Here is a 47,108-nt window from a genome sequence, read left to right on the forward strand (position 1 = left end):
TGCGCCCGCGACGCCGACAAGCTGGAGTGCATGCTGCAGGGCATCGAGTACAAGGCCCAGGGCTATCAGCACGCGCAACGGTGGATCGACAACAGCCGTGGCCGCCTCGCTACGGACCTACGCCTGTGGCCACGCCCACGGCAGCGTGATCATTCACCCCCGGAGCCAAGCCAGCAGTCGCCGTGGAGTTGGTCGCGAAGTGCTGGCAGCCATGGCGCGGGCAGCCGACTCGGGTCTCCTGGCTCGTTGGGCGAGTCGGTATTCGTCGGCTTCACGGATGAGTTCGGTGGAGCGGATTTGGCGCCACTCGAAGTGCATGCCGCTCGCTCCTACTGCTGGAGCTCCATGACGTCGGCGACCACGCAGCTGATGTTGTCGGGGCCGCCGGAGTCGTTGGCGAGGGCGATGAGTTCGCGGACCGCCTGCTCGGGCTCCCTGGTCTCGGAGAGCACTCGGCGGATGTCTTCGGTCGGCGCGACAGCCGACAGGCCGTCGGAGCAGAGCAGGTAACGGTCCTCCCGCCGGGCGTCGTGCAGGCGCATCTCCGGGGTGGCATCGGCTCCCTGGCCCAGGGCTCGTATCAGCAGCGAACGCTGAGGGTGGGAGGCGGCTTCCTCCGGGGCAAGGCGTCCCTCGTCGACCATCGACTGCACCATGGTGTGGTCGTGGGTGATCTGGAACAACTCCCCGTCGCGCAGGAGGTAGACGCGGGAGTCGCCGATGTGGACGAGGGCCAGCTGAGAGCCGGTCCAGAGCATCGCGGTGAGGGTGGTGCCGGCCTCGTCCGGGGAAGCGGCTGTCCCAGCGACGCCGTGCACGGCCTGCTTGGCCTGGTCGATGGCGTCTTCGAGGACGTTAAGGAGACTGCCTGCCGGGATGCTGTCGATTTCGAGGTGCTTGAGCGCGTCCACGGCGGCGGCGCTCGCGGGGGCTCCTCCGTTGCCGTAGCCGTCGGCGACGGCGAGCAGGCGGGCCCCGGCGTAGGCGGTGTCCTGGTTGCTCTCGCGGACAAGGCCCGTGTCGGACAGGGCGGCGTAACGGATTCCGAGGTTCATGACGGGGTCCTTCCAGGACAGGTGGTCGATGAGGAAGGCGGCGAGGTCCCGCCGTGCGGCGGTGTCGGCCTCGACCTGAGCCCAGAACGCGCGGATCTCCTGGGCGGCCAGGCCCGCGTCCAGCGTGCAGACGTGCTGGATGCGAACCAGCGGCATCCCCAGCCGCCGAAGCCAGGCGACCAGTCGGGCCTGGTCCAGTTGTTCCGGTGCGTACAGGCGGTAGCCGGTCACCGGGTCGACGCGAGCGGGGGCCAACAGGCCGAGCTCGTCGTAGAGACGCAGCGCCTTCGGCGACAGCCGGGATGCCCTCGCGAACGCCCCGATGGTCAGCAACCCCATGCTCGCTCCTCCCTCATACCGGGCACATCGCCCGGCCCCACCGATGCTGTGGCCTCCCCCAAGGTGAAGGTCAACCAAGGGTCTGCATGGCCCCCGCGATGGTCTCCCACGAGTTCGAGGCGCGCGATCAGTGGCCTCTATGGGCAGGATGTGGCCCTGGAATGCGGTGCTTCGCGGCGTTGGAAGATCATTGGCGTCGCCGTCTGACGTGAACGTCCGCGGTGTGCGGGTTGCTGATGGTGTGGTGAGCGGGGATGGTTCGGGCGGCGACGGTGACGTTGGCGGACAGGTGGGCGTCGGCCCCGATGAGGGTGCGGTTGAGGCCGATGCGGTGGCCCAGTACGGAGCCTTCGCCGATGAATGCCTTGGTCACCTCGCAGTTGAAGCCGACTGACACGTTGGCGCAGAGGACGGAGCCCGCCCGGACGGTGGAGAACTCCCAGACGCGTGCGTGGGGTCCGATGATCACGCCGTCGCCGATGACCGCGTTCGGGTGGATGTACGCGGTGGGGTGGATGCGGTGGGGGAGGCGGGCGAGTGCCTGGCGGTGCAGTTCGTCCCAGTCGGCCAGGAAGTCGGTCAACTCGTAGGCGGGTAGCTGTCCGTACGGGGTGTGGGGCAGGTCGTTGTCGGTGGGGGCGGTGAGGTAGTCGCCCAGTTTGATCGTCGGCATGGGGGCTCCTTGAACGGGTGGTGATGTTCGGGGGATGTCGGGGTGAAGGGCTACGATCGCGGGCACCGCCGCCGAGCGAGCTGGGAGTGGCTGTCGTGTCCGATCCGCGTGTGGGTGTGGTCGTGGTGACCATGGGGAACCGGCCCGCCGAGGTCGAGGCGCTGCTGGTTTCGGTGGCCAAGCAGGACGCGCCGCCGGAGCGGATCGTGATCGTGGGCAACGGCGCCCCGCTGCCCGACTTCCCTGGCCTGCCCGGTGAGGTCACCGTCCTGGAGCTGGAGGAGAACCTCGGTTGCCCCGGTGGACGCAACGTTGGTATCGCGAAGCTGCGCGCCTTCGGCGACGTCGATGTCGTGGTCGAGCTCGACGATGACGGGCTGCTGGTTCAGACCGATGTGTTCCGTCGGGTGCGTGATCTGTTCACCACTGGCACCCGGCTTGGCATCGTCGGTTTCCGCGTCGCCGACGAGCACGGCGAGACGCTGCGTTCTCGATGCGCATGCTGGACGAGATCGGTGACTGGCCGGGAGAGTTCTTCTTCACCCACGAGGAGACTGACCTGGCCTGGCGCGCCCTGGACGCGCGCTGGAAGATCCTGTACGAGCCTGCGTTACTGCTCCAGCACCCCCGGACCTCCCCGGCCCGGCATGCCGTCTACTACCGCTTCACCGCCCGCAACCGGGTCTGGCTGGCCCGGCGCCGTCTGCCCTTCCTGCTGATCCCGGCGCATCTGGGCATCTGGACGCTGATCACCCTGCTGCGTACTCGCTCGTTGGGCGGGCTGCGCGCGTGGGCGGGGGGCTTCCTCGAAGGCTGGCGCACTCCGTGCGGCGAGCGGCGGCCTATGAGTTGGCGCACCGTGTGGCGTATGGTCCGGCTCGGTCGCCCGCCCGTCATCTGAACCTCGCGGGTTCAGGCGGGAGCCGTCTCGCGCAGCCAGTCGGGGATCGCCTGTGGAGTCTTCTTGAGCCAGGCCGCGTACCGGGCGACGCCCTCCTCGACCGTGATCGCAGGTCGCCACCCCAGCAGGTGTCGCATGCGGCCGATGGCGGCGTAGCCGCCCTGAGGATCGCCCGGCGGCATCGGGGTCTCCATGAACTTCGCACTGGGGTAGTGGTGTTGGATCTGTTCGGCGACCACGCGGATGGTGGTGGCTTGGCCGGTGCCGAGGTTGATGGTCTCGTTGTGCGCCCGTGGCGCGACCAGCGACCGCACCGTACCCGCGGCCACGTCGTCGACGTGGATCAGGTCACGGACCTGGTGCCCGCCGCCGTTGAGGTGTAGCGGCAGGCCGAGCGCGGCGCGGGCGGCGAACCAGGCCACCACCCAGGAGTGACTGTGACGCTTGACTGTCTGCGGCTCTCCGTAGACGGAGAAGTAGCGCATGACCGTGTACGAGGTGCCCACCTGGGTCAGGCTCAGCGCGGTCTGGAACTCTCCCCACAGCTTCGTGTTGGCGTACACCGACAGCGGATGCAGCACCGCGTCCTCGCTGAAGCTCGGCGGCAGGTTCCCGTACACGGCTTCCAGCAGTTGGCGCATCGAGCGGGTCTCCGCGCAGGCGGGGTGGTCGTCCCGGTTGCCATTGCCGTACACGCTGGCTGAGGAGACGTAGCAGAAGCGGCGGACACGTTCGCAGGCGGCCACGGCTTCCAGGAGGGTCTGGGTGCCGATCACGTTGGTGGTGATGGCGTTCATGGGGTGCCGGGTGCAGGCGGCCACGTCGGCGAGGGCGGCGGCGTGGATGACGTAGTCGCACTCGGCGACCAGGCGCCGCACCAATGCGGCGTCGGTGACGTCGCCGACGACGAAGTCCCCGTCGTCAGGGTCGACTCCGAACAGCTCCTGGTACACGGCTGGCGGGTAGGCGTCCAGGCGGCACAGGCTCACCGGCCGGGCACCCGCCGAGCGCAGGTGCGCGGCGATGCGGCTGCCGATCAGCCCGCCTCCGCCAGTGACCAGGACCGTTCGGCCGTCCAGTTCCGCGGCCAGGTCGTCGCGAGTAGCTTGCACAGTGCCTCCCAGCGGCGAAGGGGGTATGAGGTGGAGAGCGTTGGAGGGTAGGCGGCCCGAGGGTTCAGTGGCGCGGTGGCTCTGCGGGTCGCTCACGGCGTGGCCTTCGGCCTGTGGGGCAGCGGGTTGCCCGGTGCCGGAGTGACGCGCAGAAATGCGGTCACGATCTCCCGGAAGCCGGTGTGACCGGTGGCGCCCGCGTGCGTAAGAGCCCATCTGTCCGGCGGGAGCTGGCTGACGCTCGGATCGGAGCGCTGCAGGCAGGTGGTGCACTCGATCTCTCGGATCGGCGGCGAGGCGCCTGGGGTGTAGTCCCGTCCGATGGTCCAGTCGGCGAACCTGTAGACGGTGTTCGTGTTCATCGTGCGGCCTCCGTTCCTCCGGCTGCCGTCAGCGTGGTGAGGCGTGCGCGCCCGGTGTTCACCAGGTCGGCCACATCCGTGAGGCGGCACAGGCGGAACGGCGACCGTGGGGTGACGGACCAGTACGGGCCGGGTGGCTGTGTGCGATCGAGCCGGGGGACGCCCAGCCAGGTCCCCGATCCCAGCCGCCGTACGCCAGGGCGGTCGAGGTCCGGTCCGGCATCCGCGGGTACGAGGGCGTAGTAGTGGCGGCTACCGCCGTCGTGGATCACCGGGCCGAACCGGAGCTGCCCGGTCAGGTAGCCGGTCGCCGACTTGGGCTCAGAGCTCCCGGCAGCGGCGTGCACCAGATCGTCCGCGATCCGTACCGCGGAGAACAGGCCGCCCAACGGCAGCAGCACCAGCGCCTGCGTGCCCCACTCCGCCAAGACGTGGCCCGGCCTCGGGTGCGCCTGCGCGAGCCACTCGGACATCTCGCGCTCCGTCGCCCGCCGCGTCATCACCGCGCACCCATATTCGTAACAGCGTCCATGCTGGCACCCTCCCTATTACGCTCAGTGGTCTACGGGTACGACGGTAGAGAGCGGTGATCACCGCTTGAAGTGACCACCAGTACGGGTGGCCGACCGCGGCCCGCGGGAAGTGGGGGTGTCATGCCGTCGAGTTCCCGGCCAACCCTGACCGGCAGTCGGGGAACGTCCGTCCGCTCCCGCGCGGGGCTCGTCTCCGGCTACGTATTCCGTGTCATCCGAGAGCAGTTGGGACTGACGCAGGAGACAGTCGCGGAACGCTTACGGGTGGCCGCCGACACGATCGCGGGCTGGGAATCGGGCCGACGCCCGCTCACCGCCGTACCCGTCGGACAGATGCTCGTGCACCGTCACCGGCTCATGCAGTTGGGAACCGCCCCGGCCCTGCTGCAGGCCATCGAACGGGCGATGGAAGCCGATGTCCTGCTGTCCAGCGCACTGGACGATCAGATGCCGGTCGAGGAGAGCCCGCTCGGGGCGTGGGTCATGCAGCGTGACTTGGTCGAGGTTCTGGCATGGCCGCTCACGGGCGTACCGCCGCAACCGATCAGCAGCCTTCCCAAGCCGCCTCGGCCACGGCGTGGACCTGTCCCCTCGGCTCCGGAACTGTCGTCCGATGACCGTCGGCGCTTCTTCACGCGGATGCGCCACACCGCCGAACAAACCTGTGGAGATGGGCAGTTCCTCCTGCGCCGCCAGGCCCTGTACCTGTCCGGCTACGACGACCAGGCCGACACGGCGGACTGGCTGGCCCACCAACAGGGCACGGGGCAGCCGCGCGACTGGCTGACGCGGTGGCTGAGTGCCCGCTCTGTCGCCGCTGTCGCCGCCCGCCAGGGCGACCGTGACCGGATGCGCCACTTCATCGACTCCGCCCTCACGGACGACGATGCGGGCGAAGCCGCCAACCTGAACTACTGGGCTTACTGGATCGGCGAGACCCCACACCTCGAACTGTCCGACGACTTCATCGCCTCCCGCTCTCCTGGCCCCTGGCCGGGCCACAAGCTGCTGGCCCACCTCGCACAAGGTCTCGCGCCGCAGCACGGCTATCTCGACCTGAACATCCACAGCCTGTGGGCTCTGCTCACCATCCACCCCAGCCTGCTGCGTTCCAGTACGGCGGCCCGCACCCTACGCGACCGGCTTCCGATGATGTTGGATAGCCGGGAGCTGTCGGCGCACGCGCGCCGCGAGCTGGAGAGCATCCGGTACGCGATCCGCCTCGCCGAGGCGTGAGAGGAGACGGACAGTGGCAGACGACCTGTCCGCGGTGGCCCGATTCCTGTACGAGGCGGGGACGCTCAAGCAGGCCAAGCGCACCGGCTGGTGGATGGCCGGTGTCCGCGACCCAGAGAGTGTGGCCGAACACTCCTGGCGCACCTCGCTGATCGCGTCGGTCATCGCCAAGCTGGAAGGCGCGGACCCGGCGCGGGCCGCGTTCCTCGCGGTCTGGCACGACACGCAGGAAACCCGGACCGGCGACGTCAACCACCTGGGCAAGAAGTACGCGGCAGGGGCCGACCCGGAGGCCGTCACCGCCGATCAGACGAAGGGCATGCCGGACGTGCTCGCCTCCACCGTCCGGGAGCTGATCACGGAGTACGAGGCCAACGACTCCGCCGAAGCCGCCTGCGCCCGCGACGCCGACAAGCTGGAGTGCATGCTGCAGGGCATCGAGTACAAGGCCCAGGGCTATCAGCACGCGCAGAGGTGGATCGACAACAGCCGTGGCCGCCTCGTCACCGAGTCGGCGAACCGGCTCGCCGACGAGCTGCTGGGCATGGGGTCGCTTGACTGGCTGCGTACGGCGATGGGCGAAACCCCGAAGTGAGTCCGTTAGGCAGCGTCCGCCCCTGCCCGGCCGCGAAGCCGGGCAGGGAGCAGGTTCGTCGTACGAGCCTGGGGCTGGGGCGGTAGACCAACAGCTCCGGGATCGTTCCGCGCGCGGAGTGCTGGCCGGCGCCTACCGCGTGTTCATGCTGAGCGTAAGGCCCGCGAGGCTGTCGAGGCGGTGGCCGCCCTGCCGCGACAGCGCGGTGGGGCGGCTCCTTGCGTCTCCTCTGGATCAGGTCAGCCGCGTGGTCGGCGACCCTCCCAGGCCCGGTCCATCACAGCAGCGGCCGCATCGTGGGCCAGCTCCTCGATCTCCTCGGGCACCTCCCCGCTCGTCGAGCACGAGAGTCGACCGTCGACGAGACGGGCGGCCGTCTCCCAGCCGAGTCGACGCCCTGCCTCGCGAGCGACACGGCGGACCTCCCTGAGCCTGCCCATTTCCGCAAGATCGTCGGAGCTCAGGGTCAGCTGCCCGTAGTAGCCCTGGGACTCGGGCCTGAGGGCGGCCCGCATCAGCGACTCAAGTGGTCGACCAGCTTCTCGTACCGGCGCCGGACCAGCTCATCCTTGACGGGCATCCTGCACGGCTCCCGCCATCCGCGCGCACGGCTGGTGTGCCATATGTGTGCCGCAATTGCGGGAGCCCTTCCGTCCGCCGGACGGAAGGGCTCCTGACCTGGTGTTTTGCTGTGCCCCCGGCAGGATTCGAACCTGCGACACCCGCTTTAGGAGAGCGGTGCTCTATCCCCTGAGCTACGAAGGCGGGGGCTTGCGGAAGTCCTTGCGGAATCCAGTGCGTGGATCTCGCCGCTCGGAGAGCAAGCCCGTTGGTCAGGGCTGCCGCGGTGCCCTCTGGGGAAGGGGGCGGTGTGTGCAACCCGGTTGACCACGGACAGCGTAGCCGATGAGGGTGGGCTGCTGGCTACTCATTCCTGGATGGTGGGCGCCCTCGGTTGTGCGGCCGTGCTGCTGACGGGTTCCAGGGTGAGGGGCCGGTCGCTGTGGCGGCCGGACCCCGCGCGGGGCTGGGCGTCTACTGGGGCTGTGTCGCGATCTGGATCAGGTTGCCGCAGGTGTCGTCGAAGACGGCGGTGGTGACGGGGCCCGCTTCCAGGGGCTTCTGGGTGAAGCGGACGCCGAGGCCGCTCAGGCGTTCGTACTCCGCTTTCACGTCGTCGACGGCGAACTGGGCGAGCGGGATGCCGTCCTTGACGAGCGCGTCGCGGTAGGGCTTGACGGCCGGGTGGCTGGCGGGCTCCAGGAGGAGTTCGGCGCCGCCGGGCGCGTCGGGTGAGACGACGGTCAGCCATCGGGCCTCGCCGCCCAGCGGGACGTCGTACTTCTTCACGAAGCCGAGGATCTCGGTGTAGAAGTCCAGGGCCTTGGCCTGGTCGTCGACGAAGACGCTGGTCAGATGGATCTTCATGGCGTGCTCTTCTCTGGTCCGGATGTGTCGGGTGCGGGCCGTCGCTCGGCGATCTGCCGCAGCGTAGGGGGCTGTGTCCAGGTCGTGGAACTGGTAGCGGCCCTCCCGCCTGGTCTCGACGAGCCCGGCGGTCTCCAGCACGGCGAGGTGCCGGGGAACCGGCTGGCGCGAGATGCCGAGCTGATGTTTCGCGCTCAGTCGCGAGCGGATCTCGAACAGTGTCTGCCCGGACGTCTCCGCGAGCACGTCGAGGATGGTGGGGCGGGTGGGTTGGCCAGGGCGGGCGGGGTGGTGGCTGGCTGTTGTGGGTCATGGCGTCGTCGACGTGACGGCGGTCAGTGGTTTCCGGGGGTAGGAGCGGAGTACGAGGGATGTGGTGACAGGGCCGTAACGGGCGAGTGCGTCGACGACTTCTTCGAGTCGCTCTGCCTGCGGGCAGTAGACGTCGAAGACGAGGCAGTCTTCTCCGGTGACTCTGAGGGCGGAGGCGATCTCGGGAGTCCGGGAGGCCAGGTCCATCGCGCGGGAGAGCTGGGCGTGCGTGGTGCGCAGCCGGATGACCGCGTGAATGTTCAGCCCGAGGGCCGTCGGGTCGACCACGGCCCGGTAGCCGGTGATGATCCCGTGCTTCTCCAGCCGCTGGATGCGTGCGCTGGCCGCGGGCTGCGAGAGTCCGACGCGGCGCCCTATCTCCGCGCCGGTCAGCCGGCCGTCGGTCTGGAGCAGGTCGAGGATGTCCCGGTCTATCCGGTCGAGTGATTCCATGGTTCTCCGTACCGCTTTCCTTGAGATCACTTGTGCCGCTTCCGCAGTGCTGATGCACCCAACAGAATCGGATCCAGGCGCCCCCGTGATCTTAGGGAGCGACGAGTGAAACGGTGGTGAGAGTGGTCGCGTACGTCATCATTCCGGGCATCGGAGGCTCGGACGGGCAGCACTGGCAGACCTTGTGGGAGCGGCAGTGGGGCGCCTCGGCGGTGAGGATCTCCCCTGCCTCATGGTCCGCCCCTGACCTGGGCGACTGGGTGAACGCCGTCCAGGAGGCATACGACGAAGCTTCCCGGCAGGACAGCCGGGTCGTGCTGGTGGCCCACAGCCTGGGCTGCTGGGCGGCGTCCGCCTGGCTGGACGAGAACCCCTCGCGTCCGACAGGCGGCGCGTTCCTGGTCGCGCCGCCCGACCCGGACGGGCCGGTGTTCCCGCGCCAGGCGGCCGCGACGTTCACCGAGGCGCCGGTGCGGCCGTTGCCGTGCCCGGCCCTGGTGGTGGGCAGCGCCGACGACCCGTACGGCACCCCGGAGGCTGCCGCCGGTTTCGCGGCGCGGTGGGAGGCGCGATGGCACCTGGCGGGCGCGTGCGGGCACATCAACTCCGCCAGCGGCCTGGGCTCGTGGCGGCACGGCCGGGAACTCCTGGAGTCGCTGACAGGGTGAGAGCCTGGCGAGTCACCGTCGCCGTCCGCTGCGACGGTGACTGAGGCGCTCAGCTCGACGGAGACCAGTCGGCATAGCGGACGCGGCGCAGGTCGAGGACCTCGCCGAGGGCGCCCCACTCGTCCTTGCCCAGGCGGGTGAGGGGCCGTAGCCGGGTGACCTCGGGGTGGTCCCGGTCGAGAACGGACTCGTCGATCGCGGCGTGCACCACCCGCCCGAAGATCACGGTGGAGTCGCCGAGCAGCAGGGTGCTGTGCAGCTCGCACTCCAGCGCCACGGGAGAGCCGGCGACCCGCGGAGCCTTCACCCGCATACTGGTTTCCCGCTCGACGCCCACGGCGTCGAACTCGCTGACTTCGCGCGGGAAATCTGTGGCGGTCTCGTTGATCTGCTCAAGAAGCGGTTCGGGCGCGAGGTTGACCACGAACTGCCCGGTCGCCTCGACGTTGCGCAGCGAGTCCTTCCGGCCGACCGAGGTGAACTGCACGATGGGCGGTGTGAGCGACGCGATCGTGAAGAAGGAATGCGGTGCGAGGTTGTCGACGCCCTCGGCGGAAACGGTCGACACCCACGCGATCGGACGGGGTACGACGGTCGACGTGAGCAGGCGGTAGACCGCGTTCCGGTCGAGCGAGGCCGGGTCGTATTCAGTGCGCATACCGGCCATCATCGGGCACCTCAGGGGCATGCCCGGCCGCAGGTCCTATGACGCCCGTCACGCTTGCCGCCGGCCCTTCGGCCGGATCCGCGCCCCTCTCACCCTCGAGGCGGTGTTGCGGGTGAGGCGGAGCGTTGGTCTAGTGATCTGGTGGACACCGGCGGCCGGGGCGGTGCGAGGGGGCTCTGGGCGGTGCCTCCGTCAATGCCGCGGCCAGAGCAGCGTCAACTGATCGATGTATCGATGTATCGATGCGTCGGCGTAGCGTCGGTGTACCGGTGTACCGGTGTACCGGTGTACCGGTGTACCGGTGTATCGATGTGCGGAAAGGCTGAGCCGTATGCCCGATCTCAACGCCCTCGTCGACGTACATCTGGAGCGGGCCCGGTCCGCGGCGCACGGGCGCAGCGCGGAGTTGCTGCTGCATGACGGCCCGCTGCGGCAGAGCCTGATCGCCCTCACCAGCGGTACGGAGCTGGCCGAGCACGCCGCCCCGACGGCCGCCAGCCTGATCGTCCTGCGCGGCCGGGCCCGGCTCACCGCCGCGGGAGGCGACATCGAACTGGCCGAGGGGGAGTTCGCGACCGTCCCGCACGAGCGTCACGGCCTGACCGCGCTGGGCGACACGGCGGTGCTCCTCACCGCCGTCACGGACGTCTGACGACAGGTCTCTCTCTCCCCCCCCCCCCCCCCCCCCCGCGGATACGCGGCAGGCGACGGCGGCGCTCGGGAGGCGGACCGGGGAGCGCCGCAGCCCTGGCCCCGGCCCCGGCGCGCTGACTCGTGTGGCGGCCCGCCGGAGGGCTCGGTACATTCCGATATGTCACGACATGTTATGAATCAGTCACGGTGGGTGATCGATGGGCATTCTTCGAGATCATCCTGAGCTCGCCCTGTTCCTCTGTCTCGCGCTCGGCTACCTGGTCGGCAAGCTGCGCGTGGGACCCGTCACCCTGGGCGGCATCTGCGGCACGCTGATCGTCTCGCTGCTGCTCGGCGCCTGGAGCGAAGTCACCGTCTCCGACGACGTCAAGACGGTCTTCTTCGCGCTGTTCATCTTCTCCCTCGGCTATATGGCGGGCCCGCAGTTCTTCGCCAACCTCAACCGCAAGAGCCTGCGCTTCCTCACGCTCTGCGGGATCGAGCTGGTCTGTGTACTCGGCATCGCCTTCGGTCTCGCCAAGGTCTTCGACCTCGACGTCGGCACGGCGTCGGGCATCCTCGCCGGAGCGGCCACCGAGTCCGCGGTGGTGGGCACGGCGACCGAGGCCATCGGCAAGCTGAGCGATCTCACCCAGGAGCAGATCACCCAGTACCAGGGGCACGTCGCCACCGCGTACACCGTCTGCTACCTGTTCGGCCTGATCACCATCGTGATCTACACCAGCCAGATCATGCCGATGCTGCTGCGCATCAGTCTGCGGGACGCCTCGCGCGAACTGTGGGAGCGGATGCGCGGGGGCGGCGGCGGACTGGAGGCCGACGAGCGCGAGGCGCTGCCCGGCGTGGTCGGGCGCACCTATCTGGTGACGGTGGGCGACGGCAGGACCGTCGGCGGCCTGCAGACCGAACTCGGCGGCCGGATCACCGTCGAGGCGGTCAAGCGGGGCAGCGCGCACCTCACCCCCGAACCCGGCCTGGAGCTGACCCTCTCCGACCTGGTCCTGGTGGTCGGCCGCCGCGCCAACGTCATCGAGGCGGGCCGCCTGATCGGCCCCGAGACCCCCGGCATCCCCGGCGTGGACACCCCGCTCGCCACCAGCCAGGTCGCCGTCACCGACAAGGCCACGGACGGCCGCACCGTCGACCAGCTCCAGCAGGCGCACCCCGAGTTCCTGCGGGACGGCGTGTACGTCACCGACGTACTCCGCGGCGACCAGCACCTGCCCGCGAACGGCGACACCACGCTGCGCCGCGGCGACGTCCTCACCCTGGTCGGCGTCCGCTCCGGACTGAACAAGCTGGTCGCGAAGATCGGCGCGGTCGTCAAGAACGACGCCACCGACTTCATCTACCTCGGACTCGGCATCGCCGCCGGTTCCCTGCTCGGGCAGGTCGTCGTGCGCGTCGGCGATGCGCCGATGTCGCTGGGCACCGGCGGCGGCTGCCTGGTCTCCGGACTGCTCTTCGGCTGGTTCCGGTCCCGCAAGCAGACCTTCGGCGCCTTCCCGCCGCAGGCCTCGGCCACGATCAAGGACATGGGCCTGGCCGTCTTCATCGCCTGCACGGGCCTGGTCTCGGGGCCGCAGGCCTGGCCGCTGCTCAAGGAGTACGGGGCGCTGCTCCCCTTCGCCGGGATCGCCATGGTGCTCGTACCGGCGACGCTCTCGCTCATCATCGGCCGGAAACTCCTGAAGATCGAGAAACCGCTGCTCATCGGCGCCATCGCGGGCCAGCAGTGCTCCACCCCCGCGATCACCGCGGTCACCCAGACGGCGCAGAGCTCGGTGCCGATGCTCGGCTACACGATCACCTACGCCCTTTCCAACTTCCTGCTTCCGCTGACCGGGCCGCTCCTCGTCGGCGTACTCGGAGCGTAGACAAGGCCGGAGCGTAGACAAGGCCGGATCCCGACAGGCCGGATCCCGACAGGCCGGAGCCCAGACAATGATCGACTTCCTCAACCGGAACATCTTCCAGCCCCACCCCGAACTGCTGGTCTTCATCACGGTGGCCGTCGGGTTCCTCTTCGGGAAGCTGCGGTACAAGACGATCGCGCTCGGCGCGGTCACCGGCTGTCTGGTCGTCGGGCTGCTGTTCGGCGCGCAGTTCAAGGTCACCGTCGACGGGACGGTGAAGAACCTCTTCTTCACGATGTTCCTGTTCGCCCTCGGCTACAAGGTCGGCCCGCAGTTCTTCCGCGGCCTGAAGAAGGACGGCCTGCCGCAGGTCGTCAACGCGCTGGTGGTGTGCGTGACCGGCCTGCTCGTCTGCTGGGGCTTCGCGGCCATGCTCGGCTACGGGCCCGGTCTGTCGGCCGGGCTGCTCGGCGGCGCGCTCACCCAGTCCGCGGTGATCGGCGTCGCCCAGGACGCCATCGGCAGCCTGCCGGGCCTGTCCGCGAAGGAGGTCAAGAGCGAGGAGAACCTCGTCGCCGTCGGATACGCGGTCTGCTACCCGCTCGGCACCATCCTGTGCGCGATGCTGCTCGCCAACGTCCTGCCCAAGCTGTACCGCAGGGACCTGGCCGCCGAATCCGCCGCGCTGGCCAAGGAGCTGGACGCACCGGCCGACAACCCCGACCTGGCCGCGGGCTACTACGAGGTGGTCCTGCGCGCGTACCGGGTGGAGCGCTCCGACATCGTCGGACGCACCATCGACGACTTCGAGAACCAGCAGAGGGAACTGGGCCGCCGCCTCTACATCACCGGAGTCCGCCGCGACGGCGACGTCCTGCCGCACGACCAGCAGACCGTGCTCCGCGAAGGCGACATCGTCGCGCTCAGCGCCCTCCGCGGCGACCTGGTGACGTACGACCCCCGTACGCATGTGGGCGGCGAGGCCGACGACGTGGAACTGCTCGGCTACCAGACCGAGACCCTGCATGTGGTCGCGTCCAAGAAGGCCCAACTCGGCAGAACCATCGGCGAGTTGCGCCAAGAGCCGTTCATGGTCGGGGTGTACGTCGACAAGCTCTACCGCTCCGGGGCCGAGTTCCCCTACCGGCTGTCCACCCAGGTGGAGCGCGGCGACACCCTGGTCCTCACCGGCCCCAGGCGCCTGGTGGACCCGGCGGGCGGGGAGATCGGCACACCCGTGCCGACCTCGTTCGCCACCGACATGATGTGGGTGGGCCTCGGCATCTTCCTCGGCGGCTGCATCGGCATCCCCGCGCTGACCGAGGGCGGCGTGCCCATCTCCCTGTCCACCTCGGGCGGCGCGCTGATCATGGGCCTGGTCTTCGGCTGGATCCGCGGCAAGTACCCGACGTACGGCAACGTCCCGCCCGGCGCGCAGTGGTTCATGGACACCCTCGGGCTCTGCCTGTTCGTCGCGGTCGTCGGCATCAACGCCGGGCCCAGCTTCACCAGCGGCCTGTCCAGGGCGGGTTGGGGCCTGCTGGTGTTCGGGGCGGTCGCCACGGTGGTTCCGCTGCTGGTCGGCTTCGCCGTCGGCCACTACATCCAGAAGATCCGTTTCCCCATTCTGATGGGCGTCCTGGCGGGCGGCCAGACGACCACGGCGGCCATCGGCGCCATCAACGAACAGTCCAAGTCCCAGGTGCCGACGCTCGGTTACACGATCCCGTACGCCGTGGGCAATGTGCTGCTCACGATCTGGGGCGCCGTCATCGTCCTCCTCCACCACTGACGCGAACACCTAGCCAAGGAAGCAGGCAGCATGCCCAAGAGCAGCGTCTCCCGCGACCAGATCAAGGAATACGCGCAGCTCAGCCCGTTCGAGCTGAAGAACGTCTTCATCGAACTCGCCGAGCGCGCGCAGGACGGCCAGTCCGGCCAGAAGGGCAAGTCGTCCGTCCAGATGCTCAACGCGGGCCGCGGCAACCCCAACTGGGTCGCCACCGGACCGCGCGAGGCCTTCTACGCGCTCGGCTACTTCGCCCTCGCGGAGTCCCGCCGGGTCTGGACCGCCGACAACCTCGGCGGCATGCCCGAACAGCACGGCGCGGGCGAACGCTTCGACGCGTTCGTGCGCCAGCACCCGGACCTGCCCGGAATCGAGCTCCTGGAGAAGTGCGTCGCCCACGCCGTCACCCGCTTCGGCTTCGACAAGGACGCCTTCGTCCACGAGCTCACCGACAGCTCCGTCGGCGACAACTACCCGGTACCGGACCGCATCCTGCCGCACGCCGAGCAGATCATCCGCGGCTACCTCGCCGACGAGATGTTCGACAAGAAGCCGCCGCAGGACCGCCTGTCGCTGTTCGCGACCGAGGGCGGCACCGCCGCGATGTGCTACATCTTCGACTCGCTGCTGAAGAACGGCATCCTGCGCAAGGGCGACAAGATCGCCCTGCTGACCCCCGTCTTCACGCCGTACGTCGAGATCCCCGAGCTCGACACATACGAGTTCGACGTCACGTACATCGAGGCGAACATGTTCGCCGAGGCGGGCGTACGCGAATGGCGTTACCCCGAGGAGGAGGTCGCCAAGCTCGCGGACCCGGCGATCAAGCTGGCCTGCCTGGTCAACCCCTCCAACCCGCCGTCGCTCGCGCTCAGTCAGCGCGTCGCCGAGCAGATCAAGTCGATCGTCGCCACCGACAACCCGAACCTGCTCCTGGTCACGGACGACGTCTACGGCACCTTCGTGGAGGGCTTCCGCTCCCTCGCCGCCGACCTGCCGCGCAACACCCTGCTGGTGTACTCGTACTCCAAGCACTACGGCTGCACCGGCTGGCGGCTCGGCGTCATCGGCCTGCACGACGACAACGTCATCGACGAGATGATCGCCTCCCTGCCGCAAGCGGAGAAGGACCGGCTGGGCAGGCGCTACGGAACGCTGACGCTGGAACCGGAGAAGATCAAGTTCATCGACCGGCTGGTCGCCGACTCCCGGCAGGTCGCCCTCAATCACACCGCGGGACTCTCGCTGCCCCAGCAGACGATGATGGTGTGCTTCTCGCTCTTCGACATGCTGGACGAGGGTCAGGCGTACAAGGCGAAGATCCGCGCCATCGTGGGGCAGCGTCTCGACCTGCTGCTGGAGGGCGCCCAGATGAAGATCAGCGACGATCCGAAGCGGGCTGGCTACTACGTCGAGCTCGACCTGCTCGCCGAGGCCCGGCGCGAGTTCGGCCAGGACTTCGCCGACTTCCTGGAGAAGAACTACGAGCCCGTCGACCCGCTGTTCCGGCTGGCCGAACAGACCGGCGTCGTCCTCCTCAACGGCGGAGGCTTTGAAGGCCCCGAGTGGTCGGTGCGGGTCTCGCTGGCCAACCTGGACGACCTCGACTACCTGAAGATCGGCCACCACCTGCGGGAGATCTTCAACGACTACGCGGCGGAGTGGCGGGCCAGCGGGCCTTCCTAGGCGGTGTCAGACGCCGCGCGCGCGGCACGACGGCCTCTGGACCGCCGCGCGGCGCGACGGTCTCTGGACCGTCGCGCGGGCCTCCGGGCCGCCCTGGCGGGCGTGTGCGAGGGCGGCCTCGACCAGCGTGTTGCGCAGATTGCCGCGGCGGTGGGCGTCCCACCCAGGGGCGGCACGCAGGGTGAGGGAGGCGTCGCGTTGCGCGACCAGGCGGGGCTTGGTCTAGTGGACGGAGATCAAACGGAGACCAGGGCGACTCCTCCCGTCCTGGGTCCCCCTCCCGCCCTGGACGGTGCTCATGACCATGCCCTCCTTCGGGTCCTTCGGTGGCCCTGACCCCTTCTCCGAGATGCTCAACCGGTTCTTCGGGATGTCCCCGGCCTCCTCGCCGCCGCAGGTGCAGCGGGTGCCGATCGGGCGGCTGCTGACCGACTCGGCGCGTGAGCTGATCGGACGGGCCACCACGCGGGCGGTCGACGACGGCAGCCAGGACCTGGACACCGCCCACCTGCTGTGGGCCTGTACGCAGGCGGACCCGACCCGCACCCTGCTGGCCCAGGCCGGGGCCGACCCCGACCAGCTGGGCAAGGAGATCGCGCGGGCGCTGCCCGGCGCGAGCGGCACTCCCTCGGCCGAACCCGGCCTGACCCCGGCCGCCAAGCGGGTGCTGCTGCGCGCCTACGAGCGGTCGCGGGCCGCGGGCGTCTCGTACATCGGGCCCGAGCACGTACTCGGCGCCCTGCTCGACGACGGCGACTCCGGCGCCGCGCGCTCGCTGGACGCCCAGAGCGTGGACGCCGACCGCCTGCGCCGCGAGACCGACCAGGCGGCCCGCGCGGACGGCACGCCCGCCGCCGCGCCGCAGAGCGACACGCCGACCCTGGACGAGTACGGGCGCGACCTCACCGAGGAGGCCAGGTCCGGCAAGCTCGACCCGGTGGTGGGCCGGGCCGAGGAGATCGAGCAGACCGTGGAGATCCTCTCCCGCAGGTCCAAGAACAACCCCGTGCTGATCGGCGAGCCCGGCGTCGGCAAGACCGCGATCGTGGAGGGCCTCGCCCAGCGCATCGTCGCCGACGAGGTACCCAAGACCCTGCGGGGCAAACGGGTCGTCGCGCTCGACCTGACGGGCCTGGTCGCGGGCGCCCAGTACCGGGGCCAGTTCGAGGAGCGGCTGAAGAACGTCATCGACGAGGTCAAGGCGGCATCGGACTCGACCGTCCTGTTCATCGACGAGCTGCACACGGTCGTCGGCGCGGGCGCCACGGGCGAGGGCGCGATGGACGCGGGCAACATGCTCAAGCCCGCCCTGGCGCGCGGCGAACTCCACGTCGTGGGCGCCACCACCATCAACGAGTACCGCAAGTACGTGGAGAAGGACGCCGCGCTCGAACGCCGCTTCCAGCCGGTGATGATCCCCGAGCCGTCGGTCCAGGAGACCGTGCAGATCCTGGAAGGCCTGCGGGACTCCTACGAGGCCCACCACCAGGTCCGCTACAGCGACGACGCGCTCGCGGCCGCCGCCGAGCTCTCCGACCGGTACGTCTCCGACCGCTTCCTGCCCGACAAGGCGATCGACCTCATGGACCAGACCGGCGCACGGGTGCGGCTGCGGTCGCTGGGCCGCTCCACGGAGGTCGTCGAGTGCGAGGACCGGCTGGCCAAACTGGGGCGCGAGAAGGACGAGGCGGTCGCAGCCGAGGACTTCGAGAAGGCCTCCCAGCTCAAGCGCGAGATCGCCGACCTGGAGAGCGAGCTCGCCGGGATCGAGGAACGGCGCGAGGGCGTCCTGGAGGTGACGGTCACCGACATCGCCGACGTGCTGTCACGGCGTACCGGCATCCCCGTCGCGCAGCTGACCGCCGACGAGAAGGACAAGCTGCTACGGCTGGAAGACGCGCTGCACAGCCGGGTCGTCGGCCAGGACGAGGCCGTCACGGCGATCGCCCAGGCCGTGCGCCGCAACCGCGCCGGGATGGGCGACCCCGGCCGCCCGGTGGGCTCCTTCCTGTTCCTCGGCCCGACCGGCGTCGGCAAGACCGAACTGGCCAAGGCGCTCGCCGAGCTGCTCTTCGGCGACGAGAGCCGCATGGTCCGCTTCGACATGAGCGAGTTCCAGGAGAAGCACACGGTCTCGCGGCTGGTCGGCGCGCCGCCCGGATACGTCGGCCACGAGGAGGCCGGTCAGCTCACCGAGAAGGTCCGCCGCCAGCCGTACAGCGTGCTGCTCTTCGACGAGGTCGAGAAGGCCCACCCGGACGTCTTCAACACCCTGCTCCAAGTGCTCGACGACGGGCGGCTGACCGACGCGCAGGGGCGCACCGTCGACTTCCGCAACACCGTGGTCATCATGACGTCCAACATCGGCGCGCAGCGCATCCTCGCGCACCACGGCGACGTGTCCGAGATCAAGGAAGACCTCATGGGCGACCTCCAAGGCCGCTTCCCGCCCGAGTTCATCAACCGGATCGACGAGACGATCATCTTCCACGGGCTGGACGAGGACGACCTCGCCCGGATCCTGGACCTGCTGCTGAAGCAGAGCGAGCGGCGGGTGCGTGCTCAGGGCATGAGCCTCGAAGTGACCGAAGCGGCCCGGAAACTGCTGGTCGCCCACGGCCATCAGCCGGAGTTCGGCGCCCGGCCGCTGCGCCGCACCATCCAGGCCGAACTCGACAACCGCGTCGCGTCCCTGCTGCTCAGCGGCGAGGCCGAGGCCGGGGACACGATCGTGGCGGACGTACGGGATGACGCGCTGGTCTGTACGGTGCGGGGGGCTGACGTCACGACGGAGGCGGGGGCGGAGGCGGGGGCAGCGTCGGCGTCGGCGTCGTGATTCACGCGGTCACCTTGGCCAGGAACGCCGTGACGTTCGACGTGGTTCGTTCGATCTTCTCCTCCAGGGTGAGCGACTCGGGGAGCCGGGAACCGACGCCCGCGTCCTTCAGGCCGCGTACGTAGAGCGAGCAGGCCAGGTCGTCGCACAGATAGACGCCCACCGAGTTGCCCTGCTGCCCCGCCTTCCCGGCGCGGGGAGCGACCATCAGCGAGACGCCGCCGGTGTGCGTGGTGATGCACATGGCGCACATGCTGCGCCGCGTCTGCCACGAGCCGACGCCTGACACGCGCAGCACGATGCCCAGCGGGCGGCCCTCCTGTTCAGTCACGAGGCAGGCGCGGTCAGGCGCCTGGGGATCTCGCCAGCCGAGGAAGTCCAGGTCGTCCCATGGCTGTTCGCGCAGGTCACGCGGGATGGACAGGCGCTTCGCCGCGCCCTTGCTGCAGTTCACGAAGCTGGTGCGGATCTCTTGCTCGGTCAGGGGTTTCATAAGTGATACGGTAAGTTGCCTAAATCATTTAGGCAAAGTATTAAATTCCTGTTGCTCGGATGCGGATGCGGATGCGGGTACTGGTGCGGGTGTGGGAGGTGCTCGGGCATGGTGCGCGCAGGGGTGACCGCGGAGCGGCTCGCTCAGGCCGGTGCGGAACTGGCCGACGAGGTCGGCTTCGGCAAGGTGACCGTCCCGGCGCTCGCCCGGCGGTTCGGCGTCACGACCCCGAGCCTGTACTCGCACATCAAGAACTCCGACGACCTGAAGACCAGAATCGCCCTGCTCGCCCTGGAGGAGCTGGCCGACCGGGTCGCCGCCGCAGTGGCGGGGCGCGCTGGCCGGGACGCCCTGACCGCCTTCGCCGACGCCTACCGCGACTACGCCCGCGAACACCCCGGCCGCTATGACGCGACGCGCCTGCGGCTCGACCCGGAGACGGCGGCGGCCAGCGCCGGAGTCAGGCACGCGCAGATGACGCGGGCGATCCTGCGCGGCTATGACCTGGCGGAGCCGGACCAGACGCACGCGGTCAGGCTGCTGGGCAGCGTCTTCCACGGCTATGTCAGCCTGGAGCTGGCCGGTGGCTTCAGCCACAGCGCGCCCGACTCGCAGGAGACCTGGACCTGGATCCTGGACTCTCTCGACGCGCAGCTGCGGGCCCGGCCGGGGTGGCGGCCTGCGTAGCCGCACCAGTCGGGCCAGCGCGCCAGCCGCGCCAGTCGGTTCTAGGGCAGCGCCGCTGTCAGTTCCGCGCGTGTGGGCGGCTGGGCGCCCGGTCGTTCGCAGGTCAGTGCGCCCGCCGTGACCGCCTGGCGCAGGATCGGCTCCAGTGCGGCGCGGCTGTCGGGCAGCGTCACCCGGTCGGTGTCGCCGTCACCGGCTGGTGGGAGCAGGCCCGCCAGCAGGGCGGCCTGGAAGGCGTCTCCCGCGCCGATCGTGTCGACGACCTTCACGGGAGGCGCGGGTACGGTCACACCGTCGCCCTCCGCACCGGCGAGCAACCCCCGCGCGCCGTCCGCGCCGTAGGTGGTCACCACCAGGCGCGGGCCCAGCGCCAGCAGGCGTCGCGCCGCGTCGTCCGGGGACAGGGCGGGGAACAGCCAGGCCAGGTCCTCGTCGCTCGCCTTGACCACGTCGGCGGTCGGGGTGATCCGCTCGACCGCGCGCAGGTACGCGGCGCGGTCGGGTTGTACGGCGGGGCGGACGTTCAGGTCGAGCGAGACCGTGGCGCCGTACCGGGTCCTGGCCTCGTGGCAGGCCTCCCGTACGCGCTCGGCGCCCGGCTCCGCGACGATCGCCAGCGAGCCGGTGTGCAGCAGCGCGGTCGTGGGCGGGACGGGCAGCCGGACGGGGTCCCAGGCGGTCAGGAAGTCGTACGTGGCGCCGCCGTCGGCGTCGACGTAGGCCAGGGCCACCGTGGTTCGGCCCGACGCGGACTCCGCGCGGTCTACGGGCAGGCCGGTGCCGTGTACGTACTCGCTGACCAGGGCGCCGGGGACGTCGTCGCCCCAGCAGGTGGCGAGGCGGGCCGGGTGCTCCAGGCGGTGCAGGCCTACGGCCACGTTGGCGGGGCTGCCGCCGGGGGCCGGGGTGACGGAGCCGGCGCTCGCGTGCCAGATCAGGTCTACCAGCACTTCGCCGATCACCAAGGTGGTCATGCCGTTCCTGTTCGTCGTGGGTCGGGGGTGGGGTGCGAGCGGCTGTGCGGGTGGGCGTACGTCCCGTCTTCCCGTTGTGGGCATACGGGCACAACCCCCGACCCCGGTCAACCGTCCCGACAGGGCCGCAGGGCTGCCCCCTTGTGGGTACGGTGGCGGCGGGAGGGGCTATCGGTGAGCGATACCAGCTACTACATACCGGCGATCGTGCTCTGGACGGCCCTGCTGTTCAAGGTGCCTACGCTGACCAGAAGATGGCGCGACCCGCTGCTGTGGTCGCTGTGCGCCCTGGTCCTGCTGGCCGGGATGGTCTTCGCCACGTCCGCGCCGCCCACCGTACGGGCCGTCAACTCGCTGACCGGCATTCCCAACTTCACGGCGCCGATGGCCTACACCGTGCTGAGCATGCTGAGCGCCGCCTGCCTGATCCTGCTGATCGGCTGGCACGGCGGGCCGATGGCCGGGCGTGCCATCACCGCCTGCGTCATCTGCTACGGGGCCGTGTCGGTCGCGTTGTTCGTGTTGTTCTTTCTCGGTGACGCGCCGGTGGAGCGGGACCGGGACTTTGACACGTACTACGCCAACACGCCTTATCTGCGCGAGATGATCGTGCTCTATCTGGTGGCCTTCCTCGCCTCGTGCGTCGGCATGAGCCTGTGGTGCTGGCGGTGGTCCCGGCAGGTCGGCGGGTGGCTGAAGGGGAGCCTGATCCTGCTGGCGGTCACGTTCACCATCACGCTGGTCTACAGCGTGACCAAGCTCGTCGCGGTCTTCGCCCGCTGGAACGGCACGGACTGGGATGTGCTGAGCACGTACGTCGCTCCGCCGATGGCCGCGGTCGGCGGGACGTTCTGCACCGTGGGGTTCCTGCTGCCGATGGCCGCGCCGCAGCTCGCCGCCTTCTGGCAGGCCTGGCGCGCGTACTGGTGTCTCGGGCCGCTGATGCGGGAGCTCAACTACTCCGCCGACAAGGCCTTGCACGAGGTGACCCTCGCTCCGTGGGCGTCGCCTGTGCTGCGGGTGACCCAGCGGGAGACCGCGATTCACGACGGTCTGCTGCGGCTGTCTCCGCTGCTGGACCGGGAGGTGCACGCCCAGGCGTGCGACGAGGCCCGGCGGTCGGGGAGTCCGGAGCGTGCCGCCGACATCGTGGGCTCGGCGGCGATGATCGCCGCCGCGGTGCAGGCCGAGCGGCAGGTGTCCGCGGGGGCCGGGGGCGTGCGGGAGCCGGTGGGGGCCTTCAACCGGGCGGATCTGACGGAGATTTCGCGGGCCATGCGCGGCTCGCCCATCGTGGCGCGGTTCCGTCACCAATGGGCGGGTGCGGGGGAGGGGCGGGCGTGGTGAGTGTCCGTTCGGTGCGTCGGGCCGTGGTGGTCGGGGGCGGGCTGACCGGGATGCTGGTCAGTGCCGTTCTGGCGGAGTTCGCTGACGAGGTCGTGGTGGTCGAGCGGGATGTGCTGCCGTCGTGCGCCGCCCCGCGCAAGGGACTGCCCCAGGCCCAGCACGCGCACATCCTGTGGTCGGGCGGTGCGCGGGCCGTCGAGCGGATCCTGCCCGGCATCCTCGACGAGTGGCGGGCCGCGGGAGCGACCCGGATCCCGCTGCCGGAGGGGCTGGTGTCGATGACCCCGCAGGGCTGGTTCCGGCGCTGGACCGCCGAGATGCAGTACGTGCTCTCGTGCAGCCGTGATCTGCTGGACTGGTGTGTGCGGCGGCGGGTGCTCCGGATGCCCGCGGTGCGGCTGCGGGACGGTACGGAGGTCGTCGGGCTGCTCGGTGACGCGGGGCGTGTGACGGGGGTGCGGCTGGCTGGCTCGCCGGGTGTGCTGGAGGCGGATCTGGTGGTGGACGCCAGTGGGCGTGGCACGCGGGCCGCTCACTGGCTGCGGGAGTTCGGGGTGCGCGCGGCGCCTGAGGCGACCGTCGACTCGGGCGTGGTGTACGCGACGCGGGTCTACCGTGCGCCGGTGGGCGCCGAGCGGTATCCGATGGTGAACGTACAGCCGAAGGCCGGTACGGGGCGTCCGGGGCGTGGTGCGGTCATCGCCCCCTTGGAGGGCGGGCGTTGGGTGGTGACGCTGATGGGGACGCGGGGCGGCCAGCCCAGCGCTGACCCGGACGCGTTCGTGGACTTCGCCCGCGGCGTCCGGCATCCCCTGGTGGGTGAGCTGATCTCCCATGCGGTGCCCGTCAGTTCGCTGGTACGGCTGTCGCGGAGTACCGGCAACCGGCGGCGGTACTACGAGAGGGCGAAGGACTGGCCTGGCGGGTTCGTTGCTCTGGGTGATGCGGTGGCCAGTTTCAACCCCGTGTACGGGCACGGTATGTCGGTGGCCGCGCTCAGCGCGGAGGCTCTGCGGGCGGAGCTGGTTGCCGGGTTCGGCCCTGGGCTCGCCCGTCGCGTGCAGCGCGCGGTCGCCGCGCCGACCGACATGGCCTGGCAGTTGGCCGCCGCGCAGGACATTCACTATCCGGAGGCGACGGGCACGCCTCCCACGCCGCTGGACCGGCTGACCGTGCGGTACGTCGACCGGCTCACCCGGACGGCCACCACCGATCCGCGGGCCACGCGGGCCCTGTTGGAGGTGATGACGCTGTCGGCGCCGGCGTCGGCGCTGTTCCGGCCGTCCGTCGCGCTGACCGCCCTGCGCGGGCCGCGCAGGGCCGCTCTGGCCGGACCGCCGCTGACGGCCGCCGAGCGTTCCCTGGTCTGTGACCCCGGTTGAATATCCTCGGACTCCTCTCCTGTGAGGACGTGCTATGAGCGACTCGGGGTACTACATACCCGCGGCGATGGCGTGGATCGGCCTGGCCTTCCGAGTCCCCGCGCTGCGCCACGGCTGGCGCGATCCGCTGCTGCGGTCCCTGTGCGCTGTGCTGTTCCTCGCGGGCACGGGGTTCGCCCTCGCCGCCCCGCCGACGGTGCGTCTGGTCAACCAGGTCAGCGGCGCGCCCAACCTGGCCGCCCCCGTCACGTACGCCAACATCCTGGCGTTCTCGGCCGCCTGCCTGGTGCTGATGGTGCACTGGCGGGGCGGTTCCACCGAGCGGATACGGCGTACGGTGCGCTGCTGCGTGGGCGGTTACGCCCTGGTGGCCCTGGCCCTGTTCGCGCTGTTCGCGGCCGGGGACGCGCCCGTCGAGCGGCAGCGGGACCTCGACACCTTCTACGCCACGACCCCCTACATCCGGGACATGGTGCTGCTCTATCTGGCGGCTCACATGGTCGCGGCGGTGGCGACGACCGTGCTGTGCGTCCGGTGGGTCGGGGAAGTGCGGAGGTGGATGCGCCGCGGTCTGGTGCTCGCGTCCGTGGGCTGGGTGCTCAACGTGCTCTTCGGTGTCGTCAAGTCGGCGGCTGTCGGCGCGCGGTGGAGTGGGCGGGACTGGGATGCGCTGAGCACCTCGCTGGCCCCGGTGCTGGCGGCCAGTGCGGCGGTGTGCGTCTCGGTGGGCTATCTGCTTCCCCTGCTCGGACCGGCGGCGCAGGACCTGCTGCGCGGGTACCGGGCGACCGCGCGGCTCACTCCGCTGTGGCGGGAGCTCACCCATGAGATCGACCGCCGGGCCTATCTGGTCCAGCTGCCCGTGTGGGCGTCGCCCGGCAGGCGGCTGACCCGCCGTACGAGCGTCATCCTGGACGCGCTGCGCCGCCTGAGCCCGCACTTCGACGCCTCGGTGCGGCAGCGCGCCTACGCCGACGCCCTCACCGCGGGTGAGGGCGAGGCCGATGCGGAGGCGATCGCCGCCGCGGCCATGATCGTGGTGGCCGTACGGCGCGGGACCGTGGGCTCGCGGCGGCCCGAGTACGACGGGGCCGGGTTCGTCAGCCCGTACGTCCTCGACCCGGCCGGACTTGAGCGCGTCGCACGGGCCATCGGCCGCTCGCCCGTCGTCGAGCTGGCCGTGCGCCGGTACGAGGCCGGGGCCGAGCACCGCCCCGTGTGAGCACGGCCTAGCAGCCGCCGGTGGTCGCCTGGGCCGTGCCGACCTGGAGGGTGGCCGGGGCGCCGCAGCAGCCGCCGCCTTCCGCTTCGGAGGCGCCCTCGTCGTCGTACAGGCCGGAGCCGCCGCAGACGCCTGTCTCGGCGAGGACCAACTCGACGCGGGCGGCGGCCTCGTGGTCGCCCGCCAGGGCCGCGGCGACCGAGCGGACCTGCTCGTACCCGGTCATCGCGAGGAACGTCGGGGCGCGGCCGTAGCTCTTCATGCCGACCAGGTAGACGTCCTGCTCGGGGTGCGAGAGCTCCTTCGCGCCGTGTGGGTAGACCGTGCCGCAGGAGTGCGCGTTGGGGTCGATGAGGGGGGCGAGCTCGACCGGGGCCTGGAGCCGCTCGTCCAGGTTCAGGCGGAGTTCGCTCAGGTGGGAGAGGTCGGGGCGGAGGCCGGTGAGGGCGATCACCTCGTCCACGGGGGCGAGTCGGGCGCCGTCTTCGGAGACGAGGACCAGGCCGTCGTCCGTCCGCTCGACGGCCGCCGTGCGGAAGCCCGTCGCCGCCGACGCGTGGCCGTCCTCGACCGCGGCCTTGGCGCGCAGGCCCAGCGCGCCGCGGGCCGGGAGCTGGTCGGCCTCGCCGCCGCCGTAGGTGTCGCCGGTGATGCCGCGCCGCAGGACCCAGACGGCGTGCGTGCCGGGGGCCTCCTCCGCCAGGTCGGCGAGCCCGGCGAGCGCGGTGAACGCGGAGGCGCCGGAGCCGATGACCGCGGTGCGCCTGCCCGCGTAACGGGCGCGTACGGCGGGGTCCCTGAGGTCTGGGACGCGGTAGGCGAGGTGCTCGGCCGCCGCGCGCTCGCCGAGTGCGGGGAGGCCGTCACCGCCGATCGGGCTCGGGGTCGCCCAGGTGCCGGACGCGTCCAGGACGGCGCGGGCGTACAGGCGCTCCTCGGTGCCGTCCGGGTGCTCGACGCGCACGGTGAACGGCTGCTCGGCGCGGTCGGCGTCGACCACCCGGTCGCGGCCCGCGCGGGAGACGCCGGTGACCCGCGCGCCGTACCGGACGCGCTCGCCGAGCGCGTCGGCGAGCGGCTGGAGGTAGTCCGCCGCCCAGTCCCCGCCGGTCGGGTAGGAGGTCTTGTCGGGGGCGGTCCAGCCGGTGGGGGAGAGCAGCTTCTCGGCGACCGGGTCGATGACCTCGCCCCAGGTCGAGAAGAGGCGTACGTGGGACCATGCGCGTACCGCCGAGCCCGCGTGCGGTCCGGACTCCAGGACCAGGGGCTCCAGGCCGCGCTCCAGCAGGTGGGTGGCGGCGGCCAGGCCGATCGGTCCGGCGCCGATGACCACGGTGGGCAGAGTGGTGCGGGACGGTGCGGTCATGATCTCCCCGATCCTTGTTTCGATGTGTGTCGATGTGTTGCCGTGTGGTCAGCATGGCAGCTGTATCGATGGTCGTCAACATAGAGGATTGTCGAATTGGAGTGGGGGAGAGCTGGGTCTCTGATTCGGCGTGTGTCAAAATAGACGCATGTCGAATGTCAAGGCGCTGCCCGTGCTTGAGGACGAGCTCGTCGTGCCGTGCTGCCCGCCGCTCAACGAGCGCCCGCTCACCGCCGAGGAGGCGGAGCGGACCGCCGCGATGTTCAAGGCGCTCGGCGACCCGGTGCGGCTGAGGCTGTTCTCGCTGGTCGCCTCGCACGCGGGCGGGGAGGCGTGCGTCTGCGACATCTCCGATGTCGGGGTGTCCCAGCCCACGGTCAGCCACCACCTGAAGAAGCTCAGAGAGGCCGGACTGCTCACCTCCGAGCGGCGCGGGACCTGGGTGTACTACCGGGTGGAGCCGTCCGTGGTGGTGGCGATGGGCACGATGCTGGGCGCCGCGGCGCCGCGGCCTGAGTGATCGTCTTGCCCTGGCGGGTGAACGGGCCGACGATCGTGAGGAGCAGCGCCCGCCCCCGCGGCGGGTCTCGCCGTCGCGGCGGGCCAGGACTCCGGTCAGGAGGGGAGTCCCGAGGCGGGCCGTTGTGCCGTGCGCGTCCTTCGCGGTCTCCGCGCGGTCCTTCCCCGTCGGGATGCCACGGCCCTGGCCGTCGCGGGCTCAGGGGCGTGTCACACGTATCCGGTACGTTCCCTCCAGCGTCGCCGCCGCGACCTGGACGCGGACGCCCGCGTCGTCGTCCGTGAAGGTCTCGCCGGGCGCGAACGGCGCGTCGGAGAGCTCCGCGTGGACGTTGGGGCGCCGGGTGCAGCCGCCGCTGTCGCGCTCCGAGTCGGCGACCGTGACCGGGCCGTGCCCGGTGTCCACCTCGGCGTCCACGCGGTAGATCAGCACGCCCGGCTTGCAGACCGCCTCGTCGTTGCCCGCGCGGGTGCGGACCTCGATCGCGTACCCGGTCCGCTTGTCGAGCGGGACGAAGACGAGCTTGCGGGCCGCGTCCCGGCCGTCGTCCGGGTTCCCGCGGCCGTCGTCCAGCGCTGCCAGCGGGAGCAGTTCGTGTTCGGTGACGCCCGGACCGGCGGCGCAGTCGACCTGCGCGTCGTCCAGCCAGCCGAGCTTCCACTTGTGCCAGCCGAGCAGGTCGTTGTCGGCGCCCCAGTCCTCGCTCATGATGTCCCAGTGGCCGACCGCGCCGCCGCCCTCCGCCGTATACAGGTCGGGCAGGCCGAACACATGGCCGTTCTCGTGCGGCAGCACCCGGTAGCCGGTCTCCTCGTACGAGCCGGAGCCGTCGTCCTGGCGGCTGTAGACGAATGAGGCGTTGGAGATCGGCACCCCGTCGGCGACGGGCGCCTCGTGGTTCCCGGCGAAGGTCACGGACAGCACCGTGTCCAGGGCCGAGGGTCCGGCGTTCGGCGTGACCAGGACGTTGACCAGGTCGTACGTGCTGAAGTCCACGTCGGGGTCGGCGGCGCGCACGATGTCCTCGATCAGCTGGCGGTAGCCGGGGTCGAAGGGCGCGCCGCGCTCTATGCCGTAGTCGGCGAACGCCGTCGGCATCCGCAGCCACTGTTTGAGGGGCGTGTCGGAGCGGTAGTCGAGCCGCCCGTACGAGCTGGTGCGGAACCAGTCGCGGGTCTGCGGGAAGAACTCCGCGTGCCGGTCGAGCGCGGACCCTTCGCCGGGCGCGTCCGGAAAGTCGATCATGAGAGTGAGGGCCCGGACGGTGCCGGTGGACGGCGCGTATCCGGGGGCCGTGGGGATGCCTTCCGACATCTGCACGCCCAGCGTGCCGCTGATCATGCAGGGGCCGAGTGCCGTCGGCCGGACGCCCGCCGTCGATCCGGCTCCGGCCGCCTGCGGGTCGGGCGGCAGCCGTCCGGTGCTCGCCGATGAGCTGAGGGTGAGGGTCAGTGCCGCGGTCGCGGCGAGTATCGCGCTGCGGCGGGGCCTGCGTATCCAGCGGCGGGTCACCTGCATGCGATGGCCTTCCGGTCCGCGGCAGCCGTTCGGTGATCCGGCTGCGCCCTTGTTCGTCACCCTGCGGCCGGGCGTGTCGGAGTGCTCGCTGGGTGCGGCCGAATGTGGGTATCCGGAGGCGCGGCCTTGAATATGGCTCAAGTCACACTCGACTGGGAAACAAGTGGGGATCCTCTCCCCGTTTATCAGGTGTCTGAACGAAACGGGGAGAGATTCCCCGTCTGTGGTTGTCCAGTCTGTGATCGCCCCGTCTGTGATCGCCTCGCCCGTGGCCGATGAAGGAGACCGCCGTGCGCACCGCCACCGAACAGCGCGACGCCGCCCCCAAGCGCCGCGTGCCGCGGCCGCGGGCCGACGCCCTGCGCAACCGGGAGCGGATCGTCGCCGCGGCGCGCGAGATGTTCGTCGAGTTCGGGGCCCAGGTCCCGCTGGACGAGGTCGCGCGCCGCGCGGGAGTCGGCAACGCCACGGTCTACCGGCACTTCCCCGACCGCGGCGCGCTGGTGCGCGCCGTGGTGTGCTCGGTGATGGACCGCGTCGCGGCCGTGGCCGAGCGGTCCATCGCCGAGGAGCCGGACGCCTTCCAGGGGCTGTGCGACTTCGTGCACGCGGCGGCCGACGAGCGCGTCGGGGCGCTGTGCCCCATGCTGTCGGACACCTTCGCGGACCGGGACGATCCGGAGCTGCTGGCCGCCCGCCAGCGGCTCGAACCGCTCGTCGGCGAGGTCATGGAACGGGCGCGCGCGAGCGGGCAGTTGCGGGACGACGTGGCCGTCGGGGATCTGATGGTCGCGCTCTCCCAGCTCACCAGGCCGCTGCCCGGCACCGCCTGTCTGGACGTCGACCGATTCGCGCACCGTCATCTGCAGCTGTTCCTGGACGGCCTGCGCACGCCCGCCCGCTCCGAACTGCCCGGCAGCGCCGCCACATTGGAGGATCTCCGGCGTCACCAGTGATATCCGGACATAAAACATTTGACCTCAAGTGGGCTTGAGCTTGCAGAGTAGGCACCGCACCGCCGCTCGAGCCACGCTCCAGCATCGCTTTACGCACCAAGCCGCGTGACGCACCGTCGCTTTACGTACCAAGGAGTCCCGAGGTGGGTACCCCCATGCCGGAAACGGCCCTTCCCGATCCCAGGCGCTGGCGAGCGCTCGTCTTCATCGCCCTGGCCCAGCTGATGGTCGTGCTCGACGCGACCATCGTGAACATCGCACTGCCCTCCGCCCAGCAGGACCTGGGCATATCCGAGGGCAACAAACAGTGGGTCATCACCGCCTACGCCCTGGCCTTCGGCGGTCTGCTGCTGTTCGGCGGCCGGATCGCTGACCTGTGGGGCCGCAAGCGCACCTTCGTCACCGGCCTGATCGGCTTCGCCGCGGCCTCCGCGCTCGGCGGCGCGGCCACCGGCGAGGCCATGATGCTCGGGGCCCGCGCCCTCCAGGGCGTGTTCGGCGCGCTGCTCGCGCCCGCCGCGCTCTCGCTGCTCGCGGTGATGTTCACCGAGGCTCACGAGCGCGCCAAGGCGTTCGGCATCTACGGCGCGATCGCCGGTGGCGGCGGCGCCGTGGGCCTGATCCTCGGCGGCTTCCTCACCGAGTACCTGAACTGGCGCTGGACGTTCTTCGTCAACATTCCGTTCGCGATCATCGCCGCGGCCGGCGCGTACCTGGTGATCCGGGAACCCGCCGGGTCGCGCAACCGCTCCGCGCTCGACATTCCGGGCGTGGTGCTCTCGACGCTGGGTCTGGTCGCGCTGGTGTACGGCTTCACGCGCGCCGAGTCCGACGGCTGGTCGGACGGCGTGACCCTCGCGATGTTCGTCGCGTCGGTCGTGCTGCTGGCCGCGTTCATCGTCGTCGAGTCGCGGGTCACGGCGCCGCTGCTGCCGCTGCGCGTGCTGGCCGACCGCAACCGCGGCGGGGTCTACCTCTCGCTGGGGCTCGCCGTCATCGCGATGTTCGGCCTGTTCCTGTTCCTCACGTACTACCTCCAGATCGTGAAGGGCTACTCGCCGGTGAAGACCGGCTTCGCCTTCCTGCCGATGATCGCGGGCATGATCACGGGCTCCACCCAGATCGGCGCCCGGCTGATGACCCGCGTTCCGCCGCGGCTGCTGATGGGCCCCGGCTTCCTGGTCGCGGCCGTGGGCATGCTGCTGCTGACGCAGCTGTCCATCGGCACCTCGTACGCCGGTGTCATCCTGCCCGCGCAGCTGCTGCTCGGCCTCGGCATGGGCACGGCGTTCATGCCGGCCATGTCGCTGGCCACGCACGGCGTCGAGCCGCGTGACTCCGGCGTCGCCTCCGCGATGGTCAACACCTCGCAGCAGGTCGGCGGCGCGATCGGCACGGCCCTGCTGAACACCATCGCCGCCAGCGCCACGACCGCCTACGTCGCGGACCACGCGGCGGGGGCGGCCGACCCGCGGCTGCTTGAGGCGCAGGCCATGGTGCACGGCTACAGCAGCGCGATCTGGTGGGCGGTCGGCATCCTGGTGATCGCCGCGGGCATCGCGGCGGCGCTGGTCAACACGCGGGTCCAGGGCGGCGCTCCGGGCGCGTCCCAAGGCGGCGCGGGCGACGGCGTCGACCGTGAGCTGGAGGTTCCCGTCGTCGCACACTGAGACGCGCGTACCAAGGCTCAGGCGCTCTCGCGTACTGAACCGCCCGCGCGCCAACCACTCTGCGGATCTGCCCTAGGCCCTGTCTTCAAACTCCCGTCGTCGCCCGAAGGGCGGCCTCGCGGCGTCAGGTGCGTGCTCTCGGCGTGCCGGGTGCGGGCCCTCGTACTGGACGTACTTGGGTCTGCGCCCGGTGCGGCGAGAGTGCGTGCATGGCGTCGCGAGGCAGACGGGAGTTTGAAGACAGGGCCTAGCGGAGCCAGGGCAGATCCGCGCCCGCCTCCTTGGGCTGGAGTCCCTCGGCGATGATCGTCATGATCTCGCCGAGGGACTTCTGCTGCTCCGGGCTCAGCCGGTCGAACAGGGCGTGCCGTACGGCGGCCACATGACCCGGCGCCGCCTGCTTCAGCACCTCGTACCCGGCGTCGGTCAGCAGCGCGTTCTGGCCGCGCTTGTCCGACGGGCAGTCCTCGCGGCGCACCCAGCCCTGCTTCTCCAGGCGGGCGATCGCGTGCGAGAGCCGGGACCGGGTGATCTTGGCGCGCTTGGCCAGCTCGGTCATCCGCATCCGGCGGCGCGGGGCCGCCGAGAGCTGGACCAGCAGCCCGTAGTACACGTGCGGCATCTTGGCGTCGCGTTGCAGCTGCCGGTCCAGATGGTCGTCGAGCAGCATGGTCGCGTGCAGATACGCCTGCCAGGTGCGCTGCTCCTCGTCGTCGAGCCAGCGCGGCTCCGGTTTCTCGCGGTCGGTCGTCATGGTTCCACGGTACGACTGCTGCTTGAGACTTCAATCACCCTGGGGGGTCGTCGGGTCACCGTCCGCGTGGTGCCGACCAGTGATGGCCTCGGTGAGGGCGAACCCCTTGGCCGGTCCTTCCGGGATGGTCACGTCGGTGCCGTACGGGACGCGGGTCTCGGAGGCGTAGACGGCCTCGCCCGGCCTGGGGTCGGTCAGGACGGTGACGGTTCCGTGGTTGTCGTGGTCGTCGATCAGGACGTACACGGGGATGCCCGCGCGGGCGTAGGCGCGGCGCTTGCGGACGCGGTCGCGCTGGGTGCTGTCGTGTCCGGGGGAGACGACCTCCACGACCAGAGGCACCGCGGTGGCCTTGATGCCGAGGCCGTCTTCCGTGATGTGCTCCTCGTCGTCTTCGGGGGCGATGAAGACATCGGGGATCATGACCTTGCGGTCGTGGACGACGTTCATGTCCTGGCGCGCGGCGTAAGGGCTGTCGCTGAGGAACATCACCAGTTTGTCCCGCAGGCGATTAGCGACCTTGCCGTGTGAGTAGCGACCCGTAGGCGACACCTCGATGAACCCCTCGATGATCTCGGCGCGGAAGCCCTCCGGGAGTTTCAAGGTCTTCCATGCCTGCCACAGGGCCTCGTCCAGATCGGGACCTGACGTCGCGGGCCCGGCTCCGGGCGCCTCGGGCGTTGTCGGCGCCTCGGGCGCGGGTGCCTCGCGGGCGAGAGCGGTCATGGCGTGCACCTCCTCCTCAAGTGTGGGCGCGGGCGCGCTTGCGGCACAAGCGGCAACGGCACCGTAGGGAGCCCGCGTGAGCGGGCGGGGCCGGATCTGCGTTCGGTTCACCCAGAGGGGTGAGGCAGGACCGTTTCAGCCCGCTACCCGCGCGCCGTCGAGGGGCTTCTCGTACCAGGCCACGTCCCAGTAGCGGCCGAACTTGCGGCCCACCTCGCGGTACGTGCCGACATGGCTGAAGCCGAAGCGCTCGTGCAGCCGCACCGAGGCCTCATTGGGCAGCGCGACGCCCGCGTACACGCGGTGCAGGTCCTCGCCCGCCAGGACCTCGAAAAGCGCCTTGTAGAGCAGGCTGCCGATGCCGCGCCCGCCGACGTCCGGGGCCAGGTAGACACTGGCCTCCACGGACGTCGCGTACGCGGGCTTCGGCCGGAACGCGCTGCTGGTCGCGTACCCCAGGACGCGGGAACTCGGGACGTCCTGGGCAACCAGGAGACGGTGCGGGCCGTCTTCAGGGTGAGAGCGCAGCCACGGCAGCCGCTCGTGCGGCGCGAACGGGTCCGTGTCGAAGGTGATGGCCGTCTCACGCACGTAGTGGTTGTAGATGTCGGTGAGGGGCGCGAGGTCACCCTCGCTTCCCGGCCTGACCTGCACCTCTGTAGGTATCTGCGGCATCTTCCCTCCCGGAGTGGAGACGCAGGGTACTGCATGATCGCGAAAATTGTCGGACGGCTTGGGAATTCTGTCCGGATTCCAGTCGTTGTTTCCATCGGACGCAGGGCACCCGGCAGGGTGTGCCTTTGCCCACAGCTGATCCTCTGATGACAAGGGAGCACGCATGGCAACCCGTGCCGTCGCCCGCCGTAAGTCCGCCGCCGCCACCGGCGAGACCGGTGCGGCAAGCAGTGTTCGCGCCGGTGGCGGCGAGATCGCCGACCGCGACCTGGTCGGCATGTATCTGGACGAGATCGCCCGCACACCGCTGCTCGACGCCGCCAAGGAGGTCGAGCTTTCCCAGGTCATCGAGGCAGGGGTGTACGCGAGCAAGATCCTGGACGGCACGGTGGAGGAGCCGGGCGCCGCCGCCGACGGGGCGACCCGCGAGGAGCTGGCGGCGCTGGTCGCCGACAGCGACCGCGCCAAGGACGTCTTCATCCGCTCCAATCTGCGCCTGGTCGTCGCGGTCGCCCGGCGCTACCCGCGCAGCGGCCTGCCGCTGCTCGACCTGATCCAGGAGGGGAACGCGGGCCTGGTGCGCGCGGTCGAGAAGTTCGACTACCGCAAGGGGTTCAAGTTCTCGACGTACGCGACCTGGTGGATCCGCCAGGCGATCACCCGCTCGATAGCCGACCAGTCCCGGACCATCCGGCTCCCCGTCCACCTGGTGGAGGAGCTCGGCCGGATCCGCCGCATCCAGCGCGAGTTCAACCGCGAGCACGGACGCGACCCGGAGCACACCGAGATAGCGGCGGAGCTGTCGACCACCCCGGAGCGGGTCGGGGACGTCCTGGACTGGGCGCGTGACCCGGTCTCGCTGAACATGTCGGTGGACGACGACGGCGACACCCAGTTCGGCGACCTGCTGGAGGACACCTCGGCGATCTCGCCCGAGCAGTCCGTGCTGACGCTGCTGCGCAGCGAGGAGCTGGAGGACCTGCTCGGCAGGCTCGACCACCGTACGGCGTCCATCATCAAGATGCGGTACGGCATCATGGACGGCCGGGAGCGGACGCTCACCGAGGTCGGCAAGGAGCACGGCCTCACCCGTGAGCGCATCCGCCAGATCGAGAAGCACGCCCTGCTGGAACTGAAGAAGCTGGCCCGCGACACGGGGTTCGACGCGGCGGCGTAACCCGCCGCCCCGGCGGACGCCCGCCACCGCCGTCGCCCACAGTGCTTCCGGCGCCACGCTTGGCCCACACCGCCTGCGCCCGCTCCCTCACCGGCGGCCGGTCGAGGGACATCGTGATCGACACTGTCCGGCACGCCCGATCACGGACTGGCTATGCTGGCCGTTTTGCGCGGGTCACAGGGGGGAGCAGCAGGATGGGCGTTGCTGGTATACGGGGTATACGTGCCGCACTGGCTCGGCGCCAGCGCAGCGCGGTAGCGACGGCGGTGACTCTCTGTCTGGGCGTCGGGATGCTGGGCGGCTGGGGGATCAGCGAGGCCCTGCAGGGGCATCGGCTCGCGTTCGAGGACACCGACCCGGCCATGGTGTCCGAAGCCAAGGGGGACCCCTGGCCCACCCGCGGTGACCTCAAGGACGACAAGGAGCTGCTGCGGGCCGCGACGCGAGCCTTCCTCGCCCGCAGCGGGGCCGCCAAGGATTTCGATGCGAGAGCCCGTTCCAACACGCTGAGGCCGCGCGGCAAACCCGAAGTCCTCTTCGCCGGGACCGTGGCGGACGAGAGGCCCACCGTGCTCCTCAGAGGCGAGATTTCCGGTCGGGGAGTGCTCTTCCGCTACGAAGACCGGGGTGGAGAGAGCAGCGGCAAGGTGCGAGAACTCTCCACCTACACGGGTTATGCGACGAAGTCCGCACCTCTGGTACTCAACCCATCCGGGCGCGGGACGGGCAGTCGCCCACGGAAGGACCTGCGGCTCCTCCTGCCCGCGAGCCTGCCGAAGGTGAGCGTCGCGGGTTTCGACGGAGAGAGCTACGCCTGGCGGCCGGTCACCGTCAAGGACGGGGTCACCGAGCCCCTGCGGACCTACGACCCAAGCTTCACTTCTCGGATCGGGACGCAAGGCCAGAGCATCGGGGCATGTGACCATTCCGGCCTGCTGCTGCGAGGGACCACGAACCCCGCGTCGAAGCACTCCCGTGAGGCGTTCTACGTGGTGCGCAGCGGTGACCCTCACGCGATCCATGTCAAAAGCACCGAGTCCGAGCCGCTTGACGCTCCCCAGATCCGTACCCTGGCCCGATCGTTGCTGTGCCAGCGAGGGGCCGTCCACCAAGCCCGCAAGAACATGCGCCTCGACCGGTTTGACGAAGACGCCGGCGACCCCATCGCCGCGGTGTCCTGGGAACAGCTGTGGAACGGCAAACTCCCCGGCAGGGACCAGCGCCAGGAACTCGTCCGAATCGAGATGACCACGATGACCAGATGGTCCCTGGAGGCCCTGGCTCTCGTAGGCGTCGATGAACTCCGGTACCTGGACTACCTCCAGTACCCCGAACTGGCGGACCACGACGACAAGCGTGACAACGGCTATGGGACGTGTGTGGCCTGGGACAGCGGGGTGGTCGTGGCCGGAGGCGACAACACCGCGCGCATCGAGGTCACCGACCTGAAAACCGGAGAGAAGATCACGGAGGACGGGGCGTCGCTGGCCGCGCGCCGTGACGGCCCCGGCGAGCGGGGCCCCCTGACGGCGACCGTCACGAAGGAATGGCGCTTCAAGGGCCGCGACAAGTCCTCCATCAGGGCCATCCGCTGCTACACCGCACCGGACACCCCCACTTTCTGACGCACCGGCCCGGCTGGTCACAGCTCGGCGGGCGGCGATGCCGCCATGCCCGGACCGCTCCAGAAGCGTCAGTCTGGAGCGGTCCGGGCACGGAGTGGGGCGGCTGAGGCCGGGGGAAGCTCAGGGCGCGGGGACCAAGGGCTCGGCGGGATCGGCGGGCGTCGCGGGGGCCTTCGCGTCGGGGGCCTCGGAGGCGGAGGGCTGCGCGGCGGTGGGCTTCGCGTCCGCGCCCTCGGAGGCGGTGGGCTCCGCGCCCTCGACGTGCTGCTTCGGGCGGGCCGGGAACGCGAACATCAGCAGGAAGATCGCGCCGAGCACTACGGCGACCCAGCCCAGCGCGTTCTGGAACGCGTCCACGAACACCGGGCCCAGGCCCGTCGCGCCGGGCGTCGCCCCGTCGATCACCCGGAAGAAGACCACCGACACCAGGCCGAGCCCCAGCGCGTTGCCCATCTGCAGCGTGGTGTTGATCAGGCCGGACGCGGAGCCCGAGTGCTCCTTGGGCACGTCGGACAGCACCGCGTCGGTCAGCGGGGCCACGATCAGGCCCATCCCCAGGCCCATCACCACCAGCGGCGTCGCCATCTGCCAGGAGCTGATCTCCATGCCGTAGCGCCCGGCCGCCCAGAAGTACAGCAGCAGCCCGGCGGCCATGGTCAGCGCGCCCGCCTGGAGCACCTTGCGCCCGAAGCGGGGCACCAGCTTCTCCACGGAGACGCCCGCGGCGAGCGACACCGCGATCGAGAACGGGACGCCGGTCAGCCCGGCCCGCAGCACGCTCCAGCCGAGCCCGATCTGCATATACAGCGTCCAGACCAGGAAGAAGATGCCGCAGACGATCCCGAAGCCGAGCTGCACCGCGATCCCGGCCGCGAAGCTCTTGACCCGGAACAGCGACAGCTCGATCAGCGGCGACCCGTCACGCCGGGTCTTCTTCCGCTCGTACGCCGCCAGGACCGCGAAGACCACGAGTGCGCCGCCCATCGACACGTACCCCCACAGCGGCCAGCCCAGCGCGCGCCCCTCGGTGAGCGGGTAGAGCAGCATCAGCAGCGCGACCGTCACCAGGGCGACGCCGACCAGGTCGAGCCGGAGCGCCTTCGGGGCCTTGGACTCGGTGATGAACCGGCTGCCGAGCAGCAGCCCGGCGATGCCCACCGGCAGGTTGATGAGGAAGATCGGGCGCCATTCGAGGCCGAACAGGTTCCACTGGGTGAGCAGCGCGCCGAGCAGCGGCCCGGAGACCGCGCCGAGACCGACGACCGCGCCGAACATGCCGAAGACCTTGCCGCGCTCATGGGCCGGGAAGGTGGCGTGCACGATCGACAGCACCTGCGGCACCATCAGCGCCGCCATGCCGCCCTGAAGCAGCCGGGACGCGACCAGCATCTCCGGGTTCGCCGCGAACCCGCAGAGCGCGGAGGCGAGCGTGAAGCCCGCGATGCCGGTGAGGAACAGCCGCTTGCGGCCGTAGATGTCGCCAAGGCGTCCGCCGGTGATCAGTCCGGCCGCGAACGCGAGCGCGTAGCCCGCGGTGATCCACTGCAGCTGGCTGTCCGACGCGCCTTCGTTCTGCCGGATCGTCGGGAGGGCGATGTTGACGATCGTGACGTCGACCAGGTCCATGAAGGCCGCGGTCATCACGATCGCCAGGGCGAACCAGCGGCGCCGGTCCGCTGTGGGTGCCGCGGGAGCGGGCACGGGTTCTGCGGTGCTCTGTGAGGTCATACGACAAAGCTAGGAGCTATATAGGTCAGGTTGTGTCCTCATTCGCGCGCATCATGTTTTCCATGACGACGACAGGATCAGGAACGGACACTCCGGGACGGCTGCTCCAACTCCTCTCCCTCCTCCAGACCCCGCGCGAGTGGCCCGGCGGCGAACTCGCCGAGCGGCTGAACGTCTCGCGCCGCACGGTCCGCCGCGATGTCGACCGGCTGCGGGAACTCGGCTACCCGGTGCAGGCCACCCTGGGCGCCGAGGGCGGCTACCGGCTGGTCGCGGGCAAGGCCATGCCGCCGCTCGTACTCGACGACGAGGAGGCGGTGGCGATCGCGGTCGGCCTGCGGGCCGGGGCGGGGCACGCGGTCGAGGGCCTGGAGGAGGCCTCCGTACGCGCCCTCGCGAAGCTGGAGCAGGTGCTGCCGTCGCGGCTGCGGCACCGGGTGCAGACCCTGCAGGCGGCCACGGCGCCGCTGGTCAGCGGGGACGGGGCGAGAGTCGCACCGGAGACGCTGACGGTGCTGGCCTCCGCGGCCAGCGGGCAGGAGAAGCTGCGCTTCCACTACCGCGCGGGGGACGGGGCCGAGACACGCCGCCTGGTCGAGCCGTACCGGCTGGTGTCCACCGGGCGGCGGTGGTACCTCGTCGCGTACGACATGACGCGCGAGGACTGGCGGACGTTCCGCGTCGACCGCGTGACGGAGCCGTTCGCCACCGGGGCGCGGTTCGCGCCGCGGGAGGTTCCCACGGGGGACGCGGCGGAGTTCATGCGGCGGACCGTGTGGCGGCGAGCGCCGGAGCTGGACATCGACGTGTCCTTCGCCGCGCCCGCCTCCGCCGTCGCGGCGCGGCTCTCGCCACGGCTCGGCACGCCGGAGCCGGAGGGCTCGGGGTGCCGACTGCGTGCCACGGTCACCGACTCCGTCGAGTGGGTGGCGCTGCGGCTCGCCCTGGCGGATGTGGAGTTCACGGTGCACGGGGCGGCGGAACTGGTCGCGCATGTGCGGGGTCTGGGGGCGCGGCTCGGGCGGGCCACGGCCTGAGCCCGCACCGCCGTTCGCCGCCGCTGCTGTCTGTTTGTGCCCGAACTCTGCCCGGATCTGTTTACTTCGCGAGAACGCGGGCGTAACCTGAGGCGGGAACCGCAGGTTCGGGCATGAAAGCAGAGGCAAACAGACATGTACGCACCGGAGCGACAGCAGGAGATCCTCCGCCTCGCCCGCGACGGCGGCCGGGTCGACGTGCTGTCCCTGGCGGAGGAGTTCCAGGTCACCGCCGAGACCATCCGGCGCGACCTGAAGGCGCTGGACCGCGCCGGACTCGTCCGCCGCGTACACGGCGGCGCCATCCCGGCCGGGCGGCTCGACTTCGAGCCCGACCTCGCCGAGCGCGAGTCCACCGCCGCCGACCAGAAGGACCGCATCGCGCGCGCCGCGCTCGCCGAGCTCCCGTCCGAGGGCAGCGTCATCCTCGACGCCGGTACGACGGTGGCCCGGCTGGCCGCCGAGCTCCCGCTCGACTCGGGACTCACAGTCGTCACCCACGCCCTGCCGGTCGCGTCCCGGCTCGCCGACCACCCCGGCGTCCAGCTGCACCTGGTCGGCGGCCGGGTCAGACACCGTACGCGCGCGGCCGTCGACGCCTGGGCGCTGCGCGCCTATGCCGAGCTCCGTGCCGATGTCGTCTTCCTCGCCACGAACGGCTTCTCGGCCGACAGCGGGCTGACCACCCCCGACCTCGCGGAGGCCGCCGTCAAGCGCGCGGCCGTCGCCGCCGCGCGCCGGGTCGTGCTGCTCGCCGACTCCGGCAAGCACGGCCAGGAGCACTTCGCGCGCTTCGGCGACCTCGGCGATGTGGACCTGCTGATCACCGACACCGGACTCGGCCCCGCCGACGCCGCCGAGATCGAGCGCGGCGGCACCGAGGTGGTCCGCGTATGAACCCCTGTCAGCCCCCAGCCGCCCCCGTGAACCCCCAGCCGCCCCCGTGAACCCCCAGCCGCCCCCGTGAACCCCCGGCCGCCCCCGTGAACCCCCGTCAGCGCCCGCGCACCGAACCGAAAGCAGCACGCGCATGATCCTCACCGTCACCCCGAACCCGTCCCTCGACCGCACCTACGAGGTGCCCGCGCTGGACCGCGGCGAGGTCAACCGGGCCACCGGCGACCGGATGGATCCGGGCGGCAAGGGGGTCAACGTCTCGCGGGCGGTCGCCGCGACCGGACAGCGGACCCTGGCCGTGCTGCCGCTCGGCGGTGCCCCCGGCGAGCTGGTCGCCCAACTGCTCGCCGAGCAGGGCATCGAGGTCGCCCCGGTGCCCGTCATCGGACAGACCCGCTCCAACATCGCGGTCGCCGAACCCGACGGCACCCTCACGAAGATCAACGCCGCGGGCCCGGAACTCACCGCGGCCGAGGCCGAGCTGCTGCTCACCGTGGTACGCGAACGAGCGGCCCAGCAGGGCGGAGCCGACTGGATCGCCTGCTGCGGCAGCCTGCCGCGCGGCCTCGCACCCTCCTGGTACGCGGAACTGGTGCGCCGCGCCCACGCGGCCGGGGCACGGATCGCCCTGGACACCTCGGGACCCTCGCTGCTCGCCGCGCTCGCCGAGCGCCCCGACGTCGTCAAGCCGAACGCGGAGGAGCTCGCGGAGGCCGTCGGCCGCCCGCTCACCACCGTCGGCGATGCCGTCAAGGCCGCCGCGGAGCTGCGTGACGCGGGCGCCCACGCGGTACTCGCGAGCCTCGGCGCCGACGGGCAGCTGCTGGTCGACGCGACGGGCGCGCACTTCGCCAGCGCCCCCGTCGACGTCGTACGCAGCAACGTCGGCGCGGGCGACGCCTCGCTGGCCGGGTTCCTGGTGGCCGGTGGCGCGGGGCCTGACGCGCTCGCGTCGGCCGTGGCGCACGGCGCCGCGGCGGTCCAGCTGCCCGGCAGCGCGATGCCCACGCCCGCCGACCTCGACCCGGCGGCCGTCACCGTGGCGGCCGACGTCCCCTTGGACCGCGTCCTCGCGGAGCCCGTGGCATGACCCGTATCCCCGCCCCCGGTCCCGCCTCTGTCCCTATCCCGGCCCCTGTCTCTATCTCCGCCCCTGTCCCCGTTATCTGCGCATGTGAGCGAAGGAGCCCGCGATGAGCGAGATGATCACCGCGGAACTGGTCGACCTCGACCTGTCCGCCGACACCAAGGAAGCGGCGGCCCGTTCGCTCGCCGAACGGATGGCAGCCCAGGGCCGGGTGACCGATCTGGACGGCTTCCTCGCCGACGTCGCCGCCCGTGAGGCCCAGATGCCGACCGGCCTCGACGGCGGCATCGGCATCCCGCACTGCCGCAGCGCGCATGTCGCCGAGCCCACGCTGGCCTTCGGGCGCAGCGCTCGGGGCATCGACTTCGGAGCGCCGGACGGACCGGCCGACTTGATCTTCCTGATCGCCGCTCCGGCGGGCGCGGACGACGCCCACCTGACGATCCTCTCCTCACTGGCCCGCCGTCTGATGGACGCGGACTTCACCTCGGCGCTGCGCGCGGCGGACGACGCGGCGCGGACCGCGGCGCTGATCCGCGGCGACGAGGACGCGGAGGCAGCGGAGACAGGGGGCGCGGGAGCAGGAGGCGCGGAGGCCGAGGGCGCGAGGACCGAAGGTGAGGCCGGGGTTGGGGCCGGAGCCGGGGCCGGAGCCGGAGTCAGGGCCGGGGGCCCTGCCGGTTCTGGCGAGCCTGCCGAGTCCGGCGGGCTCGCCGGACCGTTCCGTATCGTCGCCGTCACTTCCTGCCCCACCGGCATCGCGCACACCTACATGGCCGCCGAGTCGCTGGAGAGCGCCGGGCAGGACGCCGGGGTCGAGGTGGCCGTGGAGACGCAGGGCTCCGCCGGGTTCACCCGGCTCGACCCGGCCGTGATCGCCGCCGCCGACGCCGTGATCCTCGCGCACGACGTCCCCGTACGGGACAAGGAACGCTTCGCCGGGAAGCCCACCGTCGACGTCGGCGTCAAGGCGGGCATCAACCGCCCGGCCGAGCTGATCGCCGAGGTGCGCGGCAAGGCCGAGCGCGGCGAGACCACCGCCGCGGGCAAGCCGTCCCCGGTCGAGGCGGCCGGTGAGAGCGGCGACGGGTACGGCGCCAAGCTGCGCAAGTGGCTGATGTCCGGCGTGAGTTACATGGTGCCGTTCGTCGCGGCGGGCGGCCTGCTGATCGCCCTCGGCTTCGCGATCGGCGGCTACGAGATCAACGAGGCGCCCTCGGTCGCCGAGCACTTCGCCTGGGGCCAGGTCGACAGCTGGGCCGCGCTGTTCTTCCAGGTCGGCGGGCTGGCGTTCAGCTTCCTGGTGCCGGTCCTGGCCGGTTACATCGCGTACGGAATGGCGGACCGGCCGGGGCTTGTGCCCGGCTTCGTCGGCGGCGCGGTGGCCGTGACCATCAACGCCGGGTTCCTCGGCGGTCTGGCCGCGGGTCTGATCGCCGGTGCGACGGTGATGGGGATTCAGCGGCTGCGCATTCCCGCGGTGTTGCGCGGCATCATGCCGGTGGTCGTCATTCCGCTGCTCTCGTCGATCGTGGTCGGCTTCCTGATGTTCCTGGTGGTCGGCAAGCCGATCGCCTCGCTGCAGGGTGCGCTGACCGACTGGCTTGAGGGGCTGAACGGGGCCAACGCGATCATCCTCGGGGTGATCCTCGGCCTGATGATGTGCTTCGACCTCGGCGGCCCGCTGAACAAGGTCGCGTACACCTTCGCCATCGGCGGGCTCGGCGCGAACGCCACGGACGGCAACCTCAAGGTGATGGCCGCGGTGATGGGCGCGGGCATGGTCCCGCCGCTGGCGATGGCCCTGGCCACGACCGTGCGCGGGAAGCTCTTCACCAAGGCGGAGCGGGAGAACGGCAAGGCGGCCTGGGTGCTGGGCGCGTCCTTCATCACCGAGGGCGCGATCCCGTTCGCCGCGGCCGACCCGCTGCGGGTCATTCCCGCCTCGATGGCGGGCGGCGCGGTCACCGGCGCCCTGTCGATGGGCTTCGGAGCGACGCTGCGGGCTCCGCACGGCGGTGTCTTCGTGGTCCCGCTGATCGGACAGCCGCTGCTGTACCTGGTGGCGGTCGCCGCGGGAGTCGGTGTCTCGGCCGCGCTGGTCATTCTGCTCAAGGGCGCGCGGAAGTCCGCTCCCGCGGGCTCGGACCCGGCGGTTTCACGGGGCGCGACGGATCCGAAGGGCGTGGCCGATGGCGTGGCTGACACCGGTGGCACGCGGGCCGCGGGGGAGCAGCCCGTGACGGCCGCCGCCTGACGCCGAGGACCCCACCCCCTGCACCGGGTGGGGTCCTCGGCCTTTGGCGCATGCGTCGGCTGCGTCAGCAATCATGCGAGATGCGTCACTTCGGGATCAAAGTCCTTTTACGGGGGGTGTCGGAAGCGTCGGTGCGTGTTGTCTACTGGCCGGTATGTTCGGTCACGAGCCCAAGCGTCGCCCCAAGCCCGAGCCGCTTGTCGCCATCCCACGGCAGCGTCGCCCCGTCGGCGGCGTGCGACTCACCGCCGCCGAGCGAGACGCCTTCACCGCCCTGATCCGCCGACTGGGCCCCGACCGGCCCTAGGGCCTGATCCGCCGGACAGATCCTGGGCCTGGGGCCGTCGCGCGTCAGCTGGGCTGGGTCGAGCGGCGTTGCATCGCCGTGAGCGCGGCCTCCTCGCTCAGGTACACCTCGCACATGTGCCGCCCGTCCGGGGTCGCGGTGTGCTCGGCCTCCCAGAGGCTGAGCTCGCGGCCGTCGTGCAGCAGGAACACGTGCTCGTACAGCGCGAAGCCGAAGCCGAAGCCCGCCGCGTCGTCCCAGCAGGGGCCGCGGAAGGACTGGGTGATCTCGTGGGCCAGCGCCGTACGCACCAGGCGCGCGGTGCGCTCGTCGGGGCGGTCGGCGTTCTCCGCGCGGCGCAGCAGCCGCCTGGCGTGGTCGGCCGAGCCCTCGGTGACGTACGCGCGCTTCGGTAGGGCCGCGTACTCGGCGACGAGCCGAACGATCTCCGGGGGGAGCGGGTCCGAGGCGGGCGGGGTGTCTTCCAGCGGGTCGGGGCCGCCGCTGAACGGCAGCCGGGAGGCCGCCGTTCGGGCCTCTTCCTCCTCCGCGTAGAGCTCGTGCTGCCGACCGCGGTCCGGGGTGTTGTTATGGGCGAGCTCCCAGAGGGTGAGGGCGTCGCCGTCGGCGAGCAGGAAGGTGTGTCGGTGTATCTCGTGGTACAGCCCCGCGCTGTGGTACGCGGAATGCAGCGAACTGTCGTACGCGAGTGCCGAGTCGAGGCGCCGTATCGTCTCGTCGGGCAGCTCGAAGGAGTTCAGGGCGCGTCCCAGGAGCGTGTGGATACGCTCCTCGGGTGGCTGGTGCGGAACGCTCACGGGGTCTCCTGGTGTCGCTGCGTCGCTGCATGTCACCTTGTGACCGCTCACCGTAGTGCCTGGGTCGGACATCGTGCCCTGGATTCGGGAAAACGTACGGGAACGACCGGGGGGTTCCCGCCAGCGTCAGCCCTGGCGGGAATCCTGGTGGCCGTCCTGGTCCGGGTTCCGGTACAGATCCCGGTACAGGTTCCGGTACGCGGGGAAGACGCCGCCCGGCGCGTCCACCGTCTCGGCGGCCTCCACGGCCTTCACGATGGCGCGGGTCACCGTGTCCGCCCCCGCGGCCAGCACCGCGTTCACGGCGGTGACGGCCGCCAGCTGCCCTTCGGGCAGCGCTCGTTCGCCGGTAGCCAGGGTGAAGACCGTGTCACCGTCGTGCAGCAGATGGACCGGCCGCACGGCGCGCGCCAGCCCGTCGTGCGCCGTTCCCGCGAGCTTCTGCGCCTGGGCGCGGGTGAGGTCGGCGTCGGTGGCGACCACGGCGAGGGTGGTGTTCAACGGCGCCTGGCCGAACGCCGCCGCCTCGCCGCCCACGGCCTCGCCCGCCGCCCTGGCCCAGCGGCGTTCCGTCTCGGCACGGGCCGCCGCCAGGCGGGACTGAGCCTGGGCGTGCAGGTCATCCGGGGGGTAGGCGACACGGCCGTCGCCGTAACGCCCGTACAGCACCCCCGTCGCCGGATCGGCCACCGCGCCCATCGCGTTGACCACCACCAGGGCGCTCACCGTATGGCCCGACGACAGCCGGACGCTGGCGGTGCCGACGCCGCCCTTCAGACCACCGGCGACCGCCCCGGCGCCCGCGCCCACGCTGCCCTGGGCGACCTCCGCGGACGCCCGCTCGGCGGCCTCCCGGCCCAGGGCCGCGTCCGGGCGGGCCCGCCAGTCACCGCCCCTGCCGAGGTCGAAGACACAGGCCGCGGGTACCACCGGCACCACCTGTCCGGGACCGCCCACCGGGAAGCCGCGCCCCTGCTCCTCCAGCCACGCCATCACCCCGGACGCCGCGTCCAGTCCGTACGCGCTGCCGCCGGTCAGCACGACGGCGTCGACGCGCTGGACCAGGTTGCGCGGGTCCAGGGCATCGGTCTCACGGGTGCCGGGCCCGCCGCCGCGTACGTCGACGGCCGCCACAGCGCCGCCCTCCGGCGCGAGCACGACGGTGGTGCCGGTCAGCCACCCGTCACCGTCGCGGGTGGCGTGCCCGACCCGCAGCCCCCGCACGTCGGTTAGCGAGTCAGTGCCCAGCGGGTGGTCAGTGCCCAGTGAGTCGGTGCTCGGCGAGTCCATGGCCCATGCGTATCACGCCGGTTGGCCACCGAGACCGTGACCACCACCGCGACTGACACCGCCGCGCCCGCCCGGCGGACACGTACGCTGGGGATATGAGCACCGCCCCCGACCCCGCACCGCATGACGCCAAGACGGCTGCCGAGCCGAAGCCCGCGCTGGTCTTCGACGACCCGCTGGACCAGCAGGCGTCGGACGACACGGACCGCGGGTGGGGCGAGCGGCCCGCCGCCGGGGGCGACGACAGCGCCGCCGACCTGGCACGCTTCCTCGACGAGAAGCCGCCGCACCACCTCTGAACCTCTGAACCTCCGCGTGCCTCCGGAGGTTCGGAAACCCTGACCGGCGCTAGACGTTCTGACCGGGGACCGTGCCGTTGCCGGAACCCGCGCCCGCCGTGGCACCGCGCTGGGCGACCAGGTTGTCCCTGATCTCCTTGAGCACCTCGAGCTCGGTGACCTCGATGGTCTCGTGCACGCCCTCCTTGGCCTTCCGGCGCGCCTCCGCCTTGGCCAGGTACTTGGCCATGGGCAGCACCATCAGGAAGTAGACGACCGCGGCGGTGATCAGGAAGCTCAGCGTCGCGCTGAGGACCGAGCCCCACATGATCAGGATGCCGGTCGCGACCTCGCCCGACTCCCCGTCCACCCTGCACGGCCCCTTGAGGCAGGAGGTGTAGTTGTCGAGGTCCTGCGTGCCGAAGGCGCCGACGATGGGGTTGATGACCCCCTTCACCACGGAGTTCACGATGTTGGTGAACGCGGCACCGATGACCACCGCGACCGCTAGGTCGACCACGTTCCCACGGGTCAGAAATGCCTTGAAGCCGTCCAGGACGCTGGGCTTCTGCTGCTCGCTCACCACGGAGCCTTTCTTCGGATCTGCTGTTGGCCGTGCCATTAGGCCCGGTGCGGCCGAGCAGCGTCCAATCAGCACACACGAACAGGTGAGGGGGCGGCACACATGTACGGCGATGAGCATGGCCACGGCCACGGCCACGGCCACGGACGCGGGTGAGGGTCAGCACAGTGTCACCGCCAGCCGCGTCGTGGCCCCCGCGCCCGCCAGCCGCGTCGCGGTGGGCCGTGGCACGGACAGGACGACTAACGCGCCGCCCTGAGCCGACGGGACTGAAGGGACTGACGGGCCCGAAGGGAGCGACTGGCCCGCAGAGGCCTCGGCGGGCTCCTCGCCGCCTGTCTCGGGGAGCTCCACGACCCGTGCCCGCGCCGCGACCACCCGTGCGGCCGCGCCCTCCGCCGTCGCGATGACATCGACCCGGTCGCCTGGGCGCAGCAGACGTACCGCGCCCGCGTCCGCGATCCGCACGGGCGCCGACACCAGTTCGACGGCCTGTCCTCGGGTGCCCTGCGGCGAGGGCGCGGCCCGCTCCTGGGCTCCCGCGGGACCGAGCGCCCCGGTCCCGGTGGCCGCCAGCGCCGCGGCGGCCACCGCGAGCCC

Annotated in this window: 43 protein-coding genes, 1 tRNA gene and 2 pseudogenes; 25 read left to right on the forward strand and 21 right to left on the reverse strand. The window is 71.0% G+C overall.

Annotated elements, in window-relative coordinates; all coding sequences use genetic code 11:
* Positions 1–114: pseudogene (locus ACX6XY_RS24370) on the forward strand (HD domain-containing protein); the annotation flags it as partial.
* A 215-nt stretch (positions 115–329) separates the two neighbouring features.
* Here the strand turns inward: ACX6XY_RS24370 and ACX6XY_RS24375 are convergent.
* Both ACX6XY_RS24375 and ACX6XY_RS24380 read right to left on the reverse strand, forming a co-directional pair.
* On the reverse strand, positions 330–1,394 hold the full coding sequence (locus ACX6XY_RS24375; RefSeq protein ID WP_460334685.1) for a MerR family transcriptional regulator: 1,065 nt from the start codon (positions 1,392–1,394) through the stop codon (positions 330–332).
* 187 nt (positions 1,395–1,581) lie between these two features.
* Positions 1,582–2,067, reverse strand: coding sequence for a hypothetical protein (locus ACX6XY_RS24380; RefSeq protein WP_460334688.1), 486 nt, complete (start codon positions 2,065–2,067; stop codon positions 1,582–1,584).
* A gap of 95 nt (positions 2,068–2,162) precedes the next feature.
* On the opposite strand from ACX6XY_RS24380, the pseudogene ACX6XY_RS24385 reads away from it, so the two are divergent.
* Positions 2,163–2,968 (forward strand): annotated as a pseudogene (locus tag ACX6XY_RS24385) (glycosyltransferase family 2 protein).
* A gap of 11 nt (positions 2,969–2,979) precedes the next feature.
* Here ACX6XY_RS24385 and ACX6XY_RS24390 read toward each other — a convergent pair.
* From ACX6XY_RS24390 to ACX6XY_RS24400, 3 genes are all read right to left on the reverse strand, one after another.
* Positions 2,980–4,080: an NAD-dependent epimerase/dehydratase family protein gene (locus ACX6XY_RS24390; protein ID WP_460334691.1), complete on the reverse strand. Its 1,101-nt coding sequence runs from the start codon at positions 4,078–4,080 to the stop codon at positions 2,980–2,982.
* A 92-nt stretch (positions 4,081–4,172) separates the two neighbouring features.
* Positions 4,173–4,442: a DUF7848 domain-containing protein gene (locus ACX6XY_RS24395; RefSeq protein WP_460334694.1), complete on the reverse strand. Its 270-nt coding sequence runs from the start codon at positions 4,440–4,442 to the stop codon at positions 4,173–4,175.
* Positions 4,439–4,915 carry a hypothetical protein gene (locus ACX6XY_RS24400; protein ID WP_460334697.1) on the reverse strand — a complete coding sequence of 159 codons (477 nt, stop codon included), beginning with the start codon at positions 4,913–4,915 and terminating at the stop codon, positions 4,439–4,441. Before ACX6XY_RS24400 ends, ACX6XY_RS24395 begins: the two co-directional genes overlap by 4 nt.
* A 180-nt stretch (positions 4,916–5,095) precedes the next feature.
* Here ACX6XY_RS24400 and ACX6XY_RS24405 point away from each other — a divergent pair, with 180 nt between their 5' ends.
* On the forward strand, positions 5,096–6,211 hold the full coding sequence (locus tag ACX6XY_RS24405; protein WP_460334700.1) for a helix-turn-helix domain-containing protein: 1,116 nt from the start codon (positions 5,096–5,098) through the stop codon (positions 6,209–6,211).
* Between the two features lie 13 nt (positions 6,212–6,224).
* Entirely contained in the window at positions 6,225–6,806 is a 582-nt protein-coding gene (locus ACX6XY_RS24410) for an HD domain-containing protein (RefSeq protein WP_460334703.1), read from the forward strand.
* A gap of 692 nt (positions 6,807–7,498) precedes the next feature.
* Here the strand turns inward: ACX6XY_RS24410 and ACX6XY_RS24415 are convergent.
* The 3 genes from ACX6XY_RS24415 to ACX6XY_RS24425 all read right to left on the reverse strand — a co-directional run bounded on the left by ACX6XY_RS24415 (position 7,499) and on the right by ACX6XY_RS24425 (position 8,999).
* Positions 7,499–7,571, reverse strand: a tRNA-Arg gene (locus ACX6XY_RS24415).
* Between the two features lie 270 nt (positions 7,572–7,841).
* On the reverse strand, positions 7,842–8,234 hold the full coding sequence (locus tag ACX6XY_RS24420; RefSeq protein ID WP_460334804.1) for a VOC family protein: 393 nt from the start codon (positions 8,232–8,234) through the stop codon (positions 7,842–7,844).
* Positions 8,235–8,543: 309 nt separating this feature from the next.
* On the reverse strand, positions 8,544–8,999 hold the full coding sequence (locus tag ACX6XY_RS24425; RefSeq protein WP_460334706.1) for an Lrp/AsnC family transcriptional regulator: 456 nt from the start codon (positions 8,997–8,999) through the stop codon (positions 8,544–8,546).
* A 122-nt stretch (positions 9,000–9,121) separates the two neighbouring features.
* Between ACX6XY_RS24425 and ACX6XY_RS24430 the strand changes: the two genes are divergently transcribed.
* Complete coding sequence (locus ACX6XY_RS24430) at positions 9,122–9,667, forward strand: RBBP9/YdeN family alpha/beta hydrolase (protein ID WP_460334709.1); 546 nt, start codon at positions 9,122–9,124, stop codon at positions 9,665–9,667.
* Between the two features lie 49 nt (positions 9,668–9,716).
* On the opposite strand, the gene ACX6XY_RS24435 is transcribed toward ACX6XY_RS24430, so the two are convergent.
* On the reverse strand, positions 9,717–10,325 hold the full coding sequence (locus ACX6XY_RS24435) for a flavin reductase family protein (RefSeq protein ID WP_460334711.1): 609 nt from the start codon (positions 10,323–10,325) through the stop codon (positions 9,717–9,719).
* Positions 10,326–10,665: 340 nt separating this feature from the next.
* On the opposite strand from ACX6XY_RS24435, the gene ACX6XY_RS24440 reads away from it, so the two are divergent.
* The 5 genes from ACX6XY_RS24440 to ACX6XY_RS24460 all read left to right on the forward strand — a co-directional run bounded on the left by ACX6XY_RS24440 (position 10,666) and on the right by ACX6XY_RS24460 (position 19,155).
* Positions 10,666–10,986 (forward strand): cupin domain-containing protein, encoded by a 321-nt coding sequence (locus tag ACX6XY_RS24440; RefSeq protein ID WP_460334714.1) that lies wholly within the window; start codon positions 10,666–10,668, stop codon positions 10,984–10,986.
* A 199-nt stretch (positions 10,987–11,185) separates the two neighbouring features.
* The gene (gene aspT / locus ACX6XY_RS24445) at positions 11,186–12,865 is read left to right on the forward strand and encodes an aspartate-alanine antiporter (protein ID WP_460334717.1); all 1,680 of its coding nucleotides are present in this window, start codon (positions 11,186–11,188) and stop codon (positions 12,863–12,865) included.
* Positions 12,866–12,932: 67 nt separating this feature from the next.
* Positions 12,933–14,636, forward strand: coding sequence for an aspartate-alanine antiporter (gene aspT / locus ACX6XY_RS24450; RefSeq protein ID WP_460334720.1), 1,704 nt, complete (start codon positions 12,933–12,935; stop codon positions 14,634–14,636).
* A 30-nt stretch (positions 14,637–14,666) separates the two neighbouring features.
* A complete protein-coding gene (locus tag ACX6XY_RS24455) occupies positions 14,667–16,319 on the forward strand; it encodes a bifunctional aspartate transaminase/aspartate 4-decarboxylase (RefSeq protein ID WP_460334723.1) in 1,653 nt (550 codons plus the stop codon).
* Between the two features lie 298 nt (positions 16,320–16,617).
* The gene (locus ACX6XY_RS24460) at positions 16,618–19,155 is read left to right on the forward strand and encodes an ATP-dependent Clp protease ATP-binding subunit (RefSeq protein ID WP_460334726.1); all 2,538 of its coding nucleotides are present in this window, start codon (positions 16,618–16,620) and stop codon (positions 19,153–19,155) included.
* A 1-nt stretch (position 19,156) separates the two neighbouring features.
* Here the strand turns inward: ACX6XY_RS24460 and ACX6XY_RS24465 are convergent, their stop codons facing one another.
* Entirely contained in the window at positions 19,157–19,648 is a 492-nt protein-coding gene (locus tag ACX6XY_RS24465) for an FBP domain-containing protein (RefSeq protein ID WP_460334729.1), read from the reverse strand.
* A gap of 108 nt (positions 19,649–19,756) precedes the next feature.
* Here ACX6XY_RS24465 and ACX6XY_RS24470 point away from each other — a divergent pair, with 108 nt between their 5' ends.
* On the forward strand, positions 19,757–20,335 hold the full coding sequence (locus ACX6XY_RS24470; RefSeq protein WP_460334732.1) for a TetR/AcrR family transcriptional regulator: 579 nt from the start codon (positions 19,757–19,759) through the stop codon (positions 20,333–20,335).
* 41 nt (positions 20,336–20,376) lie between these two features.
* Here the strand turns inward: ACX6XY_RS24470 and ACX6XY_RS24475 are convergent, their stop codons facing one another.
* Positions 20,377–21,309 carry a carbohydrate kinase family protein gene (locus ACX6XY_RS24475; RefSeq protein WP_460334735.1) on the reverse strand — a complete coding sequence of 311 codons (933 nt, stop codon included), beginning with the start codon at positions 21,307–21,309 and terminating at the stop codon, positions 20,377–20,379.
* 174 nt (positions 21,310–21,483) lie between these two features.
* On the opposite strand from ACX6XY_RS24475, the gene ACX6XY_RS24480 reads away from it, so the two are divergent.
* The 3 genes from ACX6XY_RS24480 to ACX6XY_RS24490 are packed head-to-tail and all read left to right on the forward strand — an operon-like array spanning position 21,484 to position 25,260.
* Positions 21,484–22,656: an MAB_1171c family putative transporter gene (locus ACX6XY_RS24480; protein ID WP_460334738.1), complete on the forward strand. Its 1,173-nt coding sequence runs from the start codon at positions 21,484–21,486 to the stop codon at positions 22,654–22,656.
* A gap of 50 nt (positions 22,657–22,706) precedes the next feature.
* The gene (locus ACX6XY_RS24485) at positions 22,707–24,038 is read left to right on the forward strand and encodes an NAD(P)/FAD-dependent oxidoreductase (RefSeq protein WP_460334807.1); all 1,332 of its coding nucleotides are present in this window, start codon (positions 22,707–22,709) and stop codon (positions 24,036–24,038) included.
* 34 nt (positions 24,039–24,072) lie between these two features.
* Positions 24,073–25,260: an MAB_1171c family putative transporter gene (locus ACX6XY_RS24490; protein ID WP_460334741.1), complete on the forward strand. Its 1,188-nt coding sequence runs from the start codon at positions 24,073–24,075 to the stop codon at positions 25,258–25,260.
* A 7-nt stretch (positions 25,261–25,267) separates the two neighbouring features.
* Here the strand turns inward: ACX6XY_RS24490 and ACX6XY_RS24495 are convergent, their stop codons facing one another.
* Positions 25,268–26,626 (reverse strand): NAD(P)-binding domain-containing protein, encoded by a 1,359-nt coding sequence (locus tag ACX6XY_RS24495; protein WP_460334744.1) that lies wholly within the window; start codon positions 26,624–26,626, stop codon positions 25,268–25,270.
* A 148-nt stretch (positions 26,627–26,774) separates the two neighbouring features.
* Here ACX6XY_RS24495 and ACX6XY_RS24500 point away from each other — a divergent pair, with 148 nt between their 5' ends.
* On the forward strand, positions 26,775–27,146 hold the full coding sequence (locus tag ACX6XY_RS24500) for an ArsR/SmtB family transcription factor (protein WP_460334747.1): 372 nt from the start codon (positions 26,775–26,777) through the stop codon (positions 27,144–27,146).
* 198 nt (positions 27,147–27,344) lie between these two features.
* Here ACX6XY_RS24500 and ACX6XY_RS24505 read toward each other — a convergent pair whose 3' ends face one another.
* Positions 27,345–28,664 (reverse strand): M6 family metalloprotease domain-containing protein, encoded by a 1,320-nt coding sequence (locus tag ACX6XY_RS24505; protein WP_460334750.1) that lies wholly within the window; start codon positions 28,662–28,664, stop codon positions 27,345–27,347.
* 290 nt (positions 28,665–28,954) lie between these two features.
* Between ACX6XY_RS24505 and ACX6XY_RS24510 the strand changes: the two genes are divergently transcribed.
* Both ACX6XY_RS24510 and ACX6XY_RS24515 read left to right on the forward strand, forming a co-directional pair.
* Positions 28,955–29,620: a TetR/AcrR family transcriptional regulator gene (locus tag ACX6XY_RS24510; RefSeq protein WP_460334753.1), complete on the forward strand. Its 666-nt coding sequence runs from the start codon at positions 28,955–28,957 to the stop codon at positions 29,618–29,620.
* A gap of 155 nt (positions 29,621–29,775) precedes the next feature.
* Positions 29,776–31,290, forward strand: a complete 1,515-nt coding sequence (locus tag ACX6XY_RS24515) for an MFS transporter (protein ID WP_460334756.1) — start codon at positions 29,776–29,778, stop codon at positions 31,288–31,290.
* 247 nt (positions 31,291–31,537) lie between these two features.
* Here ACX6XY_RS24515 and ACX6XY_RS24520 read toward each other — a convergent pair whose 3' ends face one another.
* From ACX6XY_RS24520 to ACX6XY_RS24530, 3 genes are all read right to left on the reverse strand, one after another.
* Positions 31,538–32,044 (reverse strand): MarR family winged helix-turn-helix transcriptional regulator, encoded by a 507-nt coding sequence (locus ACX6XY_RS24520; protein WP_460334759.1) that lies wholly within the window; start codon positions 32,042–32,044, stop codon positions 31,538–31,540.
* Positions 32,045–32,074: 30 nt separating this feature from the next.
* Positions 32,075–32,770, reverse strand: a complete 696-nt coding sequence (locus tag ACX6XY_RS24525; RefSeq protein WP_460334762.1) for a Uma2 family endonuclease — start codon at positions 32,768–32,770, stop codon at positions 32,075–32,077.
* A gap of 135 nt (positions 32,771–32,905) precedes the next feature.
* Positions 32,906–33,445 (reverse strand): GNAT family N-acetyltransferase, encoded by a 540-nt coding sequence (locus ACX6XY_RS24530; RefSeq protein ID WP_460334765.1) that lies wholly within the window; start codon positions 33,443–33,445, stop codon positions 32,906–32,908.
* A gap of 163 nt (positions 33,446–33,608) precedes the next feature.
* Between ACX6XY_RS24530 and ACX6XY_RS24535 the strand changes: the two genes are divergently transcribed.
* Together ACX6XY_RS24535 and ACX6XY_RS24540 are read left to right on the forward strand one after the other, a co-directional pair.
* The gene (locus ACX6XY_RS24535) at positions 33,609–34,622 is read left to right on the forward strand and encodes a sigma-70 family RNA polymerase sigma factor (RefSeq protein WP_460334768.1); all 1,014 of its coding nucleotides are present in this window, start codon (positions 33,609–33,611) and stop codon (positions 34,620–34,622) included.
* Positions 34,623–34,888: 266 nt separating this feature from the next.
* Positions 34,889–36,247: a hypothetical protein gene (locus ACX6XY_RS24540; RefSeq protein ID WP_460334771.1), complete on the forward strand. Its 1,359-nt coding sequence runs from the start codon at positions 34,889–34,891 to the stop codon at positions 36,245–36,247.
* A gap of 120 nt (positions 36,248–36,367) precedes the next feature.
* On the opposite strand, the gene ACX6XY_RS24545 is transcribed toward ACX6XY_RS24540, so the two are convergent.
* Positions 36,368–37,975, reverse strand: a complete 1,608-nt coding sequence (locus ACX6XY_RS24545; protein ID WP_460334774.1) for an MFS transporter — start codon at positions 37,973–37,975, stop codon at positions 36,368–36,370.
* Positions 37,976–38,037: 62 nt separating this feature from the next.
* Between ACX6XY_RS24545 and ACX6XY_RS24550 the strand changes: the two genes are divergently transcribed.
* The 5 genes from ACX6XY_RS24550 to ACX6XY_RS24570 all read left to right on the forward strand — a co-directional run bounded on the left by ACX6XY_RS24550 (position 38,038) and on the right by ACX6XY_RS24570 (position 43,560).
* Positions 38,038–39,012, forward strand: a complete 975-nt coding sequence (locus ACX6XY_RS24550) for a helix-turn-helix transcriptional regulator (RefSeq protein WP_460334777.1) — start codon at positions 38,038–38,040, stop codon at positions 39,010–39,012.
* Between the two features lie 135 nt (positions 39,013–39,147).
* Positions 39,148–39,909, forward strand: coding sequence for a DeoR/GlpR family DNA-binding transcription regulator (locus ACX6XY_RS24555; protein ID WP_460334779.1), 762 nt, complete (start codon positions 39,148–39,150; stop codon positions 39,907–39,909).
* Between the two features lie 133 nt (positions 39,910–40,042).
* Positions 40,043–40,999 carry a 1-phosphofructokinase gene (pfkB, locus tag ACX6XY_RS24560; protein WP_460334782.1) on the forward strand — a complete coding sequence of 319 codons (957 nt, stop codon included), beginning with the start codon at positions 40,043–40,045 and terminating at the stop codon, positions 40,997–40,999.
* A 103-nt stretch (positions 41,000–41,102) separates the two neighbouring features.
* Positions 41,103–43,253 carry a PTS fructose transporter subunit IIABC gene (locus ACX6XY_RS24565; RefSeq protein WP_460334785.1) on the forward strand — a complete coding sequence of 717 codons (2,151 nt, stop codon included), beginning with the start codon at positions 41,103–41,105 and terminating at the stop codon, positions 43,251–43,253.
* A 154-nt stretch (positions 43,254–43,407) separates the two neighbouring features.
* Positions 43,408–43,560 carry a hypothetical protein gene (locus ACX6XY_RS24570; RefSeq protein ID WP_460334788.1) on the forward strand — a complete coding sequence of 51 codons (153 nt, stop codon included), beginning with the start codon at positions 43,408–43,410 and terminating at the stop codon, positions 43,558–43,560.
* 44 nt (positions 43,561–43,604) lie between these two features.
* Here the strand turns inward: ACX6XY_RS24570 and ACX6XY_RS24575 are convergent, their stop codons facing one another.
* Entirely contained in the window at positions 43,605–44,357 is a 753-nt protein-coding gene (locus ACX6XY_RS24575) for a DUF6227 family protein (protein WP_460334790.1), read from the reverse strand.
* A gap of 126 nt (positions 44,358–44,483) precedes the next feature.
* The gene (locus tag ACX6XY_RS24580; RefSeq protein WP_460334793.1) at positions 44,484–45,647 is read right to left on the reverse strand and encodes a P1 family peptidase; all 1,164 of its coding nucleotides are present in this window, start codon (positions 45,645–45,647) and stop codon (positions 44,484–44,486) included.
* Between the two features lie 95 nt (positions 45,648–45,742).
* On the opposite strand from ACX6XY_RS24580, the gene ACX6XY_RS24585 reads away from it, so the two are divergent.
* Positions 45,743–45,946, forward strand: a complete 204-nt coding sequence (locus ACX6XY_RS24585; protein ID WP_460334796.1) for a hypothetical protein — start codon at positions 45,743–45,745, stop codon at positions 45,944–45,946.
* Between the two features lie 49 nt (positions 45,947–45,995).
* Here ACX6XY_RS24585 and ACX6XY_RS24590 read toward each other — a convergent pair whose 3' ends face one another.
* Together ACX6XY_RS24590 and ACX6XY_RS24595 are read right to left on the reverse strand one after the other, a co-directional pair.
* Complete coding sequence (locus ACX6XY_RS24590) at positions 45,996–46,547, reverse strand: large conductance mechanosensitive channel protein MscL (protein WP_460334799.1); 552 nt, start codon at positions 46,545–46,547, stop codon at positions 45,996–45,998.
* A gap of 120 nt (positions 46,548–46,667) precedes the next feature.
* Positions 46,668–47,108: hypothetical protein (locus tag ACX6XY_RS24595; RefSeq protein WP_460334802.1), on the reverse strand; the 441-nt coding region annotated here is incomplete at its 5' end.

This window comes from Streptomyces sp. O3 (assembly GCF_054788135.1).

Coding starts and splice junctions, on each gene's coding strand:
- ACX6XY_RS24375 (WP_460334685.1), bottom strand. CDS start 1,394: ATGGGGTTGCTGACCATCGGGGCGTTCGCGAGGGCATCCCGGCTGTCG.
- ACX6XY_RS24380 (WP_460334688.1), bottom strand. CDS start 2,067: ATGCCGACGATCAAACTGGGCGACTACCTCACCGCCCCCACCGACAAC.
- ACX6XY_RS24395 (WP_460334694.1), bottom strand. CDS start 4,442: ATGAACACGAACACCGTCTACAGGTTCGCCGACTGGACCATCGGACGG.
- ACX6XY_RS24400 (WP_460334697.1), bottom strand. CDS start 4,915: ATGTCCGAGTGGCTCGCGCAGGCGCACCCGAGGCCGGGCCACGTCTTG.
- ACX6XY_RS24405 (WP_460334700.1), top strand. CDS start 5,096: ATGCCGTCGAGTTCCCGGCCAACCCTGACCGGCAGTCGGGGAACGTCC.
- ACX6XY_RS24420 (WP_460334804.1), bottom strand. CDS start 8,234: ATGAAGATCCATCTGACCAGCGTCTTCGTCGACGACCAGGCCAAGGCC.
- ACX6XY_RS24425 (WP_460334706.1), bottom strand. CDS start 8,999: ATGGAATCACTCGACCGGATAGACCGGGACATCCTCGACCTGCTCCAG.
- ACX6XY_RS24435 (WP_460334711.1), bottom strand. CDS start 10,325: ATGCGCACTGAATACGACCCGGCCTCGCTCGACCGGAACGCGGTCTAC.
- ACX6XY_RS24440 (WP_460334714.1), top strand. CDS start 10,666: ATGCCCGATCTCAACGCCCTCGTCGACGTACATCTGGAGCGGGCCCGG.
- aspT (WP_460334717.1), top strand. CDS start 11,186: ATGGGCATTCTTCGAGATCATCCTGAGCTCGCCCTGTTCCTCTGTCTC.
- aspT (WP_460334720.1), top strand. CDS start 12,933: ATGATCGACTTCCTCAACCGGAACATCTTCCAGCCCCACCCCGAACTG.
- ACX6XY_RS24455 (WP_460334723.1), top strand. CDS start 14,667: ATGCCCAAGAGCAGCGTCTCCCGCGACCAGATCAAGGAATACGCGCAG.
- ACX6XY_RS24460 (WP_460334726.1), top strand. CDS start 16,618: ATGACCATGCCCTCCTTCGGGTCCTTCGGTGGCCCTGACCCCTTCTCC.
- ACX6XY_RS24465 (WP_460334729.1), bottom strand. CDS start 19,648: ATGAAACCCCTGACCGAGCAAGAGATCCGCACCAGCTTCGTGAACTGC.
- ACX6XY_RS24470 (WP_460334732.1), top strand. CDS start 19,757: ATGGTGCGCGCAGGGGTGACCGCGGAGCGGCTCGCTCAGGCCGGTGCG.
- ACX6XY_RS24475 (WP_460334735.1), bottom strand. CDS start 21,309: ATGACCACCTTGGTGATCGGCGAAGTGCTGGTAGACCTGATCTGGCAC.
- ACX6XY_RS24485 (WP_460334807.1), top strand. CDS start 22,707: ATGCTGGTCAGTGCCGTTCTGGCGGAGTTCGCTGACGAGGTCGTGGTG.
- ACX6XY_RS24490 (WP_460334741.1), top strand. CDS start 24,073: ATGAGCGACTCGGGGTACTACATACCCGCGGCGATGGCGTGGATCGGC.
- ACX6XY_RS24495 (WP_460334744.1), bottom strand. CDS start 26,626: ATGACCGCACCGTCCCGCACCACTCTGCCCACCGTGGTCATCGGCGCC.
- ACX6XY_RS24500 (WP_460334747.1), top strand. CDS start 26,775: ATGTCGAATGTCAAGGCGCTGCCCGTGCTTGAGGACGAGCTCGTCGTG.
- ACX6XY_RS24505 (WP_460334750.1), bottom strand. CDS start 28,664: ATGCAGGTGACCCGCCGCTGGATACGCAGGCCCCGCCGCAGCGCGATA.
- ACX6XY_RS24515 (WP_460334756.1), top strand. CDS start 29,776: ATGCCGGAAACGGCCCTTCCCGATCCCAGGCGCTGGCGAGCGCTCGTC.
- ACX6XY_RS24520 (WP_460334759.1), bottom strand. CDS start 32,044: ATGACGACCGACCGCGAGAAACCGGAGCCGCGCTGGCTCGACGACGAG.
- ACX6XY_RS24525 (WP_460334762.1), bottom strand. CDS start 32,770: ATGACCGCTCTCGCCCGCGAGGCACCCGCGCCCGAGGCGCCGACAACG.
- ACX6XY_RS24530 (WP_460334765.1), bottom strand. CDS start 33,445: ATGCCGCAGATACCTACAGAGGTGCAGGTCAGGCCGGGAAGCGAGGGT.
- ACX6XY_RS24535 (WP_460334768.1), top strand. CDS start 33,609: ATGGCAACCCGTGCCGTCGCCCGCCGTAAGTCCGCCGCCGCCACCGGC.
- ACX6XY_RS24545 (WP_460334774.1), bottom strand. CDS start 37,975: ATGACCTCACAGAGCACCGCAGAACCCGTGCCCGCTCCCGCGGCACCC.
- ACX6XY_RS24550 (WP_460334777.1), top strand. CDS start 38,038: ATGACGACGACAGGATCAGGAACGGACACTCCGGGACGGCTGCTCCAA.
- ACX6XY_RS24555 (WP_460334779.1), top strand. CDS start 39,148: ATGTACGCACCGGAGCGACAGCAGGAGATCCTCCGCCTCGCCCGCGAC.
- pfkB (WP_460334782.1), top strand. CDS start 40,043: ATGATCCTCACCGTCACCCCGAACCCGTCCCTCGACCGCACCTACGAG.
- ACX6XY_RS24565 (WP_460334785.1), top strand. CDS start 41,103: ATGAGCGAGATGATCACCGCGGAACTGGTCGACCTCGACCTGTCCGCC.
- ACX6XY_RS24570 (WP_460334788.1), top strand. CDS start 43,408: ATGTTCGGTCACGAGCCCAAGCGTCGCCCCAAGCCCGAGCCGCTTGTC.
- ACX6XY_RS24580 (WP_460334793.1), bottom strand. CDS start 45,647: ATGGACTCGCCGAGCACCGACTCACTGGGCACTGACCACCCGCTGGGC.
- ACX6XY_RS24585 (WP_460334796.1), top strand. CDS start 45,743: ATGAGCACCGCCCCCGACCCCGCACCGCATGACGCCAAGACGGCTGCC.
- ACX6XY_RS24590 (WP_460334799.1), bottom strand. CDS start 46,547: ATGGCACGGCCAACAGCAGATCCGAAGAAAGGCTCCGTGGTGAGCGAG.